This window comes from Velazquezella soli (genome assembly GCF_977018685.1).
The window spans coordinates 777,033-834,066 of the sequence record NZ_CDRNXF010000004.1 but is presented as its reverse complement, the minus strand read 5'-3'; the positions used below and the strand labels follow the sequence as shown (position 1 = coordinate 834,066).

Genomic DNA, 57,034 nt, shown 5'->3' with positions numbered 1-57,034 from the left:
ACTTGCCGCCCAGGGCTTCGTGCTGACAGGCACCGGCAATGTCGATCTCGGCATTCGCGGAACGGCCAAGGCACCGCTTCTCTCGGGCAGCGTCACCTCCTCAGGGGCGAAGTTCGTCGATGCCAGGCGCAATCTCGCCATCAACAATCTCGCTCTCAACGTTCGGCTCGACGGCACCCGCGCCACGATCGAGCGGCTGGGCGGAACGCTTGCAAGCGGCGGCACCGTCGCCGTGACAGGCTCTGTAGAGACGACCGAGGGCTTTCCGGCCGATCTGCGCATCGTCCTCAACAAGGCGAGCTATGCGGACGGAAACCTGTTTGCGGTCACCGCTGACGGAGATCTCACGATCAACGGCCCGCTGCTGTCGGGCCCGGCGCTGAAGGGCAAGGTGTCGCTGACCAAGGCTGCAATCACCGTGCCGGCCCGGCTTCCGTCATCACTGTCATCGATCGATATCCGCCACCGCAACGCCCCACGCGACGTTGTGCGCCAGATGGAGGAAATCCGGCCGAAAAGCGCAAAGGGCGCCAGCGAACCGATCGCGCTCGACCTGCAGATCCTGGCACCGAACGGTATCTTCGTGCGAGGCCGCGGTATCGACGCCGAGCTCGGCGGCGACCTGACGATCAGGGGCGACGCAGTCACCCCTGTCATTTCCGGTGGCTTCGACATGCGTAGAGGCCGTATTGTCATCCTGTCAAAGCGGCTGGACTTTACCGAAGGCAAGATCACCTTCGGCGGCGGTCTGGTACCGATCCTCGACATGGAAGCAAACACGAGCTCCGGCCAGACGACGATCACGGTGAACATTACCGGCGTTGCCAACGATCCGACGATTTCCTTCTCCTCCGCCCCTGCCCTGCCGCAGGACGAGGTTCTGGCACGACTGATCTTCAACCAGTCGATGTCGCGTCTGTCGCCGCTGCAGATTGCACAGCTGGCCGATGCCGTGACCCAGCTTGCCGGCGGGGGCTCGACGTCGCTGCTCGAAAAGCTGCGCAGCAACCTCGGCGTCGATGACCTCGACATCAGCACAGACGATACGGGCCAGACGACGGTATCGGTGGGGCGCTACATCAACAAGCGCACCTACTTCCAGGTCGAGCAGGGCGGCCAGAACGGCGCTCAGGCCACCATCAATCTGGATGTCGGGCGTGGCGTCAAGCTGAAGGCCGGCGCCGGCAGCGAAGGCGGCACCGCAGGCGTATTCTACGAAAAAGAATACTGACCAGGTGACGTAGAGACACCCGCAGCCCACCAGACCGGAAACATCAGACTGCCCTGAACGTGGCCGGCAACCGGGCGCAGCAAGAGCTGCCCTGCCTGCGGAGACATGCCAGAACATTAGCGAACTGGTGAGCAAGTTTAGAATTGCGAAATACTCTTCGCATACAGTTAGCGAATTGAAACTTGCCATACGGTTTGCAGCACCGTTGCGGAAAGGTCAGCAGCGCCAGCTGAAAGCCTTGAACCGGACCTGCCGCTGTCGCCGTAAAGGCCTGCACGAACCGGGAAGAACTTTGATGTCCGCGACGATCAACTCGAAGACTTACAGTGGCGATACGCTTGAGATCATCGCCTTCCGCCTTCACGATCAGGAGTTCTGCGTGAAGACCACCACCATCCGCGAAATCCGCGGTTGGGCCCCGTCGACACCGCTCCCGCATGCACCGGCCGACGTCATCGGCGTCATGAACCTGCGCGGATCCGTCATCCCGATCATCGATCTGGCCTTCAAGCTGGGCATGAAGAGCACTGTCGCCAACGAGCGGAGCGCGATCGTCGTCGCCGAGGTGCATAACATGGTCATCGGCATGCTGGTCGATCGCGTGTCCGACATCCTGACCATTCCCGCAAACACGGTTCAGCCGGTTCCGGAAGTCTCCGCTTCGTTCGACAAGTCGTTCTCGGAAGGCATCATCGCCAACGAAAACGGCATGATCTGCTTCCTCAACCTGTCAAAGATGTTCAAGGGCACCGAAGTAGAAGAACTCGCTGCCTAAACCATCCCCGCGATTTGAACAAAGGCCGCATGACTAAGTCATGCGGCCTTTGTCGTTTGCTTCGTAATACTTGCTCACAACCAGGCTTCATCCATCACTTTTTAATATTTATGCTTTCTAATATTATCCCGTGGCGACGACCATCCCGCTGTTGGGAAAAGGCGTCAAAAGTACGCAGCCAAGTGTCCGACGCGGCGCGGCAAGGGGATAATCATGCTGGGATTGGGTAAAGCCGGGGATATGGCGCGGATCTTCGACGCCATATCGCGTTCGCAGGCCGTTATTGAATTTGATCTGACCGGCACCATCCTGGATGCCAACGAGAATTTCTGCCAGGCGCTGGGGTACACGCTCGCAGAAATAAAAGGCAAGCATCACCGCATGTTCTGCGAGCCCGCTTTCGTTGCGTCCGACGAATACCGCTCTTTCTGGAAAGACCTCGCTGCCGGCAAGTTCGAGGCGCGGGAGTACAAGCGTATCACCAAATCAGGCGGGGAAATCTGGATCCAGGCCTCCTACAACCCGGTCATGCGCAACGGCAAACCATACAAGGTCATCAAGTTCGCGACCGATATCACGGCCACGAAGCTGAAGGCAGCCGATGACGCGAGCAAGCTTTCGGCGATCAGCCGGTCGCAGGCCGTCATCGAATTCACACCACAGGGCGAAATCCTCGACGCCAACGAAAATCTCTGCAACGCTGTCGGCTACGATCTGGCCGAGATCAAGGGACGCCACCACCGGATGTTCTGCGAGCCTGGCTATGCGGCGTCACCTGCCTATGCGGAATTCTGGAAGAAGCTGTCGGAAGGCGAGTTCATTGCCGACGAGTTTGTCCGCTACGGAAGGGGTGGCCGCGAGATCTGGATCCAGGCCGCCTATAACCCGATCCGCGATCTCAACGGTAAGGTCACGAAGGTCGTCAAGTTTGCAACCGACGTGACGCCGCGCATGAACGCAATCGGCATGCTGAGCAAAGGCCTGCGCAATCTCGCGGACGGCAAGCTTGACCAGTCGCTCGATACGCCCTTCGTGCCGAGCATGGAAACCACCCGAAGCGACTTCAACGAGGTCGCCGCCAAGCTGACCGATGCCATGCGTACCGTGGCGCAGAATGCAGCCGGTATTGCCGCGGCTTCAACCGAAGTCCGTGACGCATCTGGAGAGCTCGCAAAGCGCACCGAGCAGGCGGCAGCCGCACTTGAGCAGGCCGCAGCAGCCCTTGAGGAAGTGACGCGCACCGTCACCGATTCCAGCAGCCGCGCCGACGAGGCCGGCAAGCAGGTCAGGGCCACCAAGGAAAATGCCGAACAATCCGGCCTTGTCGTGCGCAGCGCCATTTCGGCGATGGACGAGATCGCCGCATCGTCGAACGAGATCAACAACATTATCGGTGTAATCGACGACATCGCCTTCCAGACCAACCTCCTAGCCCTGAACGCCGGTGTCGAGGCGGCGCGCGCGGGTGAAGCGGGCAAGGGATTTGCCGTGGTTGCTCAGGAAGTGCGCGAACTCGCTCAGCGTTCGGCCAAGGCCGCCAAGGAAATCAAGACTCTGATCAACACCTCGGCACATCAGGTCTCCAGCGGTGTCGAACTGGTCGGGCGTACCGGCCGATCACTGCAGGAAATCCTCGTGCAGGTGGCAAGCATCCATGAAAATGTCGGCGCGATCGTCGAGGCATCCCGCGAACAGGCAACCAGCCTGCGAGAGATCAGCAGCGCGGTCAATCACATGGACCAGGCGACCCAGAAGAACGCCGCGATGGTGGAAGAAACCACCGCCGCCAGCTATTCACTGGCCAACGAGGCCGATAGCCTGAAGGCTCTGCTCAGCCAATTCGATATCGGCTCCGTCACCTCACAGGTCCGCAGGCCGGAGTCGAACTATACGCCGGCAGCAGCCAACGTGGCGCCGCTGCGCATGGTTCAAGGCAATCTGAAAACCGCCGGTGGCTGGGAAGATTTCTGAGACACACCCTCAAGAGCAGCCGGGGCGGCGTTCAGGCAACCTCGGCTTACTCGAAACGGATCCGGTGCGGATGCGAGAAGATCTCGAAATCCTCGCCGCGTGAGAGTGCGACAAGGGTCATGCCTGCGGCGTCCGCCGTGCGGATGGCCAGTGCGGTCGGCGCCGATATGGCGATCAAGACTGGGGCACCGAGAATGGCGGCCTTCTGCACCATTTCTACCGAGATGCGGCTGGTAACGACGACGACGCCTTCGGCGCCCGTGCGGCCTGCGCGCATCACGGCGCCCGCAAGCTTGTCGAGCGCATTGTGCCGACCGACATCCTCGCGCACCGCAACCAGTCCCTCGCCGAGGACGTAGAAACCGGCTCCGTGAACCGCGCGAGTCTGGGCATGCAACGGCTGGGCGGAATTGAGCGCGTTGCTGGCACGCGCAATGTCAGCGGCTGACAGAAGCATGTCGACACCGGAGACATCAGGCACCGGACGCATCGCCTGCTCGATCGATTCGATGCCGCAAAGGCCGCAGCCGACGGGTCCTGCCATATGGCGTCGTCTGGCGCGCAGAGCATCTTCCTTGTCTTCGGCAAGCGTGACCTGAACATCGAGACCGTCGCCCTCCTGGAGCACCTCGATCCCTTCAATCTCGGCGATGGAAGCAATGATGCCTTCCGTCAGCGTGAAACCGGCCGCGAAGTCCTCGAGATCGGCAGGCGTGCCCATCATCACCGCCTGGGTTGAGCCACCGTAGGAAAAGGCGATCGGCACCTCTTCGGGTACGAACCGGCTCGTTTCCTTGACGAGCCCATCGCGATAGGACGTTTCAGCCAGCGAAACGGTCGGCGCGATGCCGCCCTTGTGTTCATCATTCAACGTGGACATCAGGACTTTCCGAGCAGGCGCGCCTCGTGGAGCAGCGCTGAAACCAGTGGCGTATTGGGTTCGCGATGCGGAGCGACAAGACCAACCGTATGGCTGACATGCGGCTCCACGATCGGAATGGTGCGGATATTCTGCGAGAAACCGAAGGACTCGGCCACGTTCTGCGGCATGATGCTGGCCCAGCGACCGGTACCGACATGCGCCAGCAGCGTGACCATCGAATTGGATTCAAGCATCGGCCTCGCCGTCACGCCGGCTTCCGCGAGGTGCTGGCTTATAATCCGGCGGTTCTGCATATCCGGCGTCAAAAGGCAGAGCTGCAACCCGGCCATTTCGGTCCAGGTCACCTGTTTACGGTCGGAAAGAGGCGTGCCGTCGGCCGTGACGAGATTGTAGCTTTCTGAATAGAGCGGAATGCTGACGACACGACCGAGCGGCTCGTTGTCGAGATAGGTAATGCCCGCATCGATCTCGAAATTGTCGAGCTGCGTCAGGATCTGCAGCGATGTGCGAGACACGACCGAGAACGTCACATCCGGATACCGGGTCTGGAAAGGCCCCGTCAGGCTGGGCACCATGGCAAGCGCCGTCGGGATGACGGCAAGACGGATGTGGCCTGCTAGCCCCTTGCGGGCGGCGCGCATTTCCTCGCGCATCGTGCGGGCATCGCCCACGATGCGCTTTGCCCATTCCAGCACGCGCTGTCCCTCGGGCGTCAGGCCCTGATAGCGCGAACCGCGCACCACGAGCTGGACGCCGAGACTGTCTTCGAGGTGCCGGATCGCCGCCGACAGGGAAGGTTGGGCAATGCCGCATTCCTCGGCCGCGCGACCGAAATGGCCTTCCCGTGCCAGCGCAATGAAGAATTCCAGCTTGTCGATCAAAGCCCGCTCCCACACGATATGGCTCTGAACTGCCGGAACTTCCGGCGCCACATCCTATCAAATCACTCTGCCGGCAACTTATAGCGGCAAAAGAAATCGAATGCGCAGGAGATTTCGGCGTCGTCAATCACCTCTTCGTTGGTCGACACTGGTAGACCGCAGGCTCTGCGAACTCAGGGTGCAGACGGCCTGGGATCAGGCAATCCGGGTTGACGCCAGACGATCCTCGTCCAGCACGATGCCGAGACCCGGCGCATCGCCCAGTTCCAGCCAGCCGTGACTGTGCTTCAGCGGCGAAGCCATTGGATAATCCCGCCGCGCCCCGCTCCATTCCGGATTGTCGTAAGGGTATTCGAGGAAAGGCGCATCCCCCACGCCGGCAGTCAGATGCGCGTTGGCGAGCACGCCGATTCCGTTGGTCCAGCTGTGCGGCGTAAACGTCACCCCCGCCTCCCGCGCCTGATAGACGAGCCGCCGGCAACCGGTAATGCCGCCCACCAGCGCAACATCCGGCTGGATCACGTCAAACGCACGCTCCTCGATGATATCGCGGAATTCCGAGAGCTCGCGGGTCATCTCGCCGCCCGCGATCCTCACCGACGTCGCCTCCTTCAACGCTCGCATGCCCTTGCGGTCGGACCGGAACAGCGGTTCTTCCATCCAGTAGATGTCGAGCCTTTCCAGTTCCTTCGCAACCGCAAGTGCATCCTTGAACGTCCATGGCAGTGTCGTATCCCAGGGCATGCGCCAGCCCTGATTGCAGTCGACCATCAGTTCCAAGCGATCGCCGACGCGGGCACGGATCGCTCCCAGCGCCTTGATGTCATCCCGCCAGCTCGACCGTCCGCCGGCAGAGGACGAGAAGCGCACCTTCATGGCCGGGAAGCCTTCCTCGACATAACGCTCCGCCTGATCCGCCATCGCCTGGGGATCGCGCAGCACGCCCGAGGATGCGTAGAGACGCACCTTGTCCGAGCGGCCTCCGAGCATGCGCCAGACGGGCTCTCCATTGATCTTGCCCGACAGATCCCAAAGCGCCAGATCCAGCGGCCAGCATCGGCCATAGTGAAAGTTGATATGTGAGAGCACCTCGTAGTGCCGCTCCAGATGACGTGGGTCCTGGCCGATGAACAGGTCCTCGTGACCCTCGAAACCCTTCATCAGGTCGCCCGACCCGATCCCCTCCCGGCCCTCGTCGTCCCTGACGCGCACGATGGTGGCGTCGAAATGCCGCCGCGGCCTGCCATCCCAGCTCGCCTTGAACGGCGGATCGAGCGGCAGGCGATGATGGGTGATCTCGATCGATGCGATACGGCTCATGTTCTTTCCTCCGCTGATGTTGCCGGACTGACGAAGACCCCTCCCCACCCTCCCCACGAGGGGGAGGGCTTTAACCCGCCGCAACGCCGGAGATCAATTCCAGACGAGCGACCGCCACGAGTCTTCTCCCCCCTTGTGGGGGAGATGGCCGGCAGGCCAGAGAGGGCCTTCCTACCCAAACTGCTGCCAGATGGTTTTGTAGTCGCAGTACTTGTCGATCGCATGCACTGACCGGTCGCGTCCGAAACCGGATTGCTTGAAGCCGCCGAAGGGTGTCGAGAAATTTGCCATGTCATAGGTGTTGATCCACACCGTGCCCGCATGGATCGCTTCCGAAACGCGGTGGGCGCGGTCCATGTCTTTGGTAAACACCGCGCCAGCCAGACCATAGATCGTATCATTGGCAAGCCGCAGCGCCTCCTCCTCCGTATCGAAGGGGATGACGGCAAGCACCGGGCCGAATATTTCCTGCCGCGCCAGGCTCATGTCGTTGGTCATGTCGATAAAGACGCCGGGCGAAATGTAGAAGCCCCCCGTTTCGGAAAGCACCCGCTCGGCTCCGAAGACACGTTTGGCACCCTCCGTCTCGCCGGCAGCGATCATGCCGAGTACTTTTTCCATATGCGCTTCGTCGATCAGGGCGCCGATCTGGGAGGAAGGCTCGAACGGATGCGCGAGCGCTATGTCGCTTGCGGTCACCGCCTCAATCTTGGCGATCAGCTTCTCCTGAACCGAGCACTGCACCAGAAGGCGGGTCGAGGCATGGCAGGTCTCGCCGGCATTGTAGAAGCATCCCCAGGCGGCGGCAGATGCTGCGGCATCAAGGTCTGCATCCTCGAACACGACGATGGGCGACTTGCCACCGAGCTCAAGCGCCACGCGCTTGACGTTGGATTGGGCTGCATACCCCATGATCAGCTTGCCGACTTCGGTCGAACCGGTGAACGCGATCATGTCCACATCCATATGCAGCGCCAGCGGCTTACCCGCCTCTTCGCCGTAGCCGGTGACGACATTGAACACGCCGGGGGGAAGACCGGCCTCCACCGCCAGTGCCGCAAGCCGGAGCGCCGAGAGAGACGACTGTTCGGCCGGTTTGAGGACGACGCTATTGCCGGCCGCGATCGCCGGGCCGAGTTTCCAGGCATCGATGATCATCGGGTAGTTCCAGGGCGTGATGACCCCGATCACGCCGAGCGGCACTTTTCGCACCAGGGCCCGGGCGTTCGGGCCGGTCGGTGCTATCTCGTCATATTGCTTGTCGATCATTTCGCCGTAATACTGGATGCCATCGGCGCAGAGGCGGACATCGACATTGAGCGAAGCCAGAACCGGCTTGCCGACATCGAGCGTTTCGAGCACCGCAAGCTCTTCCGCATGGGCGCGGATGAGTTCGGCCCATCGGAGCATGACCTTCTTTTTCTCGAGCGGCTCCTGTTTTCGCCAGACGCCGCTTTCGAAGGCGGCGCGGGCCGAACCGACCGCCGTATCGATATCGGCGCCGACGCCGCGCGCGAGCGGCGCCCCCGGCTTGCCGTCCATCGGGCGCGGACGGGTAAACGTCTCGCCTGATAGTGCCGGGCGATAGTCGCCCCCGATGAAGAGGCGGCCTTCAAGCTTGAGCGTGGAAAGCGCGCTTTCCCAGTAGTCGCGGGTATAGGTCGTGGTCATCGGAGTGTCCCTGTTCCTAAAGCGTCTTCGGCAGCGTCATGATCGTGTTCGCGAAGGCATGGATATCGGCGTCGGAAATTTCGCGGACCGTCGAGCGCCGCATCGGCTGGTTTTCCGCCGCCCGCATTTCGGCGGCGAGGTCTGACGCTGAAAAGGCGACGAATGCCTTCGGCAGCGCTCGCTCCACCCCGCAGCGATCCATGAGATCGGTAACGAACCCGGGCAGCGCCTGCGCATCGGCAAGACCCAGCACATGGGCCGCCTCGTTCAGGTCCGGTGTATCGGCATCGCACAGCCACGAGAGCGTCGCCTCGAAGCCGAGCGCCGTTGCAAGCCCGTGATGAACCGGCGCAAGCCCGGCCAGCGCATGGCTGATATTGTGGGCGACAGCCGTGCCGCAGTTGTCGATCGCGATACCGGCATAGCAGGAGCCGAGCAGCACCTTTCCGCGGGCATCGAGATTGCCTGGAGCCTTGACGGCTGTCTCGAGCGAACCTGCCACCAGTCGCATGGCCTCATGGGCATAGAGTTTCGCGCCGGCATGGGTGTTGCGGTTGGTCGCCGCCTCGAAGGCGTGAATAAAGGCATCCAGGCCGCACCACGCCGTCAGGTGCGGCGGAAGCGAAATGGTGAGCTCCGGGTCGAGGATGACGAGATCGGCCTTGGTCTCCGCCCCCCAGATCCACAGCTTCTTGCCTTCCGGCCCAGCGAAGATATTGGTCGCAGACGTTTCCGATCCGGTGCCCGCCGTCGTCGGCACCATGATCTTCTTCAGGGGGTTACGCGGAAGCGGATTGGCCGCCAGTGCATAATGCATCGGATCCTCGTCGGACGCGGCGCAGCAGGCAGCGATCTTGGCGATATCCAGCGCCGACCCGCCGCCAATACCGATGACGAGATCGGAACCGCGGGCGAGTTCACTTGCGGCGCGAAGATGCGCGAGTTTGGGTTCGCCCGAAAAATCCGAATAGAACCGCGCATCGATGCCCGCGGCGGCAAGCTCGGCCGCAAGCGCTGCGGCGAGACCGCTCGATGCCAGAAACCCATCCATGACCACGGTTGCGATCGCGACGTTCTCGAAGCCCTTGGCCGCGGATGCGAGATCGCCGAACAGGCCGGAGCCGAAGCGGATATCTGGAACTGATGACGTCTGGAACTGCATGACGGAAACACCCTGACAGGATCGCTTGCCGTGAGTGTGCATCACAATTTCACATCTTCAAATCCATCGGTTTTTCGGGCTTACTGATGACTTGAGATCATGGAGGGTGAAATGCTGGACAGAATTCCGCTCGAAGCCTTCCGTGTCTTCGATGCCGCATGCCGGTTCATGAATTTCTCCCGCGCCGGCCGTGAGCTCCATATCACGCAGGCCGCCGTCAGCCGCCGCATTCAGGGCCTGGAAGAACAGCTTGGCTCGAAACTTTTCACCCGCCGCGGACGCAATCTCAGCCTGACGCCGGAGGGAGACCGTCTTGCCCAGAGAATTCGCGCCACGCTGGAATATCTGGAGGAAAGTCTGGAGCCGTTCCGGCGTGGAGGCCGGGAAACCATCTCGATTGCGGCCAGCAGCTCGGTCTCGCACCTGTGGCTCGGCAAGCGCCTGAAGGATTTCGACAATGAAAGCCCATCGGTCTCCGTGCGGTTGCTGACGACCGACGTGCCGTCGGAACTGGCATCTGAGGCCCATGACCTCGTCATCCTCTATGCCGCCGGCGAACACCCGAGGTGGAACCTGACGCTGCTGATCCGGGAAAGCCTCGTGCCCGTCGCCTCCCCAGCCTATGTGGAAAGACGGGGGCTGGATGAAGCGTCGCTGACGGCAGACGCCATGACCCAGCTGGACCTGATCGATTACGAGCGGGCCAACGCCCACTGGATCTCGCTCAGGCAATGGTTCGCGCGGTTGCCGAAGCCACCGAAGGCTGCGATCAAGCCGCGGCTATCGTTCTCGACCTATTCGCTGGCCATCGATGCCGCCCTGCGCGGCGAGGGCGTGACGCTTGGCAGCAGGGGATTGATTGCCGAGGAGCTTGCGTCCGGAACACTGGTGGAGCTCGGAACCGCCCAGCTCGATACGGGCTATGGCTACTATCTCGGCATGCCGCGCTACCGCTCGCTCACCCCGGGCGCCGCACGTCTCCACCAGCACCTGCTCGGAAACCCATAGGCACCGAAAGCGCTAAAACGCGAAAGGCGGCCCGATGGACCGCCCTTCGTAAATTATATCGACCTCTGAAAAATCAGGCCGGAACGACGATGCCGTTCAGGTGCGTCAGTTCGGACAGGAACTGTTCGAGCTTGGTCTTGTGCTCGTCGCTGTTGGCGTTGTCGATGGCAGCCTGGGTTGCCTCGATGCGCTTCTGCAGCGTGTCCTGGTTCAGTTCGGTCACCGGCACAGCGGATTCCGCCAGCAGCGTGCAGCTGTCCTGGACGATGTCAGCAAAACCACCGAAGACGACGTATTTGGTGACCTGACCCGAGGCAAGCTTCACGGACACGACGCCCGGCTTGATCGTCGTCATCGTCGGCGCATGGTTGGCAAGCACCGTCATTTCGCCAAGCGTAGCCGGAATCACCACTTCGGAGACATTCTCCGACACGAGCAGGCGCTCGGGCGATACCAGTTCAAATTTGAAAGCGTCGGCCATTAAGGTTCACTTCCCTCGAGTGTTTCAAGCAGGAATGGCGCGCCGGATCATATCCCGCGCGCCGTCTTATAGGATCAAGCAGCTTCGGAAAGCTTCTTGGCCTTTTCAATCGCTTCTTCGATCGAGCCGACCATGTAGAAGGCAGCTTCCGGCAGGTGATCGTATTCGCCGGCAACGAGGCCCTTGAAGCCCTTGATCGTGTCTTCGAGAGCAACCAGCTTGCCCGGCGCACCGGTGAAGACTTCGGCGACGAAGAATGGCTGCGACAGGAAGCGCTCGATCTTGCGGGCGCGCTGGACGGTCATCTTGTCCTCTTCGGACAGTTCGTCCATGCCGAGGATGGCGATGATGTCCTGCAGAGCCTTGTAGCGCTGAAGCGTCGTCTGAACCTTACGAGCGATCTCGTAGTGCTCTTCGCCGACAACCAGCGGGTCGAGCATGCGCGAGGTCGAGTCGAGCGGATCCACAGCCGGGTAGATACCCTTTTCAGCGATCGAGCGCGACAGAACCGTCGTTGCGTCCAAGTGGGCGAACGAGGTTGCAGGAGCCGGGTCGGTCAAGTCGTCGGCGGGAACGTAGATGGCCTGAACCGAGGTGATCGAACCCTTGGTCGTGGTGGTGATGCGTTCCTGCATCTGACCCATGTCGGTCGCAAGCGTCGGCTGATAACCAACGGCCGAAGGAATACGGCCGAGAAGAGCCGACACTTCGGAACCTGCCTGGGTAAAGCGGAAGATGTTGTCCACGAAGAACAGAACGTCCTGGCCTTTGTCGCGGAAGTCTTCAGCGATGGTCAGACCCGTCAGAGCGACGCGAGCGCGCGCACCCGGAGGTTCGTTCATCTGGCCGTAAACGAGAGCTGCCTTCGAGCCTTCGCCGCCGCCATGCTTGTTCACGCCGGATTCGATCATTTCGTGGTAAAGGTCGTTGCCTTCGCGGGTACGTTCACCCACGCCAGCAAATACCGAGTAACCACCGTGCGCCTTGGCGACGTTGTTGATCAGTTCCATGATGAGAACGGTCTTGCCAACGCCGGCGCCGCCGAACAGGCCAACCTTACCACCCTTGGAATAGGGAGCCAGCAGATCGACGACCTTGATGCCGGTTACCAGGATCTGGCCTTCGGTCGACTGCTCGACGTAGGACGGTGCTTCCTGGTGGATGGAGCGCTTGCCCGACGTGATCAGCGGACCAGCTTCGTCGACCGGCTCGCCGATGACGTTCATGATGCGGCCGAGCGTCTCAGGACCAACCGGAACGGTGATCGGAGCGCCGGTATCCGTTACGCGCTGACCGCGGACCAGACCTTCGGTCGAGTCCATGGCGATGGTGCGAACCTGGTTTTCACCAAGATGCTGCGCGACTTCGAGAACGAGGCGGTTGCCGTTGTTCTCTGTCTCAAGCGCGTTGAGGATCGCCGGCAGTTCGCCGTCGAACGCCACGTCGACGACAGCGCCGATAACCTGGGTCACTTTGCCGAGGGACGTGCCCGTTGCGGTAGCCATGATTATTACCCTCTTTCTTTACCTCAGAGCGCTTCCGCGCCCGAAATGATTTCGATGAGTTCCTTGGTGATCTGTGCCTGGCGCTGACGGTTATAGGAGAGCGTCAGCTTGTTGATCATGTCACCGGCATTGCGCGTCGCGTTGTCCATTGCAGACATCTGCGCGCCATAGAAGGAAGCGTTGTTTTCAAGAAGTGCACGGAAGATCTGCACTGCGATGTTCTTCGGCAGCAGGTCTTCCAGGATTTCCTGTTCGCTCGGCTCGTATTCGTAGAGTGCGGCAGAACCGGCATCCGGCTGCGCTGCATCCCTGACGTCGAACTTTGCGGGGATGATCTGCTGGGCAGTTGCCACCTGCGCGATAACCGACTGGAAGCGGGCAAAGAACAGCGTCGCAACGTCGAATTCACCGGCGTTGAACAGCTCGAGCACCTTGTGGGCCACTTCGTCGGCCTGGACGAAACCAAGCTGCTTGACTTCGCGGAAGGTCACGTAGTGGACGATGTTGTCCTTGAACGTACGGCGAAGCACGTCGTTGCCCTTGCGGCCAACGGTCAGGATCTTGACCGTCTTGCCCTGTGCAATCAGCTTCAGCGCATGCTCGCGTGCCAGACGGACGATCGAGGAGTTGAAGCCCCCCGCCAGACCGCGCTCGCCGGTCGCAACGATCAGGAGATGAACCTGATCCTTGCCAGTCCCGGACAAGAGAAGCGGCGCTTCGGCATTGCCGGCATTGGCAGCCGTGAGGCTGGCCAATACCTTGGTCATACGCTCCGCATAAGGACGGGCAGCCTCGGCCGCTTCCTGTGCACGGCGCAGTTTCGCAGCGGCGACCATTTTCATCGCCCTGGTGATCTTCTGCGTCGCCTTGACGGAGGCGATCCGGTTTTTCAGATCCTTAAGTGAAGGCATCCGTTATCGGTCCTCGATCTAGATCCGTTTTAGGCGAAAGACTTGGCGTAGCTGTCGAGAGCTGCCTTGAGCTTTGCCTTCGTGTCGTCGGAAACCTGCTTCTCGCTGCGGATCGTTTCGAGAACCGCCTTGCCTTCGGAACGAAGGTAGGAGAGCAGACCCTGCTCGAACTTGCCGACATCGGAAACCGCGATCTTGTCGAGGTAGCCGTTGACGCCGGCAAAGATCACCGCAACCTGTTCTTCGGTCTTCAGCGGCGAGAACTGCGGCTGCTTCAGAAGTTCGGTCAGGCGTGCGCCGCGGTTGAGCAGGCGCTGGGTCGAGGCGTCGAGGTCGGAGCCGAACTGCGCGAACGCAGCCATTTCACGATACTGGGCAAGCTCGCCCTTGATCGAACCGGCAACCTGCTTCATCGCCTTGATCTGCGCGGCCGAGCCAACGCGGGACACCGACAGACCGACGTTCACGGCCGGACGGATACCCTGGTAGAACAGGTCGGTTTCAAGGAAGATCTGGCCATCCGTGATCGAGATCACGTTGGTCGGAATAAACGCCGAAACGTCGTTACCCTGTGTTTCGATGACAGGCAGAGCCGTCAGCGAACCGGAACCACGCTCGTCGGAGAGCTTTGCAGCGCGCTCGAGAAGACGCGAATGCAGGTAGAAGACGTCGCCCGGATAAGCTTCGCGGCCCGGAGGACGACGCAGCAGCAGGGACATCTGGCGATAAGCGACGGCCTGCTTGGAAAGGTCGTCATAAGCGATCAGCGCGTGCTGACCATTGTCGCGGAAGTATTCGCCCATCGCGCAACCGGCGAACGGAGCAAGATACTGCATCGGTGCAGCGTCGGATGCGGTCGCCGCGACGATGATCGAGTAAGGCAGTGCGCCGCGTTCTTCGAGAACCTTGACGAACTGGGCAACCGTCGAGCGCTTCTGGCCGATGGCGACGTACACGCAGAACAGCTTGTCGTTTTCCGGGCCGGTCTCGTGGATCGCCTTCTGGTTCAGGAACGCGTCGAGAATGATCGCGGTCTTGCCGGTCTGACGGTCGCCGATGACGAGCTCGCGCTGGCCGCGGCCAACCGGGATCAGAGCATCGATGGCCTTGAGGCCGGTCGACATCGGCTCATGAACCGACTTGCGTGGAATGATGCCTGGAGCCTTGACGTCGACGCGCGAACGGCGGGTCGCGTTGATCGGGCCCTTGCCGTCGATCGGGTTGCCGAGCGCGTCAACGACGCGGCCGAGCAGTTCCGGACCGACAGGAACGTCAACGATGGCGCCGGTCCGCTTGACGGTGTCGCCTTCCTTGATGTTACGGTCGGAGCCGAAGATAACCACGCCGACATTGTCGGATTCGAGGTTCAGCGCCATACCGCGGACACCGCCCGGGAACTCGACCATTTCACCAGCCTGGACATTGTCGAGGCCGTAAACGCGAGCGATACCGTCACCGACGGACAGAACCTGGCCGACTTCAGAGACTTCGGCTTCCTGGCCGAAGTTCTTGATCTGGTCCTTGAGAATTGCGGAAATTTCCGCTGCACGGATATCCATCAGCCGACCTCTTTCAATGCAAGCTTAAGGGTGGAAAGTTTGGTGCGAAGGGACGTATCGATCTGACGCGACCCGACCTTGACGATCAGGCCACCGAGGATCGACGGATCGATCGTAACGGCGATTGTCACATCCTTGCCGGTGACGCCCTTCAGCGCCGACTTAAGTTCAGTTTCCTGCGCTGGGGTGAGCGCGTGGGCAGACGTTACCTCTGCGGTAACCTCGCCACGATGCTCGGCAGCGATTTGACGGAAGCTACGGATCATGCCCGGCAGAGCAAACAGACGGCGGTTGCCGGCAACGACCTTGATGAAGTTGAGAACGGCACCAGAGATGCCAGCCTTTTCGGCAACGGCTGTCACCGCGTTCTGCTGATCATGGGCGGAAAACACCGGGCTTGCAACCAGACGCCGAAGGTCTTCGCTCTCATCCAGCAACGCCTGAAACCGATCGAGATCGGCGCTGACTTTATCGATGGAACCGGTTTCGAGCGCGAGCTCAAAAAGCGAAGAAGCGTAACGCTCTGCGACACCGGAAATAAGCGGGGACGTGTCAGCCACGGGCACAGTTTCCCTGAATTGCCATCCAAGCGCTGCGCCCTTTTTTAGAGGATCAGCAAGACCTTGAAAATATTTGATTTTTAATCAGAACCAGCGGGGCCTCCACCCCACCCTTTCCGACTTTCGCGGTCCGTCTAGCATAGGATGTAGGGACTCGCAACACGGGAGAGGCGGGAAAACGCCCCTGGGACTAGAGCTTGAGTCGTTTTTATGTCGGACACCGCTGGAATTGACCGCGTCTGAGATGAACACTCTTGATTGGAAAGCTCAGAGATAGCCGAAGACATAGGCGAGCGGGCCGGCTGAAAGGACAACTTGTAGTAGGAAAATCAGCGTGTTTTTCACAGTTGCGCCACGATCGAAAGCAAACGAGACCAGCCTTCCGAATGCCCCCAGACCAAGCACGATGCCGAGCACCATATAGAACCAGTCCTGGGCAAAGATGATCGGCACGACGCCGAGGCCGACATACTGAGCGCCGGCGGCCCGCACCGATCCGTAACCCTCCGGCCGGACATCGCCGACACGGAACGCCGAAAGCCGCAGGCAGGGGCCGGGAAACAGGAGGATGAGGAGCCCGATGAGAGCCGTCGCGGCAGCGCAGACAAACGCCAGCTGCTCGCCGGTCTCGGTGGGGAAATACAGTTCCATGGAATCCTCGAATCGTTCTTGTGCGGCGATTTTATCGAAAGCGGTAAACAACTCGCAAAGATAGGATCAGAGAAAACTCTGCGGATCGATATCGAGCTGGATCTGCACCGTACCACGGACCTTCGGGCCGGCAGACATCATCGCCTTCAGGAAAGCCTGCATGTCGGAATTGCGCCGTCCGTGCACCAAAAGCCGGAATCGATGGCGGCCGCGTACCAGCGCGAGCGGCGCTTCAGCTGGACCAAGCACGGAAATCCCGGTCACCCTTGGTGCGGCCGCGCGCAATCCCCGTGCATGGGTTTCCGCATCGGCGCGCGTATCGGCCGAGACGATCAGCGACGCAAGCCGCCCGAACGGCGGCAGGATCGCCTTTTCGCGCTCTGCGATCTCACGCTCGTAGAACGCGCCCGCATCGCCTGAGACGATTGCCTGCATGACGGGATGCTGCGGCTGGAACGTCTGGATCAGGCCATGGCTCTTCAACCCTGTTCGCCCGGCGCGGCCCGTTACCTGGCTGAGCAACTGGAACGTCCTCTCGGCGGCCCGCGGGTCGCCGTTCGACAGGCCGAGATCTGCATCGACGATGCCGACCAGCGTCATCAGCGGAAAGTTGTGGCCCTTCGCCACCAGCTGCGTGCCGATCACTATATCCACATCGCCCTTGGCGATCGCATCGAGCTCCATCCGCAGCCGTTTGACGCCACCGAGCAGGTCCGACGACATGACGATGGTGCGGGCTTCCGGAAAATGCTTCTCCACCTCTTCCGCGATCCGCTCCACGCCCGGCCCGCAGGCGACGAGGTGGTCGAACGTCCCGCATTCCGGGCAGGCTTCCGGCGTATGTTCGTGATAGCCGCACTGATGGCACTGGATCTGGTTTCTGAAGCGATGCTCCACCAGCCAGCTCGAACATTGCGGGCACTGGAAGCGATGGCCACAGACGCGGCAGAGCGTCAGCGGCGCATAGCCGCGACGGTTGAGAAACAGCAGCGACTGCTCGCCGCGCTCAAGCGCCTTCTTCATGCCGCGCAAAAGAATGGGCGAGAGGAACCCGCCACGTTCCGGCGGATGGCGGCGCATGTCGACCAGATGCAGGTCCGGCAGTGCTGCATCACCAAAGCGGGTCGGCAGGTGGACCGTAGTATAGCGCCCTGACAACCCGTTGACTTGGCTTTCCACGGATGGCGTGGCCGACACAAGCACGATCGGGAAATCGCCGATGCGGGCCCGCACCACCGCCATGTCGCGGGCATTGTAGAACACGCGGTCCTCCTGCTTATAGGCAGGGTCGTGTTCTTCGTCGATGACGATCAGCCCCAGATCCTCGAACGGCAGGAACAGAGCCGAACGGGCACCAGCGACCACCCTCACCTCTCCCGTCACGACGCCGCGCCAGACCTTTTCGCGGATACGAGGAGAAAGATCCGAATGCCATTCGGCAGGCTTTGCCCCGAACCGCTGCTCGAACCGATCGAGAAAACTCGACGTGAGTGCGATTTCCGGCAACAGGATCAGAACCTGCTTGTCTTGTCTAAGCGCCTGCGCGATCGCCTCGAAATACACTTCCGTCTTGCCGGACCCGGTGACGCCATCGATCAGCGAGGCGGCGAATCCGCCAGCGCGGACAGAAGCGACGATCTCTTCGGCCGCGCCTTTCTGAGGTCCCTCGATACGGGGCGCGGTGTAATCCGGGTCAGGCCGTGCCACGACAGGCGGCGGCGGCAGGAAAATCGTGTCGAACACACCCTGCTTGATCAATCCGTCGACGACACTCAGGGACACGCCGGCCGCATGCGCAAGGCCGCTGCGGGTCCAGGGCGCTTCCTGCTCCTTCGCAAGGTCGAGCACCCGGGTTCTGGCCGGTGTCAGTCGCGCCGGCTCGCCGCCGATAAAGCGCAGCCCCTCCACCATCGGTTCCGGATCGAGCGCTGCCGGAGCCCGGATCGCCATGCGGGCCACGAAACCCGGCGGCGACAGCGTGTAGGCCGAGACCCAGTCGACGAAATCGCGCATCTCTTTGGAAAGCGGCGGGCAATCGAAAGCGAGCGTGATCGGCCGCAGCTTCTTCGGGTCGAGCGTGCTGTCGTCTGCGCCATCCCAAACGACGCCGATCATCTGGCGCGGACCGACCGGCACCTGCACCACCGAACCGGGCACAACAGTCAGTCCCTCGGGCACGGCATAGCTATACGGACCCGGCACCGGCAAAGGCACCAGGACCGGCACGACGGCTGCGACGGGCTTATCGAGGAGCGGACCGAACAGGTCGGACGAATCTGTGTCCATGGCGGGACCATGCCCAAAACCGGAACGAAAGGGAACCGCTGTTTGGCGCTCCCCGCCGTTGACGACACACATCGCGGCGTGAAATTTAGGTTGTATAGCCAATAAATATTAACTATAGGTAGAGTCCTAACCGGAGTGGGGGCTACGGATGTTCTGCAAGTCGACGACGACGCTTGTCGTGCCTGCTATTCTGCTGGCCGGCTGCAATATTCATCCTCTGCCAGAGGATTTCTCCAAGCCGGATACGACCTACCAGATTGTCGCCAAGGTGCGCTGCGAGGCGCGCGATGCCATCCGCGAGATCGCCACGGGGCTACTGCGCGAATACGGATCCCCGGCGGAGAAGCAGCTCTCCGCAGAGCTTCTAGCCGGGACGGTAACCTATGCCGATGCTTTCACACGCCGCTACAGCCCGGACATCAGTCTCTATTTCGACCGCTATGCCAAGTCGTTCATCGCGTACGACTTTCAGCTCAACATGACGGAAATGGACAGCCACGGGTTTTCGTTGGGCCTGCTCAACCCGTTCTCGAACGGCACCCGCAGTCTCGGACTGGGCAGCAGCGTCGATCTGTCCCGCCAGAACAACCGCAGCTTTCGTGTCACCGATGAATTCGCGAAGCTGGCGACTGAGGTCAACGACCTATACTGTGCCCCGAAAGCGAGAAGCGGCAACCTCATCTACCCGATCGTCGGACGGATCGGCTTGAAGGAAACGCTCGAGACATTCGTGTGGCTCAACGAGAAAGGCAATCTCAAAGCCCCGAGCGGCACCGACGTGATCACCATGGCCGATACGCTGGAATTCTCGACCACGCTGAAGGGAAATATCGATCCGAAAATCGAGCTCAACCCGGTGACCTCAGGTGTCACGATATCGAGCCTCGGCATGACGAATTCCGCGTCGCGCATCCACAAGCACCGGCTGCTGTTTGCACTCTCCATGCCGACGCTGACGGAAGAGAAAGAGAAACTGAGACAAAAACCGAAGCCGCAGAAGATGACGCCGACGCCGCCCGCGCGGCCGAGGCAACAGCCTGCGACATCGGCAGTGTCTGCGACCGAAGAGCGGGCGATCAAAGAGCTCGATCGCCAGCAGTATCTACGCCTGAACCGGGGCCTGGAGCGCTTCCTCGAGGACTACTGATTGTGGCGCAAACTGCGCATCGCCGTCGGCTGCGAGACCGAAAACCGTATGCCGCTCCAGCGCCTTGGTGACCTCGACGACGTCACCCTCCAGCTGGTCCGGTTGGATCATGTGTCCGATGGTGAAATTGAACTGGTTGCCCTTCTTGTTGAGGAGCTCATGGAACACCGTCATGTCGCGCAGCTCGGTCGACCATTTGGCAAGCCAGTAGAACAGCCCGGAATTGCGTGCCGTCATGTGGACAGGCAGGATCGGCAGATTGTATTTGCGAGCAAGTCCGACGGCCGAGGTCTTCCACGGACGCTCGTTCAGCCGACCATTTTCCCAATAGGCGATGCGCCCGGATGGGAACAGGATCATCACCTTGCCCTCCTCGACCGCCTTGTTGGTGAGAACCAGCGTCTCGCGGGTCTTGAGCTTGCTCTTGTGATCGTCGCGCCATTCGACGGGAATGATCATTTCGGCAAAACGCGGATTGACCCGCACCGCATCGCGGTTGGCAAACACCATCAGGTCCGGACGGCGCGACTTCAACAGGTCGAACACGGCGACGCCGTCGGCAATGCCGGTCGGATGGTTGCTGACGAGGATGAAACCGCCCTTTTCGGGGATCCGCTCCTCGTTTTTGACCGAAAGCTTCAGCTTCAGATGCGCGCTCAGATATTCGAAACACTGGTAGCCGGACTTCGGCGCAATGTCGTCGGCGAACTCGATCGCCCGGCCGTAGCGCAGCAGCGTGTAGAGAAACGGACGCATGACCGGCCAGAACGGACTGCCGACGATCCGCTTGCCCCGCTCGGCGATGAGGGTATCGACGATGTGGCCCGGACGCCCTTGAGATACGCGTGCGATGGCTTCGGCGACCTGGCCGAAGCTCGTCATGGAATCACGGCGGTCCATTAAAACTCCTTGAAGCGGGTCCCAACTGGAGCAGGCCCGCATGATATTACGATGGCAGGGTTACCGTGCCTTTAGGGATTCCGTAACGATGCTGGGAGCAATCTGGGGCGGCATGCCACGGAAATCAACGTCGCCCTCATGAACGAACTGCTCATTATCGCCGCCCCCGATCTTCTCGAGAGGCGCCGCGAATGGCTGGAAAGCCTGAGTGGCGAGCGCCGGCTCTCGCCCAACACGCTCGATGCCTATGAGCGCGACACCCGGCAATTCCTGACTTTTCTGACCACGCACCTCGCCGGACCGCCGACGATTGCGGACATCCATACGCTGCGTCCGGCAGACTTGAGAAGTTTTCTGGCTGCACGGCGCCGCGAAGGCTCCGGTGCGCGTTCGCTCGGCCGTCATCTGGCAGGGCTGCGCTCGTTCCTGCGGTATCTGGAGCGCAAGGGACTGGTGAATGCCGCCGCAGCCGGTGCTATCCGTGCCCCGCGTCAGCCGAAATCACTGCCGAAGCCGCTGACCGACACCCAGGCGCTCAACATCGTCACCTCAGAGGCGCAACTGCACGAGGAGCCATGGATCGCGGCACGGGATGCGGCCATCCTGACGCTGCTTTACGGCTGCGGCCTGCGCATTTCGGAAGCGCTCGGCCTGACGCCCGCCGATGTCGATGCAGGCGCTACCTCGCTTCGCATTCTCGGCAAAGGCGGCAAGACGCGGATTGTGCCGCTTCTTCCGGTCATCCTCGAAGCGGTCGAGACCTACCGGAAACTCTGCCCCTACCACCTGGCCGGCGATGCCCCGATGTTCCGCGGTGCGCGCGGCAAGACGCTGCAGCCGGCGATCATCCAGCGCGAGATGCAGAAGCTCAGAAGCGCGTTCAACCTCCCCGACAGCGCCACCCCGCATGCGCTGCGCCATTCCTTCGCGACCCATCTTCTGGCCGGAGGCGGCGATCTGCGCACGATCCAGGAACTGCTGGGACATGCCAGCCTTTCCACCACGCAGGTCTATACGGGCGTCGATACGTCGAGACTGCTCGAAGTCTACGACCGCGCCCATCCAAGGGCATGAACCCATCCTTAACCACATCGGTTAAGCCGCTGTTCGAGCAGTCCCGCTAGGGTGAGCCCAACAATTGGGACCGATGACATGATCCGCAGCATTTTCGCCGGCACAATCCTTCAACGCGCCCAGACGGCTGCGCTTTGGTTGCTTGCCGCCCTGCACGTTCTGCTGCTGGCCTCGGTCTGCCTCGTGATCACCTCGCTTGCCGCACGCGCGGAGACGCCGGCCTGCACCGGGCGGGACCTGATCGCGGAGATGAAGGCCAACGATCCGGCCGCCTATCGGCAGGTTGTCGCAGAGGGCGAAAAAATCCCCAACGGCCGCGGCATCTTCTGGAAAATCGAGAAAGCCGGCCTCCCCCCGTCCTACCTTCTCGGCACCATGCATGTGACCGATCCACGCGTTCTGAAAATGCCTGAGGGCGCAGATGCCGCGCGCGAGGAAGCAAAGACTATCGTCGTCGAGTCAGACGAAGTGCTCGACGAGCAGAAGGCAATGGCCGGCATGCTGTCCAAGCCGGAGCTGACGATGTTTACCGATGGCACCTCGATCGAGAGCCTGCTGACGAAGGATGATCTCGCACTTCTCAGCGATGCCCTGAAACAGCGCGGCGTGCCGCTCGCTGCCGTCTCACGCATGAAGCCCTGGCTGCTGATGGGTCTGGTCTCGATGCCCGCCTGCGAGATGGCCCGCAAGACCCAGAACACCCCTTTCCTCGACAAGCAGCTGGCGCTGGATGCGGCGAAAGCCGGCAAGTCGGTGAAGGGGCTTGAGACCTTCGCTGAGCAGCTTTCGACCTTGGCTGCCATTCCAGTCGATATCCACATCAAGTCGCTGATCGAAGCGATCAAGCTCGGCCCCAAGCTGGACGACGTTTTCGAGACGATGACCGGTCTCTATCTCTCCGGCGACATGGGCATGACCATCCCCTTCCTGAAGACCGTCGTGCCTGAGGGCGAGGACGATGATAGCGGCTATGCCGAATTCGAGGAACTGGTGGTGCGCAAGCGCAACCTGCTGATGGCCGAACGCGCAGCACCCATCCTCAACGAAGGCAGCACCTTCATCGCCGTCGGCGCACTGCACCTGCCGGGCGATGACGGCCTGGTCGAGCTTTTGCGCAAACAGGGTTTCACAGTCACCGTTGTGAACTGAGCCCTCTGGCGAGGGACGTACACCCGTCAACCGGACACAAAAAAACCGGCCCTGTTACGGGGCCGGTTTTCCGATGCGATATTGTCGCCGATCACATATGGATCGGCTTGGCAAAGGTCGCGAGTGCGGCTTCCTTGACGGCTTCCGACAGGGTCGGATGCGCGTGGCAGGTACGGCCGAGATCTTCGGACGAACCGCTGAATTCCATCAGCACGGCAATCTCGTGGATCATGTCGCCGGCGCCGAAGCTGACAATATGGCCACCGAGAACGCGGTCGGTTTCCTTGTCGGCGAGAATCTTGACGAAGCCGTCGGTGGCGAGCATCGCGCGGGCGCGACCGTTCGCCGTGAACGGGAACTTGCCAACCTTGTAGGCGATGCCTGCAGCCTTCAGCTCTTCTTCCGTGCGGCCGACCGATGCCACTTCCGGCTGGGTGTAAACGACAGACGGAATGACGTCGTAGTTCACGTGTCCGTGCTGGCCGGACAGGATTTCTGCGAGAGCGACGCCCTCGTCTTCGGCCTTGTGCGCCAGCATCGGGCCCTTCACCACGTCGCCGATCGCGTAAATGCCGGCAACATTGGTCTTGTAGCCGCCGTCGATTTCGACGCGACCGCGATTGTCGAGCGCAACGCCTGCTTCTTCGAGGCCAAGGCCTGCTGTGTATGGCTTGCGGCCGGTGGAGATCAGCACGACATCGGCTTCGAGGCTGACGGCTTCGCCACCCTTGACCGGCTCATAGGTGACCTTGGCGCCGGTTTCTGTCTTCTCGACGCCGGTAACCTTGGCTTCCGTGCGGATGTCCATGCCCTGCTTGGCCATCATGCGCTGGAACTGCTTGGAAACGTCCGCGTCCATCGAGCCGAGCAGCTTGTCGAGATACTCGATCACGGTGACCTTGGCGCCGAGACGCGACCAGACCGAACCGAGTTCCATGCCGATCACACCGCCGCCGACGACGATCATGTTGGCCGGAACCTTGTCGAGCGTGAGACCGCCCGTCGAGGAGACGATGACCTTCTCGTCGATGTCGACATTGACGCCCGGAATTCCAGCGATGTCGGAGCCGGTGGCGATGACGATGTTCTTCGTCTCGATTTCCTGGACCTTGCCGTCTTCACCGGTGACCGAAACCTTGCCGGCCGAAACGATCTTGCCGGTGCCGATGAAACCGTCGATCTTGTTCTTCTTGAACAGGAAGGCGACGCCATCGGTGTTCGACTTTACCGTCGCATCCTTGTGGGCCATCATCTTCGAAAGGTTCAGCGTCGGTGCCGGAACCTCGACGCCCAGTTCTTCCACGCCATGCGCCACATGCGCAAACATTTCCGAAGCATGCAGCAGCGCCTTGGAGGGAATGCAGCCGATGTTGAGGCAGGTACCGCCGTAGGTGGAGCGCTTTTCGACGACAGCGACCTTGAGGCCGAGCTGGGCCGCCTTGATTGCACAGACATAGCCGCCCGGGCCGGATCCGATTACGACAACATCATAAGCCATCAGACTATCCTTTTGATTGAGCAGGAGGCGGTCACACGAACAGTGCGATCATCATCAGCGCAAGGCCGACGAGGCTGACCAGCCATACAAGCGAGCGGACATAGGGAATGCCCTTGAGATAAAGTGGAATGTAGACGATACGCGCCACCAGCCAGACCGCAGCCCCGAACAGGCCAAAGCCCGACGAGTCACCCGTCAGGATCATCGCCAGCAAAAGGCCGATAAAGGCGGGATAGGTTTCCTGGTAGTTTCGCGAAGCGCGGGCCGCACGACCGGCCATCACGCTCTGGGGTTCGTTATCGCCGTCCCGCGGACCGGCATTCCATGCCGTGCCGCGATCCTTGGTGGCGAAATTCCCCTGCAGCAGAATATGCACGAGAAGCAGGACGACACTCAGGCACAGAAGTACCAAGAGATAGGTCGCATTGGCTGAAGCGGCGTCCATTTTGCTCTCCGCAAATTACAGATCGAGAACCAGACGTTCCGGATCTTCGAGGCTTTCCTTGACGCGCACGAGGAAGGTGACCGCTTCCTTGCCGTCGACGATACGGTGATCGTAGGACAGCGCCAGATACATCATAGGACGGATCACGACCTGACCGCCGATCGCGACCGGACGCTCCTGGATCTTGTGCATGCCGAGGATACCCGACTGCGGCGCGTTGAGGATCGGCGACGACATCAGCGAACCGTAGACGCCACCGTTGGTGATCGTGAACGTGCCGCCCTGCATGTCTGCCATCGACAGCGTACCATCGCGGGCAGCCTTGGCGAGACGGCCAAGTTCCTTTTCGACACCGGCGATCGAGCGCTGGTCGGCATCGCGGATGACAGGAACGACGAGCCCCTTGTCGGTGCCGACGGCCATGCCGACGTGGCAGTAGTTCTTGTAGATGAGGTCTGTGCCGTCGATCTCGGCGTTGACGGCCGGGAGTTCCTTCAGCGCGTGCGTGACGGCCTTGGTGAAGAAGCCCATGAAGCCGAGCTTCACGCCGTGCTTCTTCTCGAACACGTCCTTGTAGCGGTTGCGAAGATCCATCACGGCCTTCATGTCCACCTCGTTATAGGTGGTGAGCATGGCGGCTGTGTTCTGCGCATCCTTGAGGCGCTTGGCGATCGTCTGGCGCAGACGCGTCATCTTCACGCGCTCTTCGCGCGATGCATCGTCAGCCGACGAAACCGGGCGGGGAGCTGCCGGAACCGAAGCCGGTGCGGCAGGAGCAGCCGGGACCTTGGAAATGGCAGCGATCACATCGCCCTTCAGCACCTGACCGCGCTTGCCGGAACCGTCGACATCCGAAGTGGAGATGTTGTTGTCGGCAGCAACCTTGGCGGCAGCCGGTGCTGGCGGCATGGACGATCCGCCGGCAGGCGCTGCAGCAGGTGCCGGGGCAGCAGCTGCGGGTTCGGCAGCCTTCGCCGGAGCAGCTTCGGCCGGCTGTGCAGCAGGAGCTGCAGTGCCGGCAGCAGCACCGCCAGCCGAGATCTGGCCGAGCAGTGCGTCGAGGCCGACGGTCTCGCCGTTCTGGGCGACGATCTCTGTCAGAACGCCGGAGGCTGGAGCTGGGACTTCGACGGTAACCTTGTCGGTTTCCAGTTCGACCAGCGGCTCATCGGCCTTGACCGTGTCGCCGACCTTCTTGAACCAGGTGCCGACGGTTGCCTCGCTGACGGACTCGCCGAGGGTAGGGACGCGGATTTCGGTGGCCATGATCTATTTTCCGTGTTTGTCAGATATCGTTTCGGAGCAATTGGTGGAGACGGCTGAAAAATCAGCCGCCGAGAGCGTCTTCGAGGAAGGCTTCCAGCTGTGCCAGATGCTTGGACATCAGGCCGGTTGCAGGCGATGCTGCTGCCGGACGGCCCGTGTAACGGACGCGCTGATACTTGGCATCGATATGCGCCAGAACCCATTCCAGATACGGATCGATGAACGACCACGAACCCATGTTCTTCGGCTCTTCCTGGCACCAGACCATTTCCGCATTGCGGAAGCGGCTGAGCTCGTTGATGAGCGCCTTGGCAGGGAACGGATAGAGCTGTTCGATGCGCAGCAGGTAGATGTCGTCGATGCCGCGCTTTTCGCGCTCTTCCAGCAGATCGTAATAGACCTTGCCCGAGCACATCACGACGCGACGGATCTTCGCATCCTTCTGCAGCTTGATCGGACCGTCCTTGATCATCTCCGCGTCGTCCCACAGCAGGCGGTGGAACGAGCTTTCGCCTGCCATTTCCGCCAGTGTCGAGGTTGCGCGCTTGTGGCGCAGCAGCGACTTCGGCGTCATCAGGATCAGCGGCTTGCGGAAGTCGCGCTTCACCTGACGGCGCAGGATGTGGAAGTAGTTTGATGGCGTCGTGACGTTTGCGACCTGCATGTTGTCTTCGGCACACATCTGCAGCCAGCGTTCCAGGCGGGCGGAGGAATGCTCCGGGCCCTGCCCTTCATAGCCATGCGGCAGAAGGCAGACGAGACCCGACATGCGCAGCCACTTGCGCTCACCCGACGAGATGAACTGGTCGAACACGACCTGCGCACCGTTGGCGAAGTCGCCGAACTGGGCTTCCCATAGCGTCAGCGCGTTTGGACGCGCCAGCGAGTAGCCATATTCGAACCCGAGCACTGCCTCTTCCGACAGCATCGAGTTGATGACTTCGTACTTGCCCTGGCCAGCCTGCAGGTTGGAAAGCGGGATGTAGCGCTCTTCGGTTTCCTGATCGTAGAGAACCGAGTGACGCTGGGAGAACGTGCCGCGTTCGCAATCCTGACCCGAAAGACGGATCTTCGTGCCTTCGACGGTCAGCGAACCGAACGCCAGCGCTTCCGCCATGGCCCAGTCGATCCCCTCACCGGTCTCGATCATCTGCGCACGGTTATCCATGAAACGCTTGATCGTGCGGTGGGCGTTAAAACCTTCCGGAATGGTCGACAGCTTGCGACCGATCTCTCTCAGATCCTTGATGGGCATCGCGGTCTTGCCACGACGCTGCTCGTCGGCATTGTCGGCGGAACGCAGGCCGGACCACTGGCCGTCAAGCCAGTCGGCCTTGTTGGGCTTGTAGCTCTGGCCGGCCTCGAATTCGGTTTCGAGATTGGCTCGCCAGTCGGCCTTCATCTTCTCGAATTCGCCTTCGGTGATGACACCTTCGCCGATCAGACGTTCGGCATAGATCTCCGCCACGGCCTTGTGCGCGCGGATGACCTTGTACATCTTCGGCTGCGTGAACGCAGGCTCGTCGCCTTCGTTATGGCCGAAGCGGCGGTAGCAGAACATGTCGACCACGACCGGCTTGTGGAACTTCATCCGGTATTCGATGGCGATCTTGGCCGCGTAAACGACCGCTTCCGGATCGTCACCGTTGACGTGGAAGATCGGCGCCTCGATCATCTTAGCAACGTCCGACGGATAAGGCGACGAACGCGAGAAGCCAGGATTGGTGGTGAAGCCGATCTGGTTGTTGATGATGACATGCATCGTGCCGGCCACGCGGTGGCCGCGCAGACCCGACAGGCCGAGAATTTCAGCCGTCACGCCCTGGCCGGCAAAGGCCGCATCGCCGTGCAGCAGCAGCGGCAGAACCTTGGCGCGCTCGGACAGCGGAATGATGTTGTCCTTGTCCCAGACCTTGGTCAGCATGTCCTGCTTGGCGCGAGCCTTGCCCATGACGACAGGGTTAACGATTTCCAGGTGAGACGGGTTGGCGGTCAGCGACAGGTGAACCTTGTTGCCGTCAAATTCACGGTCCGACGAGGCACCCAGATGGTACTTCACGTCGCCCGAACCCTCGACTTCGTCGGGCTTGAACGAACCGCCCTTGAACTCGTGGAACACGGCGCGATGTGGCTTACCGAGGACGTTGGTCAAGACGTTCAGACGACCGCGGTGGGCCATGCCGAGGATGACTTCCTCGAGGCCTTCCTGACCGCCGCGCTTGATGATCTGCTCCAACGCCGGGATAAGCGATTCACCGCCATCCAGGCCGAAACGCTTGGTGCCCTTGAAGCGCACGTCGAGGAACTGCTCGTAGCCTTCGGCTTCGACCAGCTTCGAAAGGATTGCCTTCTTGCCTTCAGGCGTGAACGTGACGCCCTTGGCGGGACCTTCGATACGCTCCTGGATCCAGCCCTTTTCCTCGGGGTTGGACATGTGCATGAATTCGACGCCGATGGTCGAGCAATAGGTGCGCTCGAGGATCTCGATCATTTCGCGAACGGACGCGTATTCAAGGCCGAGAACGTTGTCGATGAAGATCTTGCGATCGTAATCGCTCTCTTCGAAGCCGTAGGACTTCGGCGACAGCTCGTTGTAATCGTCGACCGGGCTCGCGATCCCGAGCGGATCGAGCTTGGCATGAAGGTGGCCGCGCATGCGGTAGGCGCGGATCATCATGATGGCGCGAACGCTGTCGCGGGTCGCCTGCAGAACGTCGGTCTGCTGCACCGGCTGGCCGGTCACTGCAGCGGATGCTTCCGCCTTCGCCTTGACCTTAGTCTCGATCGCCTTTTCGACGATCGGCCAGTTGCCGTCGAGTGCCGAGATCAGATCGCCATTGGCGGGGATCGGCCAGTTCGAACGTTTCCAGGAGGCGCCCTGCGCCGCCTTCCTGACATCTTCGGGGCTGTCTGCCAGCGCCTTGAAGAAGGCCTGCCATTCCTCGGAAAGCGACGTTGGATCACTTTCGTAGCGCCCATAGAGCTGCTCGATATAGGCAGCGTTCGCACCATCGAGGAAAGACGTGATGAGGAACTGTTCGTTGGCTTCTTGCCGTGCCATTGCTTCCCGCGGGCGCCGCGCCCGCCTCCTGACCTGATCGGCACCGGATGAATTGACCGGAAACCGCATTCTCTGACGTATGGCTCGATACCGCTGCGAGCGGCGCCGCTCTTTAGTAGACCTACCTCGGGTAGACCTACCCTTGAGCGACTTACCCGCAGGTCGCATGCAGCAACCCGCGGGTCATTTGATGTCTGGTCCATCGCCGTCTATCTATCGGCGATGGGTGACCTTTATGTGGCGTTAGCCCTTGAGGACTTCAACCAGCGTCGTGCCGAGACGTGCCGGTGAAGGCGAAACCTTGATACCGGCTGCTTCCATGGCAGCGATCTTGGATTCCGCATCGCCCTTGCCGCCGGAAACGACAGCACCGGCATGGCCCATGGTGCGGCCCTTCGGAGCGGTCCGGCCGGCGATGAAGCCTGCCATCGGCTTCTTGCGGCCCTTCTTGGCTTCGTCGATCAGGAACTGTGCCGCTTCTTCTTCAGCCGAGCCGCCGATTTCGCCGATCATGATGATCGACTGCGTGGCTTCGTCTGCGAGGAACATTTCCAAGATGTCGATGAACTCGGTGCCCTTGACCGGATCGCCGCCGATGCCGACAGCCGTCGTCTGGCCGAGGCCTTCGTTGGACGTCTGGAACACGGCTTCATAGGTCAGCGTGCCGGAGCGCGACACGATACCGACCGAACCCTTGCGGAAGATCGAGCCCGGCATGATGCCGATCTTGCATTCTTCCGGCGTGAGAACGCCCGGGCAGTTCGGGCCGAGCAGGCGCGAGCTGGAACGGTCGAGGCGAGCCTTGACGCGAACCATGTCCATGACCGGAATGCCTTCGGTGATGCAGGTGATGAACGGGATCTCGGCTTCGATCGCCTCGATGATCGCGTCAGCCGCACCGGCCGGCGGAACGTAGATCACGGACGCATCGGCGCCGGTCTTTTCCTTGGCTTCGGCAACGGTCGCATAGATCGGCAGGCTTTCACCCTTCGAACCGGTCCAGGTTTCGCCACCCTTCTTCGGATGGATACCACCGACCATCTGCGTGCCGTAGTAGGCAAGCGCCTGTTCGGTGTGGAACGTGCCGGTCTTGCCGGTCAGGCCCTGAACCAGGACCTTGGTATTCTTATTGACGAGAATAGACATTATCAGGTCCCCAAATTAGGCTTTGATCGCCGCGACGATCTTCTTGGCAGCATCGTCGAGATCGTCAGCAGCCGTGATCGCAAGACCCGATTCGTTGAGGATCTTCTTGCCCAGCTCGACATTGGTGCCTTCGAGGCGCACGACGAGCGGAACCTTGAGGCCGACTTCCTGAACCGCTGCGACAACGCCTTCGGCGATGACGTCGCACTTCATGATGCCGCCGAAGATGTTGACGAGGATGCCCTCGACCTTCGGGTCAGCCGTGATGATCTTGAACGCAGCTGCGACCTTCTCCTTGCCGGCGCCACCGCCAACGTCGCAGAAGTTTGCAGGCTCTTTGCCGTACAGCTTGATGATGTCCATCGTCGCCATCGCGAGACCGGCACCGTTGACCATGCAGCCGATGTTGCCGTCGAGCGCCACGTAAGCGAGGTCCCACTTGGACGCTTCGATTTCCTTGGCGTCTTCTTCCGACTCGTCGCGCAGCGCCTTGACGTCGTCATGGCGGAAGATCGCGTTGCCGTCGAACGACATCTTGGCATCGAGAACGCGCAGATGATCGTCCTTCATGACGATCAGCGGGTTGATCTCGAGGAGCGCCATGTCCTTCTCGTTGAAGGCCTTGTAGAGCAGCGGGAACAGCGACTTTGCATCTTCCGCAGCAGCACCCGACAGTTCAAGCGCCGAAGAGATCGCAGCGATGTCTGCTTCAGTCACGCCGGCTTCCGGATCGATCGCGATCGTGTGGATCTTCTCGGGCGTGTCGTGAGCGACAGCTTCGATGTCCATGCCGCCTTCGGTCGAAACGACGAAGGCAACGCGGCCGACCGAGCGGTCGACGAGCAGCGAGCAATAGAGTTCGCGGGCAATGTCTGCGCCATCTTCGATATAGAGGCGGTTGACCTGCTTGCCGGCATCGCCGGTCTGCGCGGTGACCAGCGTGTTGCCGAACATTTCCTTGGCATGGCTCTTGGCTTCATCGATCGAGAAAGCCAGGCGAACGCCGCCCTTTGCTTCCGGTCCGAGTTCCTTGAACTTGCCCTTGCCGCGGCCACCAGCATGGATCTGGCTCTTGACCACATAAAGCGGACCCGGCAGCTGCTTTGCAGCAGCTTCGGCTTCTTCTGCGGAGAAGATTGCCACACCTTCCGCAACCGGTGCGCCATAACCCTTCAGGAGGGCCTTGGCCTGATATTCATGAATGTTCATCGAGGTATCCTTAAATCCGTGCGCCCGAAGGCGATTACTTCAGCGCAGGCGCGATATTGATGCAGGCTTCGCAGAGAGCCGAAACAGCGCCGACCGACTTCTGGAAGGCAGCTTCTTCGTCCTTGTTGAATTCGACTTCGATGATCCGCTCGACACCACCGGCACCGATGATCGTGGGAACGCCGACATACATGTCCTTCACGCCGTACTGGCCGGACAGGTAAGCAGCGGCAGGCAGAACGCGCTTCTTGTCCTTGAGGAAGGATTCGGCCATCTCGATCGCCGAAGCAGCCGGAGCGTAGTAGGCAGAACCGGTCTTCAGCAGGCCGACGATTTCAGCGCCACCGTCACGGGTGCGCTGGATGATTTCTTCGAGACGCTCGGCAGTGACCCAGCCCATCTTGACGAGATCGGTGAGCGGAACGCCGCCAACGGTCGAGTAGCGGGCGAGCGGCACCATCGTGTCGCCGTGGCCGCCGAGAACGAAGGCCGTGACGTCCTGGACGGAAACGTTGAATTCTTCCGACAGGAACAGGCGGAAACGAGCCGAGTCGAGAACGCCGGCCATGCCGACGACCATGTTCTTCGGCAGGCCGGAGAACTTCTGCAGAGCCCAGACCATCGCATCGAGCGGGTTGGTGATGCAGATGACGAATGCGTTCGGGGCGTATTTCTTGATACCGGCGCCGACCTGTTCCATCACCTTCAGGTTGATGCCGAGCAGATCGTCGCGGCTCATGCCGGGCTTGCGGGCAACGCCGGCAGTGACGATGCAGACATCAGCGCCTTCGATGGCGGAATAGTCGCTGGCACCGGAAAGCTTGGCGTTGAAGCCTTCGACGGGACCGGACTGGGCAATATCGAGGCCCTTGCCCTGCGGGATGCCGTCAGCAATGTCGAAGAGGACGATGTCGCCCAGCTCCTTCAGGCTGGCAAGATGTGCCAGCGTGCCACCGATCATGCCCGAACCAATAAGTGCAATTTTCTTGCGCGCCATCGAAAAGCTTCCTCTCAAGACTTTACCTGCGTCAAGTCATAGCAGGTTCACGTGCGGCGCCACCGATAGCGCCATATCGGAAAAATCGCAATCGATTATTTCGGAGTGATATTTTTCAATCGGTTAGATATCAATTACCTTACGTAAACGTAAGAACTTCTGTCATGAAAGTGTCAGGCTTCTTGACGCTTTGCGTTGTGCAGAGCGAGGTAATCGGCGCTCCGCATCTCCCAGAGACGGGAGATTGTTCGATCGAACTCGAACCCCTCGGTGCCGCGCTTCTCCAACAAAAGCTGATCCGGTTCGCTCGCGGCGGAGACGTAGAGTCTGACCGAATGGTCGTAGAACGCATCGACGAGATTGATGAAGCGCTTGGTTGCGTTGCGCTTTTCGGGTCCGAGCTGCGGGACGTGCTCAATGAAGACAGCGTCAAAGCGATCGGCGATCGCCAGATAGTCCGACGCGCCTAGCGGTTTTTCACACAAGTCCGAGAAGCTGAACCGTGCAGCCCGGCCGGACGCCAGCGGCACCTTGATGGTGCGACCTTTCATCGGCAACTCGACAGGGCTCGCCTTCTCGCCGTCGATCACCTGATGCCAGGTGTTTTCGATCGCCAGATCGGCTTGGGGGCTTAGAGGCGTCACATAGACGGGCAGGCTCGCCAGCTTCTGCATCCGGTAATCGGTTGGCGAGTCCAGCGTGACGACATCCACGTAGCGGCCGAGCAGCGCGATGAACGGCGTGAACAGACCGCGGTTGAGGCCATCCCTGTAGAGATCGTCGGGGGCTACGTTCGATGTCGCGACGAGAACGCATCCAAGGCCGAACAATTCCGTGAACAGACGTGCAAGGATCATCGCATCGGTGATATCGGTCACCGAGAATTCGTCGAAGCAGAGAAGTTCCGCTTCTGCGAACAGGGCCGCAGCGATCGGCGGCACCGGATCTGCCTGTTTCGTCTCGCCGCGTTTCAGCTTTTGACGGTGCTCGTGGATACGTCCATGCACGTCGGCCATGAATTCGTGAAAGTGCAGACGCCGCTTTTTTGCGATGGATGCCTTCTTGAAGAACATGTCCATCAGCATGGTCTTGCCGCGACCGACGCTGCCATGCACATAAAGCCCGCGGATTTCCCGCGGCTTGCCGCCACCGCGGGCAAACAGCCAGCCGAGAGCACTCGTCTTCTTGGCTGGCTTCGTGTCTCTGAAGCATTTGAGAATGTGGTCGAGCTTGGCGGCCACCTGCATCTGCGCAGTGTCCGGCGTCAGCACCCCGGACGCCGCCAGTGCCTTCAGCTCTTCACCGACGCTCGATGTGTAGTCCGGGATCGGCTCCACCCTGCCGCCTCCGCAGACCGTTTACCGGCTGAGACCGAGAGGCTGGCCCGAATTGGTGGTGCCGTCGAAACGGGTATCGCCGCTCTTGTAGACGCGGCCGATGACGTCGCCGGCGCGGTTCTTGAACTGAACCATCTTGCCCGACACTTCCCACGAACCCATCGTCGTCAGTTCGCCGGAGCAGCCACGGGTGCCGCCGCGCGATCCGCTGCCGAGATTGGTGAGCGTCAGGAACATGTCGCAGGACGAGCCGCCATTGGCAACGCGCCAGTTGCCGACCATCTGCTGCTTGGTAATATCGAGAGCATTGGCAGGCGCCGCAGCATTCGGATCGACGGATGCCATCTGCTGGCCTCCCTGAGGCGCCGTCGGATATTGGGCTGCACCACCCGGAGGTGGAAGCTGGCCGCCCTGCACACCCTGAACAGGCTGTGCCTGAAGCGGCGCGGGCCGGGAGGGCTGTGCTGGCAGATCAGCATAAGGGGAGGTATTGGACGTCCTCTGGCAACCGGCAAGAGCCAGCGCAAGAACAACGCCTGTCGCCACATATCTGAACTGCATCACAAAACTCCTGCTTTCAGCCGCATCTCTGCATGGAACTGATCCATTCAATTGAGACGGAATTACCGTAAAAGGACTTAGTTAATCAAGTCATACCGGCGCTATTTGGCGAAGGCACGACAACTGTCACGATTACGCGAGCTGTTTTAATCGAAAAATCCCGACCGTGCGTCTGCAGGGTCGGGATACTGTAAGGTTTTACTAGACGCGGCGCTCGACCATCATCTTCTTGATTTCGGCAATCGCCTTGGCAGGGTTCAGACCCTTCGGGCAGGTCTGCGCGCAGTTCATGATCGTGTGGCAGCGATAGAGCCGGAACGGATCCTCGAGGTTGTCGAGGCGCTCGCCCTTGGCTTCGTCTCTGGAGTCGATCAGCCAGCGATAGGCCTGAAGCAGAACAGCCGGACCGAGATAGCGGTCGCCGTTCCACCAGTAGCTGGGACAGGATGCCGAGCAGCAGGCGCAGAGGATGCACTCGTAGAGACCGTCGAGTTTCTGGCGGTCGTCGTGGCTCTGCTTCCATTCCTTGGCAGGTGTCGGCGAGACGGTCTTCAGCCAGGGCTCGATCGAGCGGTGCTGGGCGTAGAAGTTCGTGAGATCCGGAACCAGGTCCTTGACCACAGGCATATGCGGCAGCGGATAGACTTTGACCGTTCCCTTCACGTCGTCCATGCCCTTGGTGCAGGCAAGCGTGTTGGTGCCGTCGATGTTCATGGCGCAGGAACCGCAAATGCCTTCGCGGCACGAACGGCGCAGTGTCAGCGTCGGGTCGATATTGTTCTTGATGTAGAGAAGACCATCGAGAACCATCGGGCCGCAATCGTCGATATCGATGTAGAACGTATCGATCCGCGGGTTCTGGCCGTCGTCCGGGCTCCAGCGGTAGACGCGGTATTCCCGGACGTTCGTGGCACCATCCGGCTTCGGCCAGACCTTGCCTTCGGTCATCTGGGAATTCTTGGGCAGAGCGAGTTCAACCATGTTCCAGTTTCCTCAGATCAATACACGCGGGCTTTCGGCTCGATCTTGTAAGGGTCGATGCCGTCAGCGATCAGGTCCGTGTGGACCGGGCGATAGTCGAGCTTCACGTCGCCCGCGTCGTTGACCCAGGCAAGCGTGTGCTTGCGCCAGGTCACATCGTCGCGGCCGGAAAACGCGCCGTCCGTATAGTCCTCGCGTGCATGAGAGCCGCGGCTCTCCTTGCGCGCTTCGGCACCGTAGACCGTGGTGATCGCGTTCGCCATCAGGTTATGCAGTTCGAGCGTTTCGACGAGATCCGAGTTCCAGATCATCGAATGGTCGGTCACCTTCACGTCGCGCATTTCGCCCCAGATTGCCGACATGCGCTTGCAACCGGATTCCAGCGACTCCTGTGTGCGGAACACGGCGGCATCATCCTGCATGGTGCGCTGCATCTTGTCGCGCAGGATCGCCGTCGGCGTCGAGCCGCTGGCGTGGCGAAGGCTGTCGAAGCGGTCCATGATCTTGTCGCAGGCGGCCGTGTTCAGTGCCGGGATCGGTCCTTCGCGGTCGATCACCTGGCCGGCGCGGATGGCGGCGGCACGGCCAAACACGACGAGATCGATCAGCGAGTTGGAGCCGAGACGGTTGGCACCGTGCACCGAGGCGCAACCCGCTTCACCGACGGCCATAAGGCCAGGCAGGATGCGTTCCGGGTTGTTGGCGTCCGCATTCAGCACCTCGCCCCAGTAATTGGTGGGGATGCCGCCCATGTTGTAATGCACGGTCGGCAGAACCGGGATCGGTTCGCGCGTCACGTCGACGCCCGCAAAGATCTTGGCGCTTTCGGAAATGCCGGGAAGGCGTTCGTGCAGGACGGCCGGATCGAGATGGTCGAGATGCAGGAAGATGTGGTCCTTGTTCTTGCCGACGCCGCGGCCTTCGCGGATTTCCAGCGTCATGCAACGCGAGACCACGTCACGGGAGGCCAGATCCTTCGCGGATGGCGCATAGCGCTCCATGAAGCGCTCGCCCTCGGAATTCACGAGGTAGCCGCCTTCGCCGCGTGCACCCTCGGTGATGAGACAGCCCGAGCCATAGATGCCGGTCGGGTGGAACTGGACGAATTCCATGTCCTGAAGAGGCATGCCGGCACGTGCGACCATGCCGCCACCGTCGCCGGTGCAGGTATGGGCAGAGGTTGCCGAGAAATAGGCGCGGCCGTAACCGCCGGTCGCCAGAACCACCATCTTGGCGGTAAAGCGATGGATCGTGCCGTCGTCGAGGTTCCAGGCAACGACGCCGGTGCAACGACCGTCAACCGACATGATGAGGTCGAGCGCGAAATACTCGATGAAGAATTCCGCATTGTGCTTCAGCGACTGGCCGTAGAGCGTGTGGAGGATGGCGTGGCCGGTGCGGTCAGCGGCAGCGCAGGTGCGCTGCACCGGCGGGCCGGCACCGAAGTTCTGCATGTGGCCGCCGAACGGGCGCTGGTAGATCTTGCCTTCTTCGTTGCGCGAGAAAGGCACGCCGTAGTGCTCGAGTTCATAGACGGCCTTGGGCGCTTCCATGACCATGTACTGCATGGCGTCGACGTCGCCGAGCCAGTCGGAACCCTTGACGGTATCATAGAGATGCCACTGCCACGAATCGGGTGTCATGTTCTGCAGCGAGGCGGCAATGCCGCCCTGTGCGGCGACGGTGTGCGAACGGGTCGGGAAGACCTTGGTGATGCAGGCCGTCTTGAAGCCCTGTTCGGCCATGCCGAGCGTGGCGCGCAATCCTGCACCGCCGGCACCCACGACGATCACGTCGTAGGAATGGTCGACATAGGTATAGGCCTTGCCGGTCTGAGAGGCGCCTGAAGCGATGGGGGTGACGGATGCCATGACGGATTATCCTACGAAAGCGATCTTCAGAACGGCGAACAGACAGAGCCCGGCGATCAGGATCGAGAAGAATGTGTTGAGCATGACGAACAGGACCTTCGCGAACTCGCTGTGCACGTAGTCCTCGATGATGACCTGCATGCCGAGCTTCATGTGGATGATGCCCGAGATCACGACAAGGCCCATGACAACAGCGACGAACGGGTTCGACAGCGCCTCGACCACTTCGGCAAACGGCTTGCCGGCATAAATGATCATGAAGATCACGAAAAAGGTCATCAACGGCACGTTGGCGACGGCGGTCATCCGCTGGCGCCAGAAATGTTCGGTACCGTCTTTGGCGGAGCCCAGTCCGCGGACCTTACCGAGCGGGGTGCGCATATCCATGGAAGCTGTTCCTTAGCGAACGATGAAGCCGACCACCCAGACCAGCACGGTCAGACAGAGCGATGCGATGATGTTGGCGATGGCGAGCTTGGTCGAAAATTCCTTCTCGAAGCCACGGCCCAAGTCCCACATGAAGTGGCGGAAGCCGCCGAGCATGTGGTGGATCAGCGCCCATGTATAGCCGAGAAGAACCAGCTTGCCGGGAATGCTGCCGAGCGCCCAGTTGGCCCAGTCGTAGTAAGCCGGGCCGCTTGCTGCAGCGATCAGCCACCACGCGACAAGGATCGTGCCGAAATACAGAGCGCCACCGGTGATACGGTGAACGATCGACATGACCATTGTGGGGATTGGCTTGTAGATTGAGAGATGCGGCGACAGAGGCCGGTTGTTAGTCACATTCGCCATCAGAACCTCGCGGCGTCGTAATGCGTCAAAGAGCGGGAGCCCTTGGCAATGCACGCTGCCGAGAAAATGTGCATTGCATCATTCGCGTGGTTTAATCTTGGAATTCCCCAACGACAAGAACAATTCTAAACGATCGAGAATTTAATCGATTGTGTTTTTCTCAAGGTCTCGGGTTTGCCAGATCGCGGCACGATATCTGGCAAACCCGAACAATTGGTTTCTTGCCAGAAACCCGCTTTCGCTCCATGTTAATGTTTCGTTAACCTGTGTGTCGCGGAGTTCGTCATGATCAGTCACCGGATCAAGCCCCTTGTCATCGCCGCAGCAGTGCTTGCAGCCTTCGCATCAGTCGCTTCCGCGGCAGATCGCAGGCATCACCATCAGGGCTATGCCGACCGTGGATACGACAGAGGCCATCGCCACCAGTTCGTCGAAAACAATCGCTGGGATCGCCAGGGTGACGGACGACGCAACCGTCCTGCCGAGATCAACCGGATGACCCGTACTTATGCATCGGGTCGCTTTGATCGGGGCTCGTCATCCTTCACGCGCGGGATTGATACCTATGCAGGTTCGATCCAGGCCTACTCGGTCCCTGGCAATGGGACCTATTTTGTGCGCGACGATATCTACTGGCCGCAGCAGGAACGCCGCAGTCTGGCACTCGCCCCGAAAGCCAAGGTGATCGATGTAGCGCAGGAGATGGGCGGCAACGCGGTGGCCTCGAACAAATCCTGCTCGTTTGAAGCCGGCGTCTGCGTCATTCGAGGCGGCCGATAGTCGTCTCAGGCGAACCGCCACACGGTCGTCTTTTTGACCTCGCTGTCTTCAAGTGCCCGGGTGACGGGTACCTGGTAGACGGCCATCTCGGTAAGCCGATCCTTGGGGCAGTAGCTCCTGCCGGGATCACCGACCAGAACGACCTTTCCCGCTTCCGATAACCGGGTAAACCACGGTATCAACAGATCGGCCATGCCGCGATCGTAGAACACGTCGCCGGCGAGCAGCACATCCACCTCGATCTCTCGCCCGATCAGATCTTGCGACGTGAAGGATATCTCAACGTGGTTTTCTGCGGCGTTGAGCCTCACCGCAGCTTCCGTCCAGGGATCGATATCGGCGGCCAACACATGCGCTGCGTCAGCCTGTTTCGCCGCGATCGCCACCAGCCCGGATCCCGATGCGAAATCCAGCACCCGCTTGCCGGCAACCGTCTGCGGATGATCGAGGATGTAGCGGGCGAGCCCCTGCCCGCCGGCCCAGGCAAAGGCCCAGAACGGCGGCGGCAGACCGATCGCCTGCAACTCTTCCTCGGTCTTCAGCCAGAGGTCATGCGCCTCGGTCGCCAGATGAAGCCGGATCTCCGGAACATGCGGCGGCGCGGTGACATCCGTGTTGGCGAGGATGAAGGTCGCAGGGTCGGTTTTCAAGGACGCGTCAGTCCGGCGAGCGGGGCGGGTTCTTGACACCACCCAAGCGGCAGATCTCGAGATATTCCTCTTCCGTCACCGGCTGTACGGAAAGCCGCATCGAGGTGACAAGTGCCATCTTCTCGAACTGCGGATTTGCCTTGATGTCCTTCAGCGTGATCGGCTTCGGCACATCCTCGACGGCGCGAATATCGACGCAGTCCCACTTCGGATCGCCCTTGGCCGAACTATCCGGATGCGACAGCGCGCAAACCTCGACGATGCCGACAATCTCCAGCCCCTCGTTGGAGTGATAGAAGAAACCCTTGTCGCCGATCTTCATGGCCCGCATGTTGTTGCGGGCCTGATAGTTGCGCACGCCGGTCCATTCCTCGCCGGCTTTTCCCTTGGCCTTCTGCTGCTCCCAGGACCAGACATCCGGTTCGGATTTATAGAGCCAATAGGCCATGGTTACCTCACTCAGCAGGCTTGTTGATCGTCCAGTTCCACGGCTTCACATCGACCGTCTCGAACAGGCCGGCGAGGTAATAGGGATCCGCCTCGGCAAGCGTGCGGGCAGCCGCCATATCGGCGGCTTCAACCACGACCAGGCTGCCATTCGGCTTGCCTTCATCGTCAAGGAAAGGACCGGCAAACTTCAGCGTGCCGTCGGCATTCAGCTTGTTGAGATGTTCGAGATGGACCGGACGGGTTTCCATCCGGACGTTGAGATGGCCGGGCTTGTCGGTGCAGAGGAAGGCAAACAGCATCGTTCTCTCCTGGGGTTGATCTATTCCGTCGTGATCGGGCGGGTCATCAGGCGTTCCATCGCGTCGGCCACGCCAAGCCGTCCGTCGATGATCGCGGCAACGGCCTCGGTGACCGGCAGATCGACGGAATGGGTCTGCGCAAGCTGGGCTGCGACCGATGCGGCAAAGGCGCCTTCGACCAGCGGTCCGCTGGACGCCGATGCCGGCTGCCCCTGCCCGAGCGAAATGCCGAAGCGCAGATTGCGGGACTGGTGGCTGGTTCCGGTCAGGACCAGATCGCCGAGACCGGACAGGCCCCGAACCGTATCCGCCTTGCCGCCCATCGCCTCGACCAGACGCGACATTTCCGCAAGTCCGCGCGAAATCAGTGCGGCACGGGCCGAATCACCCAGGCCTGCGCCCTCGACGATGCCGCAGGCGATCGCCAGCACGTTCTTCATCGCGCCGCCGAGCTGCACGCCGATCCGGTCGGACGAGGCGTAAAGCCGGAAGGTCCGGCTGGACAGCACGGTCGCCAGACGCTCAGCGAGCAGTTGGTCCTCCGCCGCAAGCGCCATCGCCGTCGGAAGCCCGCGCGCCATGTCGAATGCAAAACCGGGGCCGGAGAGAACCGCGATCGCGTGGCTCGGAAGCGATGCCTCCAGAACGTCCGTCAGCAAACGCCCTGACACGCGGTCTATGCCTTTGGCACAGGTAACGACCGCCGCATCCTTTGCGAGATACGGACCGTAATACCGCGCCGCATCGCCCTGCGCCTGCGAAGGCATGGCAAACAGCACGATGCTCGCATCCGAGATGGCGTCGGGTTCAGCGGAGAATTCGAGCGCATCCGGCAACGTCACGCCGGGAAGTGCCGCGTCATGCACACGGTCGTTTCTGAGATCGGCCATCAGGCCGGTATTGCGACCGATCAGCGTTACCGGGTGACGACCTTCGAGCGCGATGACGGCAGCGAGTGCCGTGCCGAAGGCGCCTGCCCCGATCACGACGATCCGCTCCTGCGAGGTGTCTGCCCCATTCATGCCTTGGCACCCCGTTTGCCGGAACCGAGCAGCGTCTGCGCATTGGCATCCAGCGGCCAGCGCGAGCGCGGCGCCACATCCATTCCGTCGAACGGCATGTCTTCGGCCAGACGTTCAAGCCCTGCCCAGGCGATCATCGCGGCATTGTCCGTGCAAAGCTTCATCGGCGGCGCGATGAAGCGAAATCCGTGTTCGATGCAGAGCGCCTGCAGCGTTCGGCGTATCTCCTGGTTGGCGGCAACGCCGCCCGCAACCACCAGCGCAGGACCGACATCCAGATGGCCGAATTCCTTGGCAAAGCGCGCAAGCCCACGCCCGATCCGGTCGCGCAGCGTGCGCGAAATCGCCTTCTGGAACGAGGCGCAGATATCGGCGATATCCTGCTCGGACAGCGGCGCGATCTCGGTCGCGGCCTGACGCACGGCGGTCTTGAGACCGGAGAAGGAAAAGTCCAGCCGGGCTTCACCAACCAGCGGCCGCGGCAATTGAAAACGATCGGGATTGCCGGTCAGCGCCGCCTTCTCGACGGCGGGTCCGCCCGGGTATGGCAGGCCGAGCAGTTTCGCCGTCTTGTCGAAGGCTTCGCCCAAAGCATCGTCGATCGTGGTGCCCCAGCGCTCATAATCGCCGACGCCGCGCACAAGAACCAACTGCGTATGGCCGCCGGAGACCAGCAGCATGAGATAGGGGAACGACAATCCGTCCGTCAGCCGCGCTGTCAGCGCATGGCCTTCGAGATGGTTTATCGCCATCAGCGGCTTGCCGGTGGCGCGGGCAATCGCCTTCGCCGTCATCAGCCCGACGATTAATCCGCCGATCAGGCCGGGACCGGAGGTCGCCGCCACCGCATCGATCTCATCCAGCGAGACGCCGGCGCGGGAAAGCGCTTCCTCGATCAGTCCGTCCAGCGCCTCCACATGGGCGCGCGCCGCAATCTCGGGCACGACGCCGCCATAGGCACTGTGCTCGTCGAGTTGCGAGAAGACGACATCGGACAGGATTTCGCCACGACCGTCCTCGTGGCGCACGACGATCGCGGCCGCGGTTTCGTCGCAGCTTGTTTCAATGCCGAGGATGCGAAGAAATGCCGCCATGACCTATCGTTGATTGAAGAGGGAAACAGGTTTACGAGGGCTTCCGGTAACAATGGAATGACGCGGATGCAAACAAAACCTTTCCGGATAGGAACGCGGGGCAGCCCGCTGGCGCTCGCCCAGGCGGCCGAAACCCGTGCACGGTTGATGGCAGCCCATGCTCTTCCGGAGGAAATGTTCGAAATTGTCGTCTTGTCTACGACCGGCGACCGGATCACCGACCGCGCCCTGAGCGAGATCGGCGGCAAAGGCATGTTCACGCTGGAGCTCGAAGAAAAGCTCTCCTCGGGAGATCTCGACTTCGCGGTGCATTCCTCCAAGGACATGCCGACCAAGCTTCCGGAGGACCTTTACATCTCCGCCTACTTGCCACGCGAGGATATCCGCGATGCCGTCATCGGCCGCACGGCGCCGAGCCTCAAAGCCCTGCCCGACGGTGCAACGGTCGGAACCGCATCTCTGAGGCGTCAGGCGCTGGTGCGCCGTCTTCGTCCCGATATCCAGGTCGCGATTTTTCGCGGATCGGTCGGCACGCGCCTTCGCAAGCTCAATGAAGGCCATGTGGACGCGACGCTTTTGGCGTATGCCGGGCTGAAGCGGCTGGCCCGCGAGGAAGTTGCGACCGAACTGCTCGACCCCGTCGATTTTCCGCCAGCGCCTGCACAGGGCGCGATCTGCCTCGAGAGCCGCATCGGCGACACGGCCATCGATGACCTGCTGAAAGCCGTCAACGACTGTCCCACCTTTGACGCGGTCAGTTGCGAGCGCGCGTTTCTGGCAGCCCTCGACGGCTCATGCCGGACGCCGATCGGCGGCTACGCGATCTGCGACGGTGATCATCTGAAATTTTCAGGCCTGATCCTGACGCCGGACGGATCGACCGAACATGCGGTCGACATCAGCGGCCGACGGGCGGATGCGGAAACGCTTGGTCGCCAGGCCGGAGAAACCGTCCGCGCCGCCGCCGGCCCGGGTTTCTTCGAAGGCTGGGTCTGATACCATGCGGGTTATCGTTACCCGCCCTGACCATTCCGCCCGGCGAACCGCAGCACGGCTCGAAACCCTCGGCCATCAGCCTGTCTTCCTGCCGCTCACCCGCGCCGAGCATCACCTGGAGATCGCCCGAGAAGCGCTGTCCGAACCCCATTCCGCGCTTGTCGTGACCAGCGCCGAAGCCGTTCGCGCGCTTGGCGAACTTGGACACGAACTCCGGCATCGCCTGTCCACGCAGATATACGCCGTCGGCGAAGCGACCGGCGAGGCAGCACGCACCCTCGGCTTTACCGATATCCGCTGCGGCGATGGCACCGGGCATGATCTGGTGGAGAGGATCGCCCAGGATGTCGGCGAAACATCCAGTCTCCTCTATCTTGCCGGCAATCCGCGTTCGCCGGATTTGGAGGACGGGTTACACGCCCGCGACATCGCCTGCAAAACGATCGAGATCTACCGGATGGTCAAGGTCGGCTACCGGACCGAGATCATCGAACCGCTTCTGACCCGCCCGGCGGCCGACGCAGTCCTTCTCTATTCGCGCCACAACGCCGCGCTGTTCTTCGAACTCGTGCAGCCGTTTGCAGCCTCGATCGAACATTTGCAGGTCATCTGCCTCAGCAAAAACGTCGCTACCGCGGTGCCTGAAAAATTTCATCCTGCTATCTTCGTCGCTGAAACACCCGACGAAGACGCACTTTTCGCGTTTCTTTCACCATAGTGCCAAGCCAAATTCTCTCGCTCCCCTTTCCTTACCCTGCCCCACCAACTACTTTCCCTGAGCAGATGCGAAAAGAGGTCGAGATGGTAACGGAAAAACCACCCCGCCGATCGATGGCGGAGAAAGAACCGGTCACGATCGACCTGACGGCCGATGGCGCTGGCGTGGTGGCCGAGCCTGTGCGCAGCAATGACAGCGACATCCCGGAAACCGCTTCGGAAAAAGTCGAAGCTTCTGAGACGACGGATGCCATCCCGCTGGCCGGCGAGCCAGTGACATCGACCGTGCCTGAAGAGACCGACACGTCCCACGTGATCGGCCAGCCGGATAGCTCCCATGGGCGAGACGAGCCAGGTGTGACGGGAACAGCCGATCCGGTTGTGACCGAGCCGGACGCGCCGATTGCGACAGGCGCTGCTCGTGACGCTGCCCCCTCGCCGACCGAGGAATTCACCCCGTCGCCCACGCCCGGTTTTGACGAACCTGCCGCTAAGCATGAAACCTTTGACAAGGCATCGGACGCCCAGCCAGCCACCCGCTCCGGTGGGACCTCGGCGTCCACGCTGATTGCTGCCGGCATTTTCGGCGGCATCGTCGCGCTTCTGCTGGCGGGCAGCATGCAGTATGCCGGTTATCTTCCATCATCGACCCCCGCAGCATCCGGCTCGACCGAACTGTCGGACGAAATCGAAGCTCTTCGCCAGGATATCCAGACGCTGCGCAGCCAGCCGGCGTCTCCCGATACGGAACTCGCAAGCCGCGTTCAGGCGCTGGAAAGTTCTGTCGCGCAGAATTCCGGCGGTCCGACCGAAGAAAGCTTGAATGCCCTCCAGCAGCAGCTGGCAGATACCAAGGCTGCGGCAGCCACGCAGACGGCCGAGCTTTCCCGTCGGCTGGAAGCGGCCGAGGCCCAGATCAACGATCGCGGCCCGGAACAGCAGGTTGCCCGCGCCGTCGCTGCTGCCGGATTGAAGGCCGCCATCGATCGTGGCGGCTCGTTCGAGGCAGAGCTTCAGGCCTATACGAACATTGCCGGCGACGATCCCGCGATCGCCGAGCTCAAGACATTCGCCGCAGACGGCGCGCCGTCGCGTGAACAGCTGCAGAGCGAGTTTCCCGCCGTCGCGGATGCGATCATCCAGGCGTCTGTGCCTGCAGATCCCGACCAGGGCATTGCCGGCCGGCTTCTGTCCTCCGCCATGTCGGTGGTCAAGGTTCGCCGCGTCGGCGATGTCGAGGGTGACACGGTCGACGCGATCGTATCGCGCATCGAGGACCGGTTGCGCAACGGCGACCTGCAGGCTGCCGCCCAGCAGTGGGATACGCTGCCGGACGCCGCGAAATCTGCGTCTACCGATTTCAAGCGCAAGCTCGATGCGCGGGTACAGGTTGAAAATCTCGTGAGCGGAACTCTTTCGCGCGCGCTTGCTGGCACGAAATCAGGCTCTTAAGGCTGAAGAAGAAAGAAACGGATGATCATCAGGCTCTTCATTTTTCTTCTCGTGGTTCTGGGCCTCGGCTGGGGCTTTTCCTGGATTGCGGATCGCCCCGGGCTGATTTCCATCACCTGGCAGGACCATCTGATCGAGACCAGCATCATGGTGGCCGCCACGATGGTCGTTGCGCTGATTGCGGCTGTCATGATCGTCTGGTGGGTCATCGGCGTCATCTGGACATCGCCGCTCTCGGTACGTCGCTATTTCCGTACCCGCAAGCGTGACCGCGGCTATCAGGCGCTCTCGACCGGCCTGATCGCAGCCGGTGCCGGCAATGCCGTTCTTGCCCGCAAGATGAGCATCCGCACGCGCGGCCTGCTCAGCGCCGATCAGGAACCGCTCATTCACCTTTTGGAAGCGCAGGCGGCCCTGATCGAAGGCCGCCATGCGGACGCACGGGCCAAGTTCGAACAGATGTCCGAAGACCCGGAAACCCGTGAACTCGGTCTTCGCGGCCTTTACATGGAAGCACGCCGTCTCGGCGCCAACGAAGCTGCTCGCCAGTATGCCGAAAAAGCCGTCGAACATGCGCCCTACCTACCCTGGGCAGCCCAGGCGACGCTCGAATCGCGCAGCCAGTCCGGCCGTTGGGACGAGGCCATCCAGCTACTCGATCAACAGCGGGCGGCAAGTGTGCTCGAACGCGGCGAAGCCGAGCGCTTGAAAGCCGTTCTTCTGACCGCCAAGGCGAGCGAACGCCTGGAAGGCGACCCGAACGGTGCCCGCGAAGATGCAAAGGCCGCTCTGAAGCTCGCCAAGGGCCTCGTGCCGGCCGCGATCATTGCAGCCAAGGCCTATCTGCGCGAAGACAATATCCGCAAGGCAGCAAGCATCCTCGAAAGCGCCTGGAAGATCGAGCCGCATCCGGACGTCGGTCGTACCTACGTTCGCGCCCGCAGCGGCGATAGCACGCTTGACCGTCTGAAGCGTGCCGAAAAGCTCGAAGCGCTGCGTCCCAACAACATCGAATCGCTGCTGGTCGTCGCGCAGGCAGCTCTCGATGCCCAGCAGTTCCCCAAGGCGCGCGCCAAGGCGGAAGCTGCAGCCCGCATGCAGTCGCGTGAGGCCGCCTATCTCCTGCTGGCCGATATCGAGGAAGCGGAAACCGGCGATCAGGGCCGCGTCCGTCACTGGATGGCGCAGGCTCTGCGCGCCGGCCGTGACCCTGCCTGGGTTGCCGACGGTATCGTTTCGGACAAATGGCTGCCGCTCTCGCCGGTCACAGGACGTCTTGATGCCTTCGAATGGAAAGTCCCGTTCGGCCAGATCGAAGGACCCGTGGAAGACGGCACCCTGGCCGCAGACGAGGCGATCGCAACGCTTCCGGCAATCACGATTCGCGAAGACGTCACGCCGGCTGTCGAAACACCGGAAAACGAGAGCATCAATCAGGTTGTTGCCGACATGCAGCCCGTTGTAGTGCCTCAGGAGGACTTAGCTGTTGCAGCAAAAACACCTACGGCCACGAATGTGACAGCGGAGCAGCCCCCGGAGGCAGAAAAGCAGGACGAGCCCGTTCCCTTTTTCGGTCGTCCGCCCGATGATCCCGGTGTCAAGGACGCAAGTGCCGAGAAGTCTCCCACGAGGCTGAGGCTTTATTAGAAAAACCGGAGAAGGCCCAGATTACATATGCTCGATCGCATCCAGGCCTTCCTCCACACGCTGACAGCCCCGCACCATACGGATGAATTTGCGCCCGACGACCCGCGCGTAGCCTTCGTGGCGCTCTGTTTCCAGGTCATGGAAGCCGATGGCAACATGTCCGAGGAAGAGCAGCAGAAATTCCGCGATCTGATGCGCGATCGTTACGATCTGAGCCCGGAAGGGTTGCAGTCGCTGATCGAGGCGGGCCGGCAGGCTGGAAGCGAAGCCGTCGACTATTACCGGTTCACCTCGGATCTCAGAAAGCATCTGGTTGACGAAGAGGACCGGATCGAGCTTCTCGGCATTCTCTGGGATATCGTCTATGCGGACGGGCAGCGCAGCGAGATCGAGGATCATGTGATCTGGCGGATCGCCGATCTCTTGGGCGTCTCTGCCCGTGATCGGGTTCTGCAGCGGCAGGAGGCGGCCGCGCGCACCTCGGCTCATCCGGCCGCAGGGGAAGAGGAAGAAAAGGTCTAGCCAGGAACGCTCCAGGACGTGACGTCATGAGAACCCCTTCCCGCCCATCCTCTAAACTCCCCATACTCGCGATCCTGCATCAGGAAACCTCGTCCACTGGCCGCGTGGGCCAGATGCTGGTCGACAAGGGCTTTGCGCTGGATATCCGCAGGCCCGCTCTTGGCGATCCCCTCCCCGACACGATGTCCGGCCACGCAGGCGCCGTCGTCTTCGGCGGTCCGATGAGTGCCAACGACCCGGACCCCTTCATCAAGACGGAAATCGACTGGATCGACGTGCCGTTGAAGGAGAACAAGCCCTATCTCGGGATTTGCCTCGGCGCCCAGATGCTGGTGCGCAATCTCGGCGGCCGCGTTGGGCCGCAGAAGGGCGAAGTGACCGAGATCGGCTGGTATCCGCTGCGCGCCACCGAACACGGCCGGCTTCTGATGCACTGGCCGAAAATGGTCTACCACTTCCACCGCGAAGGCTTCGACGTGCCGCGAGGCGCAAAATTGCTCGCAGAGGGCGACGCCTATCCGCATCAGGCGATCCGATACGGCGAGAATGCCTGGGGCGTACAGTTCCATGCGGAACTCACCCGCGCCATGATGCATCGATGGGTGGTGCACGGCGCCGAACGCTTCGGCATGCCAAATGCCCAGCAGGGAAACCAGCACTTGGAAGGACGGATGATCTTCGACCACGCATTGAAGGACTGGCTGTGGACCTTCCTCGACATCGTCTTCGATCGACCCGCCGCCGATGCGAACCGACCGGCAGCACCTGCCTACCCCGCCCAGGGGAACGGATAACTCAGCGCTGCGGTGCTTCCAGATTGTCGATCTTGCGCAGCTTCGGAAAGCCGATCGACCAGATGACGGCGACGGCCAGTGTGCCGATACCGCCGATGACGACGGCAGGGACCGCGCCGATCGCATGCGCCATGGTGCCGGCACGGAACTCGCCCAGCTCGTTGGATGCGCCAACGAACACCATGTTGACCGCATTCACCCGGCCGCGCACCTCGTCCGGCGTCCAGAGCGCGATCAGCGTCTCGCGGACATAGACGGAGATCATGTCAGCCGCACCCATCAGCATCAAGGCTGCGATGGAGATCCACGGCGTAGCCGAGAGACCGAAAATCAGTGTTCCCAACCCGAACAGCGCCACGCCGATGAACATCGCCGTACCCGCATGGTGACGGATCGGATGGATGGCAAGCCAGACCGCAACGCCGATCGCGCCGATACCAGGCGCCGCACGTAGCAAGCCTAGACCCCAGGGGCCAAGCTCCAGCACGTCGCGGGCAAAGATCGGCATCAGCGCCACGGCGCCACCGAGCAGCACAGCAAACAGATCGAGCGAGATCGCACCAAGCACGATCTTCTCGCCGGCGATGAAGCGGAAACCGGCCAGCATCTCGTTCCAGCTGACTTTGGAGGACGGCGTGCGCTGCGCGGGCTTCGGGATCAGGAAGACGAGGATGGCCGCAACCGTCATCAGAAAACAGGCGACCGAATAGGCCGCAATCGAGCTGGCGCCGTAGAGTAGCCCGCCGAACACCGGCCCGAGGATCGATGCCGTCTGCCAGGAGGATGAATTCCAGGCGATGGCGTTGGGGAGGTCTTCTTCCGGCACGAGGTTGGGTCCCAACGACTGCACCGCCGGACCCATGAAGGCGCGCTCGATGCCGAAGACGACAAGGATCGAAAACACCAGCCACGGCGTGAATGAGTCGGTGATGGTGAGCGCCAAAAGCGCCGCCGAACACAGTCCGCCGACGACCATGCAGATCGCCATGATCATGCGTCGGTTGTAGCGATCGGCGACCGATCCCGTCACCAGGATCAAAAGCAGCGACGGCAGAAACTGGAAGAGCCCGATCAGACCGAGATAGAGAGGATTGCGCGTCTCGTCATACATCTGCCAGCCGACGGAGACGCTGACAATCTGGATCGCGAAGGCTGCGAAGAACCGGCTGAGAAAGAAACGCGTATAAGCTGCGTGACGAAAGGCGGCGAAGCGATCACCCGATGTGGGTATGGACATGGAACCTGTACTTTCAGCGAAGCCGGAAACCCACGATATGCACACGCCGCCGTTAAACATCCTGCGACGCGGGCCATAGACGGCACTTGCCCGTTAGTTCGCCAATGTCTACATGTCTGTCAACAAAGAAATGGAGACGTGAATGCTCGCCCTGTTTCAGACCATTGACTTGGCCTTGAACCTTTACACCTGGATCTTGATCGCCAGCGCCATCTTTTCATGGCTCTTCGCCTTCAACGTGATCAATTCGAGCAACCAGTTTGTCGATGCAATCGGCCGGTTTCTCTTCAATGTCACCGAGCCCGTTCTCGCGCCGATCCGCCGGGTCATGCCGAACCTCGGTGGTATCGACATTTCGCCGATCATCGTGCTTCTGATCATCTTCTTCATTCGCTCGCTGATGTGGACCTCGATCTATCCTGCTCTCGCAGGCTGAAGCCAAAGACTTTCAGCACGGACACGGTAGGCCCGCGCTGGGAAATTTCCCGCGCGGGCCGTTTTTGTTTTGGGCTTACGAGCGGAAACAAAAAATCCCCCGGCTCGAGACGAACCGGAGGATTTTGGAAGCGGTCAGCGGTAAAGATTACTTCTGAGCGTTGAAGCGTTCGATCGCCGCGACGATCATTTTCTTGGCGACGTCAACGTCCTTCCAGCCTTCGATCTTCACCCACTTGCCGGGCTCCAGATCCTTGTAATGCGTGAAGAAGTGCTCGATCTGCTTCAGCGTGATTTCTGGCATATCGGTGTAGTTCTTGATCTTGTCGTAGCGCTGGGTCAGCTTCGGAACCGGCACGGCAATGATCTTCTCGTCCTTGCCGCCGTCGTCTTCCATCACCATCACGCCGATCGGGCGGACATTGATGACGCAACCGGGAACCAGCGGGCGGGTGTTGCAGATCAGAACGTCGATCGGATCACCATCCTCGGACAGCGTATGCGGCACGAAGCCGTAATTGCCCGGATAGGTCATCGGTGTGTACAGGAAACGGTCGACGATCAGCGCGCCGGCTTCCTTGTCCATCTCGTACTTGATGGGCTGGCCGCCGACAGGTACTTCAACGATTACGTTGACGTCTTCAGGCGGATTCTTGCCAACAGAAATTGCATCGATGCGCATAGTCTTCCCCGATGAGGTTTACGAACTTGTGAACCGTCGATAGCGGGAATTGGCTGGCAAGGCAACACAGGTTTGCCGCCAAGGTTAAGTCGTGGCGCACCTTTCCGCCCCGAAGTCAGTGCCAGACGAAACCAATCTTCTTCAGGGACTTTCCGTCGAAGTCCTCCATGCCCTCTGCAAGATCCGCCCCGCCATGGGATCGCAGAAAGCGGACGGCATGCTCGCTGTCTTCCAGGCACCAGACGACCAAGCCCTTGCAGCCAAGCGATTTCAGCAGCCTGCGGCTTTCGCCGAACAGGCGGCGGCCAAGGCCGACGCCCTGATATTCCGGGCGCAGGTAGATCTCGTAGATCTCGCCGTCATAGGGAAGCGCACGGGCGCGGTTGAGGCCGATCGTCGCATAACCCGCGATAACGCCACCGATATCCAGAACCAGAAGCGTCGCCGGCCCGCGGACGGCCTTGCGCCACCACCCCTCGCCGCGGCGCTCCAGCATCTGGATCAGCGGCTTGTGCGGAATGAGGCCGGCATAGGCTTGCGACCATGCCTGGCGGTGCACCTCGGAGATAGCCGGGGCGTCTTGCGGCTCCGCACGCCTGACATCGATCGATAACGTTTTCATAACGCGATTCTAGGTCCTGCCATGGGCTCTCCGCCATTCCCGAGACCCGGGTAAAGTGGATTGCCCACAAGCTTCTCATGTGGACGATGGCAAGGAGGTTAACGCATTTTTTACCTTCGCCACAAGCGTGGCCCAGACCAAGCCACAAAAAAACCCCGGCATTTCTGCCGGGGTCTTGGATGGTCTCAGAAGCGCGATGTTAGAGAGCGGCCTTGGACTTGTCGAAGCGCTTGCGGTCGTTTGCGTCAAGATAGATCTTGCGCAGGCGGATCGACTTCGGCGTGACTTCCATCAGTTCGTCGTCCTGGATCCAGGACAGCGCGCGGTCGAGCGTCATGCGGATCGGCGGCGTCAGGCGAACAGCTTCGTCCTTGCCGGCCGAGCGGATGTTGGTCAGCTGCTTGCCCTTAAGAACGTTGACTTCGAGGTCGTTGTCGCGGGTATGGATGCCGATGATCATACCGGCATAAACCTTTTCGCCTGGCTCGATGATCATCGGGCCACGGTCTTCCAGGTTGAACATCGCGTAGGCGACGGCTTCACCGGACTGGTTCGACAGGAGAACACCGTTGACGCGACCGACGATCGCACCCTTGTAAGGCTGATAGTCGTGGAACAGGCGGTTCATGATCGCCGTGCCGCGCGTGTCGGTCAGAAGTTCCGACTGGTAACCGATCAGGCCGCGGGTCGGCGCGTAGAATACCAGGCGAACGCGGCTGCCGCCGGACGGACGAAGCTCGACCATCTCGGCCTTGCGCTCGGACATCTTCTGCACGACGATACCGGAATGCTCTTCGTCGACGTCGATCACGACTTCTTCGATCGGCTCCAGCGTCTGGCCGGTTGCTTCGTCCTTGTGCATGACGACGCGCGGACGCGAAACGGCAAGCTCGAAGCCTTCGCGACGCATGGTCTCGATCAGAACGGCAAGCTGCAATTCGCCGCGGCCGGATACGAAGAACGAATCCTTGCCGTCAGACTCTTCGATCTTCAGCGCAACGTTGCCTTCGGCTTCCTTGAACAGACGGTCACGAATGACGCGGCTGGTAACCTTGTCGCCTTCGGTGCCGGCAAGCGGGCTGTCGTTGACGAGGAAGGACATGGTAACGGTCGGCGGATCGATCGGCTGCGCTGTCATCGCTTCGGTGACCGCAGGATCGCAGAACGTGTCGGCAACCGTACCCTTGGAAAGGCCAGCGATCGCGACGATGTCACCTGCATGGGCTTCTTCGATCGGCTGACGCTCGATGCCGCGGAATGCGAGGATCTTGGAGATACGGCCGGTTTCGACGGTCTTGCCGTCCTGCGACAGAACCTTGACGGCCTGGTTCGGCTTGATCGAGCCGGATGCGATGCGGCCCGTGATAAGACGACCGAGGAAGGGGTTGGCTTCGAGAAGCGTACCGATCATGCGGAACGGGCCTTCGCCGACATTCGGCTCCGGAACGTGCTTCAGAACCAGATCGAGCAGCGGTGCAAGACCTTCATCCTTCGGACCTTCTGGGTTGACGTTCATCCAGCCATCGCGACCCGAACCGTAGAGGATCGGGAAGTCGAGCTGCTCGTCGGTGGCGTCGAGGTTCGCGAACAGGTCGAAGACTTCGTTGATGACTTCTTCGTGGCGACCGTCCGGACGGTCGATCTTGTTGATCGCGACGATCGGGCGAAGACCGACCTTCAGCGCCTTACCGACCACGAACTTGGTCTGCGGCATCGGGCCTTCCGAGCTATCGACCAGAACGATGGCGCCATCCACCATCGACAGGATGCGTTCGACTTCGCCACCGAAGTCGGCGTGGCCGGGGGTGTCGACGATGTTGATGCGAACACCCTTCCACTCGACCGAAGTTGCCTTGGCGAGAATGGTGATGCCGCGTTCTTTTTCGAGGTCGTTCGAGTCCATCATGCGCTCGACGGTGCGCTGATTGTCGCGGAACGAGCCGGACTGCTTCAGAAGTTCATCGACAAGGGTCGTTTTGCCGTGGTCGACGTGCGCGATAATCGCGATATTCCGCATAGCCATTTTTAGATCTCGGATGTTTCGGGGCGCAGATCGACGGACCGCACCTATTTCGTTGGCGCGCTCATACCCTGTTTTTCGCAAATGCGAAAGGGGGCGAGCGCGATCTGCGATCAACGCCCGCTCTTCATCTTTCCGCGTGGATGGCTTTTGTCAGCCGTCTCCGCCCGAAAGCTCGGCCATGATGGAGAGCCCACGCTTCTTCAGCATCGCAGTCGGATCCGGCAGCTTGCCGCGGAAGGCTGCATAGGCTTCCTCCGGATCGATCGAGCCGCCGACCGAGTAGATATTGTTCTTGAGCTTGCGCGCCGTCACCGGATCGAACGGGTTGCCGACCTCCTCGAACGCGGCAAAGGCATCCGCATCAAGGACTTCCGACCACATGTAGGAATAGTAGCCGGCCGAATATCCGTCACCGGCAAACACGTGCTGGAAATGCGGCGTGGCATGGCGCATGACGATCGAAGCCGGCATGTCGAGCTCGGCCAGCACCTTGGCCTGCACCGCCATCGGGTCTTCGACCGTGCTTTCCTGTGTGTGGAAAGCCATATCCACCAGCGCCGACGAGGTGAATTCCACCGTCGAGAAACCGGCGTTGAAGGTCTGCGCGGCAAGAACCTTGTCGAGCAACTCCTTCGGCATCGGCTCGCCCGTCTTGTAATGGACCGCATATTTCTCGAAGATTTCCGGCACCGTCAGCCAGTGTTCGTAAAGCTGCGACGGCAACTCCACGAAATCGCGCGAGACGCCGGTGCCCGATACCGATGGATAGGTCACGTTGGACAGCATGCCGTGCAGCGCATGGCCGAATTCATGAAACAGCGTGCGCGCATCGTCGAGCGATAGAAGCGCCGGCTTGCCTTCGGCAGGCTTCGCGAAATTGCAGACATTGTAGATGATCGGCAGCTCACCCTCAGTGCCGTTCTTCAGCGTCAGCTTGTGCTGCGACTGGAACGAACTCATCCAGGCGCCGGAGCGCTTCGAGGAGCGGGCGAAATAATCGCCGAGGAAAAGCGCTTTTAGATTGCCGTCCTCGTCATGGATCTCGAACACGCGGACATCAGGATGATAGACCGGCAAGCCCTTCACCTCGACAGCCTTGATGCCGAACAGCCGCTCGGCCACATCGAAGGACGCCTCGATGATCTTCTCGATCTGGAGATAGGGCTTCAGCTCACTCTCGGAGAAAGAGAACGTCCGCTCGCGCAGCTTTTCGGCGTAGTGGCGCCAGTCCCAGGGCATGACCGGATGATTGCCGCCCGCTTCCGAGATCAGACCTGAAAGACTTGCCTCTTCCTCCAGCGCTTTGGTTCGGGCCTTCTGCCAGACCTGGCCGAGCAGACCGTTCACCGCCTTCGGTGTCTTCGCCATCGTGTTGTCGAGCTTCAACGCGGCGTAATTCTCATAGCCGAGCAGCTTGGCCTTTTCGGCCCTCAGCGCCAGCGTTTCGCGAACGATCGCGACATTGTCCCGCTCGCCGCCATTTTCGCCGCGTGCCACCCAGGCCTTGAACGCCTGCTCGCGCAGATCCCGGCGGGTCGAGAAGGTCAGGAACGGTTCGATGATCGAGCGCGACAGCGTCACGAGATAGCCTGAGCCCTCGCCGCGCTCCTTGGCAGCCTCCGCCATCGCCTCTTTCACAAAAACCGGCAGGCCCTCAAGATCGGCTTCTTCGGTCAGCTTCAGCGACCAGCCCTTCTCGTCGCCGAGAACATTCTGGCCGAAACTGGCGCCGAGACCGGCAAGCGTCTCGTTGATCGAGGACAGCCGCTGCTGCTGGTCCTCAGGCAGATTGGCGCCTGACTTGACGAACCCCTTCCAGTGACGCTCCAGCACCCGCTGCTGCTCCACGGTCAGATCAAGGTCGTCCCGCTTTTGCCAGAGCGCGTCGATGCGGGCGAACAGTTCGGCATTGGTGCCGATCTTCGAATAGTGGCGCGACATCTTGGGTGCGATTTCGCGTTCCAGCGCCTGGATCGTATCGTTGGTATGCGCACCCGCCTTGCCCCAGAAGACCGACGAAACGCGCGACAGCTCGTCACCGGCGATTTCCAGTGCAACGATCGTGTTTTCGAATGTGGGCTCAGCGGAATTTCCCGCGATCTCAGCGATTTCCGCCTCGTGCAAGGCGATGGCGGCATCGAAGGCCGGCGCGAAATCCTCGTCCTTCACCTGATCGAAGCGCGGCAGGCCATGATGCCCGTTCCAGTCGACAAGCGCGGAATTCGCTGAGAAAGTTGCCATTGGGTCGTCCTTCACTGTGCTGCTTCGATACCGTCTAATTGCGTAGAGCGACCACATATAGGCAGGCACGGCAAGAGCTTCATCCGCTGATGCAGATTTTTGGAACGCACATCGTTGCGAAATCGCCCGGCACACGGTTTCCAGGCATTTCGATTTGCGTCGTCGGGGAAAGATAGTAAGGCTGCCTTATGAAGCTCGCGAACGAACATCGCCCGGAAACGCCAGGCTTGGTCGCCCAGGGTGAAACCCTCGGCTTCCTGATCGCCGATGCCGCGAGGCTTCTGCGCACGGCTTTCGAGCGGCGCATCGCCCAGGCGGGCCTCGGCCTTACCGCCGGCGAAGCACGAGCACTGATCCATATCGCCCAAGTCGATGGCAGCCGCCAGCTCGACATCGCGTCGCGCATGGGCGTCGAACCGATGACGCTTTGCGCTTACCTCGACGGGCTGCAGGCGCTTGGTCTCATCGAACGGCAACAATGCTGCGCTGACCGACGGGCAAAGCGCATCATGCTGACACCGACCTCCGCCGACATGCTGGCGTCAATCCAGCAGGAACTGCGCGCCATCATCACCTGCGCCACCGAAGGGTTGGATGCCGAAACCGCGAACCTCCTCGGACACGCCATGAAACTTTTCAACGGCAACCTGCAGAGCTTCAATTCGTCTCAGGCCGCAATTGATGACAGCTGATACGCAGGCCGCCTCCGCAACGACACCTCCCAATCGAATGACCGCGCTGCGAACCACGCTGCTCGGCGCCCTCCTGACGGCAATCGGCCCGGTCTCGATGGCGATCTACACGCCTGCGATGCCGGAACTCGTGAAGGCCTTCGGCACGTCGGAAGCGGCAATCAAGCTCAGTCTGACACTTTACTTCGGCGGCTTTGCCGTCGCACAGCTTCTGGCAGGACCGGCCTCAGACGCATTCGGTCGCCGGTCCGCGAGCATCGCATTCCTGCTGATCTATCTCGTCGGCTCGCTGATGGCGGTCTTTGCGCCCTCGGTCGACTGGATCCTGGCCGGACGGCTGGTGCAGGGGATCGGCGCTTCCGTCGGCATGACCGTTGCCCGTGCCGCGGT

Annotated in this window: 53 protein-coding genes (2 of these 53 only partly in view); 17 read left to right on the top strand and 36 right to left on the bottom strand. The window is 61.1% G+C overall.

Going from position 1 to position 57,034, the window contains the following annotated elements; translation table 11 throughout:
- The 3 genes from AC0JZ8_RS07580 to AC0JZ8_RS07570 all read left to right on the top strand — a co-directional run.
- Positions 1-1,231, top strand: the 3' portion of a protein-coding gene (locus tag AC0JZ8_RS07580) for a translocation/assembly module TamB domain-containing protein (protein ID WP_471892183.1). 3,260 nt of this gene lie to the left of the window's left edge; the window shows 1,231 of its 4,491 coding nt (coding positions 3,261-4,491); its start codon lies off the left edge, out of view; the stop codon is at positions 1,229-1,231.
- Between the two features lie 295 nt (positions 1,232-1,526).
- On the top strand, positions 1,527-2,006 hold the full coding sequence (locus AC0JZ8_RS07575) for a chemotaxis protein CheW (protein ID WP_062462566.1): 480 nt from the start codon (positions 1,527-1,529) through the stop codon (positions 2,004-2,006).
- 213 nt (positions 2,007-2,219) lie between these two features.
- Positions 2,220-3,977 (top strand): methyl-accepting chemotaxis protein, encoded by a 1,758-nt coding sequence (locus AC0JZ8_RS07570; RefSeq protein WP_471892182.1) that lies wholly within the window; start codon positions 2,220-2,222, stop codon positions 3,975-3,977.
- A 46-nt stretch (positions 3,978-4,023) separates the two neighbouring features.
- Here the strand turns inward: AC0JZ8_RS07570 and fdhD are convergent, their stop codons facing one another.
- From fdhD to AC0JZ8_RS07545, 5 genes are all read right to left on the bottom strand, one after another.
- A complete protein-coding gene (fdhD, locus tag AC0JZ8_RS07565) occupies positions 4,024-4,857 on the bottom strand; it encodes a formate dehydrogenase accessory sulfurtransferase FdhD (RefSeq protein ID WP_192077821.1) in 834 nt (277 codons plus the stop codon).
- The gene (locus AC0JZ8_RS07560; protein WP_062462554.1) at positions 4,857-5,741 is read right to left on the bottom strand and encodes a LysR family transcriptional regulator; all 885 of its coding nucleotides are present in this window, start codon (positions 5,739-5,741) and stop codon (positions 4,857-4,859) included. The genes fdhD and AC0JZ8_RS07560 overlap by 1 nt, the downstream gene beginning before the upstream one ends.
- Positions 5,742-5,936: 195 nt before the next feature.
- Positions 5,937-7,061 carry a mandelate racemase/muconate lactonizing enzyme family protein gene (locus AC0JZ8_RS07555; RefSeq protein ID WP_471892181.1) on the bottom strand — a complete coding sequence of 375 codons (1,125 nt, stop codon included), beginning with the start codon at positions 7,059-7,061 and terminating at the stop codon, positions 5,937-5,939.
- A 171-nt stretch (positions 7,062-7,232) separates the two neighbouring features.
- A complete protein-coding gene (locus AC0JZ8_RS07550; protein ID WP_471892180.1) occupies positions 7,233-8,732 on the bottom strand; it encodes an aldehyde dehydrogenase family protein in 1,500 nt (499 codons plus the stop codon).
- A gap of 16 nt (positions 8,733-8,748) precedes the next feature.
- Positions 8,749-9,894 carry an iron-containing alcohol dehydrogenase gene (locus AC0JZ8_RS07545; RefSeq protein WP_062462657.1) on the bottom strand — a complete coding sequence of 382 codons (1,146 nt, stop codon included), beginning with the start codon at positions 9,892-9,894 and terminating at the stop codon, positions 8,749-8,751.
- Between the two features lie 111 nt (positions 9,895-10,005).
- Between AC0JZ8_RS07545 and AC0JZ8_RS07540 the strand changes: the two genes are divergently transcribed.
- Positions 10,006-10,902, top strand: coding sequence for a LysR substrate-binding domain-containing protein (locus AC0JZ8_RS07540; protein ID WP_471892179.1), 897 nt, complete (start codon positions 10,006-10,008; stop codon positions 10,900-10,902).
- Between the two features lie 73 nt (positions 10,903-10,975).
- On the opposite strand, the gene AC0JZ8_RS07535 is transcribed toward AC0JZ8_RS07540, so the two are convergent.
- The 7 genes from AC0JZ8_RS07535 to AC0JZ8_RS07505 form a co-directional block, all read right to left on the bottom strand.
- Entirely contained in the window at positions 10,976-11,383 is a 408-nt protein-coding gene (locus tag AC0JZ8_RS07535) for a F0F1 ATP synthase subunit epsilon (protein ID WP_062581715.1), read from the bottom strand.
- 74 nt (positions 11,384-11,457) lie between these two features.
- Positions 11,458-12,888, bottom strand: a complete 1,431-nt coding sequence (gene atpD, locus AC0JZ8_RS07530; RefSeq protein ID WP_062581713.1) for a F0F1 ATP synthase subunit beta — start codon at positions 12,886-12,888, stop codon at positions 11,458-11,460.
- Between the two features lie 23 nt (positions 12,889-12,911).
- Positions 12,912-13,799 carry a F0F1 ATP synthase subunit gamma gene (locus AC0JZ8_RS07525; RefSeq protein WP_062581712.1) on the bottom strand — a complete coding sequence of 296 codons (888 nt, stop codon included), beginning with the start codon at positions 13,797-13,799 and terminating at the stop codon, positions 12,912-12,914.
- Positions 13,800-13,828: 29 nt separating this feature from the next.
- A complete protein-coding gene (gene atpA / locus AC0JZ8_RS07520) occupies positions 13,829-15,358 on the bottom strand; it encodes a F0F1 ATP synthase subunit alpha (protein ID WP_430241872.1) in 1,530 nt (509 codons plus the stop codon).
- Complete coding sequence (locus AC0JZ8_RS07515; RefSeq protein ID WP_113111740.1) at positions 15,358-15,924, bottom strand: F0F1 ATP synthase subunit delta; 567 nt, start codon at positions 15,922-15,924, stop codon at positions 15,358-15,360. Before AC0JZ8_RS07515 ends, atpA begins: the two co-directional genes overlap by 1 nt.
- A gap of 261 nt (positions 15,925-16,185) precedes the next feature.
- On the bottom strand, positions 16,186-16,569 hold the full coding sequence (locus tag AC0JZ8_RS07510; protein WP_062462528.1) for an AGROH133_08824 family phage infection protein: 384 nt from the start codon (positions 16,567-16,569) through the stop codon (positions 16,186-16,188).
- 66 nt (positions 16,570-16,635) lie between these two features.
- Positions 16,636-18,855: a primosomal protein N' gene (locus AC0JZ8_RS07505; protein WP_192077826.1), complete on the bottom strand. Its 2,220-nt coding sequence runs from the start codon at positions 18,853-18,855 to the stop codon at positions 16,636-16,638.
- A gap of 148 nt (positions 18,856-19,003) precedes the next feature.
- Here AC0JZ8_RS07505 and AC0JZ8_RS07500 point away from each other — a divergent pair, with 148 nt between their 5' ends.
- Positions 19,004-20,002 (top strand): hypothetical protein, encoded by a 999-nt coding sequence (locus AC0JZ8_RS07500; RefSeq protein WP_471892178.1) that lies wholly within the window; start codon positions 19,004-19,006, stop codon positions 20,000-20,002.
- Here AC0JZ8_RS07500 and AC0JZ8_RS07495 read toward each other — a convergent pair.
- A complete protein-coding gene (locus AC0JZ8_RS07495) occupies positions 19,958-20,902 on the bottom strand; it encodes a GNAT family N-acetyltransferase (RefSeq protein WP_471892177.1) in 945 nt (314 codons plus the stop codon). The genes AC0JZ8_RS07500 and AC0JZ8_RS07495 overlap by 45 nt on opposite strands.
- Positions 20,903-21,040: 138 nt before the next feature.
- Between AC0JZ8_RS07495 and AC0JZ8_RS07490 the strand changes: the two genes are divergently transcribed.
- Positions 21,041-21,976, top strand: coding sequence for a tyrosine recombinase XerC (locus AC0JZ8_RS07490; protein WP_471892176.1), 936 nt, complete (start codon positions 21,041-21,043; stop codon positions 21,974-21,976).
- Positions 21,977-22,054: 78 nt separating this feature from the next.
- Positions 22,055-23,125, top strand: a complete 1,071-nt coding sequence (locus AC0JZ8_RS07485; RefSeq protein ID WP_471892175.1) for a TraB/GumN family protein — start codon at positions 22,055-22,057, stop codon at positions 23,123-23,125.
- Between the two features lie 91 nt (positions 23,126-23,216).
- On the opposite strand, the gene lpdA is transcribed toward AC0JZ8_RS07485, so the two are convergent.
- The 13 genes from lpdA to sdhC form a co-directional block, all read right to left on the bottom strand.
- On the bottom strand, positions 23,217-24,623 hold the full coding sequence (gene lpdA, locus AC0JZ8_RS07480; protein WP_062581696.1) for a dihydrolipoyl dehydrogenase: 1,407 nt from the start codon (positions 24,621-24,623) through the stop codon (positions 23,217-23,219).
- 31 nt (positions 24,624-24,654) lie between these two features.
- Positions 24,655-25,068, bottom strand: a complete 414-nt coding sequence (locus tag AC0JZ8_RS07475; RefSeq protein ID WP_062581695.1) for an MAPEG family protein — start codon at positions 25,066-25,068, stop codon at positions 24,655-24,657.
- 15 nt (positions 25,069-25,083) lie between these two features.
- Positions 25,084-26,334 (bottom strand): 2-oxoglutarate dehydrogenase complex dihydrolipoyllysine-residue succinyltransferase, encoded by a 1,251-nt coding sequence (odhB, locus tag AC0JZ8_RS07470; protein WP_471892174.1) that lies wholly within the window; start codon positions 26,332-26,334, stop codon positions 25,084-25,086.
- 61 nt (positions 26,335-26,395) lie between these two features.
- Positions 26,396-29,395 carry a 2-oxoglutarate dehydrogenase E1 component gene (locus tag AC0JZ8_RS07465; RefSeq protein WP_062581691.1) on the bottom strand — a complete coding sequence of 1,000 codons (3,000 nt, stop codon included), beginning with the start codon at positions 29,393-29,395 and terminating at the stop codon, positions 26,396-26,398.
- A gap of 243 nt (positions 29,396-29,638) precedes the next feature.
- On the bottom strand, positions 29,639-30,541 hold the full coding sequence (sucD, locus tag AC0JZ8_RS07460) for a succinate--CoA ligase subunit alpha (protein ID WP_062581687.1): 903 nt from the start codon (positions 30,539-30,541) through the stop codon (positions 29,639-29,641).
- Positions 30,542-30,556: 15 nt separating this feature from the next.
- Complete coding sequence (gene sucC / locus AC0JZ8_RS07455) at positions 30,557-31,750, bottom strand: ADP-forming succinate--CoA ligase subunit beta (protein ID WP_062581685.1); 1,194 nt, start codon at positions 31,748-31,750, stop codon at positions 30,557-30,559.
- Between the two features lie 34 nt (positions 31,751-31,784).
- Complete coding sequence (mdh, locus tag AC0JZ8_RS07450) at positions 31,785-32,747, bottom strand: malate dehydrogenase (protein ID WP_471892173.1); 963 nt, start codon at positions 32,745-32,747, stop codon at positions 31,785-31,787.
- 173 nt (positions 32,748-32,920) lie between these two features.
- Positions 32,921-34,084, bottom strand: coding sequence for a cell division protein ZapE (gene zapE / locus AC0JZ8_RS07445; protein WP_062462489.1), 1,164 nt, complete (start codon positions 34,082-34,084; stop codon positions 32,921-32,923).
- 21 nt (positions 34,085-34,105) lie between these two features.
- Positions 34,106-34,645, bottom strand: coding sequence for a protease inhibitor Inh/omp19 family protein (locus AC0JZ8_RS07440; RefSeq protein WP_062462486.1), 540 nt, complete (start codon positions 34,643-34,645; stop codon positions 34,106-34,108).
- A 201-nt stretch (positions 34,646-34,846) separates the two neighbouring features.
- Complete coding sequence (locus AC0JZ8_RS07435) at positions 34,847-35,626, bottom strand: succinate dehydrogenase iron-sulfur subunit (protein WP_062462483.1); 780 nt, start codon at positions 35,624-35,626, stop codon at positions 34,847-34,849.
- A 17-nt stretch (positions 35,627-35,643) separates the two neighbouring features.
- The gene (gene sdhA / locus AC0JZ8_RS07430; protein ID WP_062462480.1) at positions 35,644-37,497 is read right to left on the bottom strand and encodes a succinate dehydrogenase flavoprotein subunit; all 1,854 of its coding nucleotides are present in this window, start codon (positions 37,495-37,497) and stop codon (positions 35,644-35,646) included.
- Positions 37,498-37,503: 6 nt separating this feature from the next.
- Positions 37,504-37,884 (bottom strand): succinate dehydrogenase, hydrophobic membrane anchor protein, encoded by a 381-nt coding sequence (gene sdhD, locus AC0JZ8_RS07425; RefSeq protein ID WP_062462477.1) that lies wholly within the window; start codon positions 37,882-37,884, stop codon positions 37,504-37,506.
- Between the two features lie 12 nt (positions 37,885-37,896).
- Positions 37,897-38,289 (bottom strand): succinate dehydrogenase, cytochrome b556 subunit, encoded by a 393-nt coding sequence (gene sdhC / locus AC0JZ8_RS07420; protein WP_062462475.1) that lies wholly within the window; start codon positions 38,287-38,289, stop codon positions 37,897-37,899.
- 285 nt (positions 38,290-38,574) lie between these two features.
- Between sdhC and AC0JZ8_RS07415 the strand changes: the two genes are divergently transcribed.
- Positions 38,575-39,069: a hypothetical protein gene (locus tag AC0JZ8_RS07415; RefSeq protein ID WP_062462473.1), complete on the top strand. Its 495-nt coding sequence runs from the start codon at positions 38,575-38,577 to the stop codon at positions 39,067-39,069.
- 5 nt (positions 39,070-39,074) lie between these two features.
- Here the strand turns inward: AC0JZ8_RS07415 and AC0JZ8_RS07410 are convergent, their stop codons facing one another.
- Genes AC0JZ8_RS07410 through tsaD form a run of 5 tightly spaced genes read right to left on the bottom strand, consistent with a single transcriptional unit; the run spans position 39,075 to position 42,584 of the window.
- Positions 39,075-39,719, bottom strand: coding sequence for a class I SAM-dependent methyltransferase (locus AC0JZ8_RS07410; RefSeq protein ID WP_471892172.1), 645 nt, complete (start codon positions 39,717-39,719; stop codon positions 39,075-39,077).
- A gap of 7 nt (positions 39,720-39,726) precedes the next feature.
- Complete coding sequence (locus AC0JZ8_RS07405; protein WP_062462467.1) at positions 39,727-40,167, bottom strand: EVE domain-containing protein; 441 nt, start codon at positions 40,165-40,167, stop codon at positions 39,727-39,729.
- A 7-nt stretch (positions 40,168-40,174) separates the two neighbouring features.
- The gene (locus tag AC0JZ8_RS07400) at positions 40,175-40,468 is read right to left on the bottom strand and encodes a YciI-like protein (RefSeq protein ID WP_062462464.1); all 294 of its coding nucleotides are present in this window, start codon (positions 40,466-40,468) and stop codon (positions 40,175-40,177) included.
- 20 nt (positions 40,469-40,488) lie between these two features.
- Complete coding sequence (locus AC0JZ8_RS07395) at positions 40,489-41,490, bottom strand: NAD(P)H-dependent glycerol-3-phosphate dehydrogenase (RefSeq protein WP_471892171.1); 1,002 nt, start codon at positions 41,488-41,490, stop codon at positions 40,489-40,491.
- Positions 41,487-42,584: a tRNA (adenosine(37)-N6)-threonylcarbamoyltransferase complex transferase subunit TsaD gene (gene tsaD, locus AC0JZ8_RS07390; RefSeq protein WP_062462459.1), complete on the bottom strand. Its 1,098-nt coding sequence runs from the start codon at positions 42,582-42,584 to the stop codon at positions 41,487-41,489. The genes AC0JZ8_RS07395 and tsaD overlap by 4 nt, the downstream gene beginning before the upstream one ends.
- 66 nt (positions 42,585-42,650) lie before the next feature.
- On the opposite strand from tsaD, the gene hemC reads away from it, so the two are divergent.
- From hemC to AC0JZ8_RS07360, 6 genes are all read left to right on the top strand, one after another.
- Entirely contained in the window at positions 42,651-43,580 is a 930-nt protein-coding gene (gene hemC, locus AC0JZ8_RS07385; RefSeq protein WP_062583020.1) for a hydroxymethylbilane synthase, read from the top strand.
- 4 nt (positions 43,581-43,584) lie between these two features.
- On the top strand, positions 43,585-44,298 hold the full coding sequence (locus tag AC0JZ8_RS07380; protein ID WP_471892170.1) for a uroporphyrinogen-III synthase: 714 nt from the start codon (positions 43,585-43,587) through the stop codon (positions 44,296-44,298).
- An 83-nt stretch (positions 44,299-44,381) separates the two neighbouring features.
- Positions 44,382-45,749, top strand: a complete 1,368-nt coding sequence (locus AC0JZ8_RS07375; RefSeq protein ID WP_471892169.1) for a COG4223 family protein — start codon at positions 44,382-44,384, stop codon at positions 45,747-45,749.
- 21 nt (positions 45,750-45,770) lie between these two features.
- Positions 45,771-47,396 (top strand): heme biosynthesis HemY N-terminal domain-containing protein, encoded by a 1,626-nt coding sequence (locus AC0JZ8_RS07370; RefSeq protein WP_471892168.1) that lies wholly within the window; start codon positions 45,771-45,773, stop codon positions 47,394-47,396.
- A gap of 27 nt (positions 47,397-47,423) precedes the next feature.
- A complete protein-coding gene (locus AC0JZ8_RS07365; RefSeq protein ID WP_209902324.1) occupies positions 47,424-47,918 on the top strand; it encodes a tellurite resistance TerB family protein in 495 nt (164 codons plus the stop codon).
- 26 nt (positions 47,919-47,944) lie between these two features.
- On the top strand, positions 47,945-48,712 hold the full coding sequence (locus AC0JZ8_RS07360) for a glutamine amidotransferase (RefSeq protein WP_471892167.1): 768 nt from the start codon (positions 47,945-47,947) through the stop codon (positions 48,710-48,712).
- Position 48,713: 1 nt separating this feature from the next.
- On the opposite strand, the gene AC0JZ8_RS07355 is transcribed toward AC0JZ8_RS07360, so the two are convergent.
- Positions 48,714-49,949, bottom strand: coding sequence for an MFS transporter (locus AC0JZ8_RS07355; RefSeq protein ID WP_174197148.1), 1,236 nt, complete (start codon positions 49,947-49,949; stop codon positions 48,714-48,716).
- 142 nt (positions 49,950-50,091) lie between these two features.
- Between AC0JZ8_RS07355 and AC0JZ8_RS07350 the strand changes: the two genes are divergently transcribed.
- Positions 50,092-50,385, top strand: a complete 294-nt coding sequence (locus AC0JZ8_RS07350) for a YggT family protein (RefSeq protein WP_062462428.1) — start codon at positions 50,092-50,094, stop codon at positions 50,383-50,385.
- A 147-nt stretch (positions 50,386-50,532) separates the two neighbouring features.
- Here the strand turns inward: AC0JZ8_RS07350 and ppa are convergent, their stop codons facing one another.
- From ppa to AC0JZ8_RS07330, 4 genes are all read right to left on the bottom strand, one after another.
- Positions 50,533-51,066: an inorganic diphosphatase gene (gene ppa / locus AC0JZ8_RS07345; RefSeq protein ID WP_062462425.1), complete on the bottom strand. Its 534-nt coding sequence runs from the start codon at positions 51,064-51,066 to the stop codon at positions 50,533-50,535.
- A gap of 115 nt (positions 51,067-51,181) precedes the next feature.
- The gene (locus AC0JZ8_RS07340) at positions 51,182-51,688 is read right to left on the bottom strand and encodes a GNAT family N-acetyltransferase (protein WP_062462422.1); all 507 of its coding nucleotides are present in this window, start codon (positions 51,686-51,688) and stop codon (positions 51,182-51,184) included.
- Positions 51,689-51,887: 199 nt separating this feature from the next.
- Positions 51,888-53,711, bottom strand: a complete 1,824-nt coding sequence (gene typA / locus AC0JZ8_RS07335) for a translational GTPase TypA (RefSeq protein ID WP_062581654.1) — start codon at positions 53,709-53,711, stop codon at positions 51,888-51,890.
- Positions 53,712-53,861: 150 nt separating this feature from the next.
- Positions 53,862-55,952, bottom strand: a complete 2,091-nt coding sequence (locus AC0JZ8_RS07330; protein ID WP_471892166.1) for a M3 family metallopeptidase — start codon at positions 55,950-55,952, stop codon at positions 53,862-53,864.
- Positions 55,953-56,140: 188 nt separating this feature from the next.
- Between AC0JZ8_RS07330 and AC0JZ8_RS07325 the strand changes: the two genes are divergently transcribed.
- Together AC0JZ8_RS07325 and AC0JZ8_RS07320 are read left to right on the top strand one after the other, a co-directional pair.
- Positions 56,141-56,644 carry a MarR family winged helix-turn-helix transcriptional regulator gene (locus tag AC0JZ8_RS07325; RefSeq protein WP_184654605.1) on the top strand — a complete coding sequence of 168 codons (504 nt, stop codon included), beginning with the start codon at positions 56,141-56,143 and terminating at the stop codon, positions 56,642-56,644.
- A gap of 37 nt (positions 56,645-56,681) precedes the next feature.
- A protein-coding gene (locus AC0JZ8_RS07320; RefSeq protein ID WP_471893338.1) for a multidrug effflux MFS transporter crosses the window boundary here: on the top strand, positions 56,682-57,034 show its start. It continues 823 nt past the right edge of the window; 353 of the gene's 1,176 nt are visible here — the first part of the coding sequence; its start codon is at positions 56,682-56,684; its stop codon lies off the right edge, out of view.

Coding starts and splice junctions, on each gene's coding strand:
- AC0JZ8_RS07440 (WP_062462486.1), bottom strand. CDS start 34,645: ATGCAGTTCAGATATGTGGCGACAGGCGTTGTTCTTGCGCTGGCTCTT.
- AC0JZ8_RS07485 (WP_471892175.1), top strand. CDS start 22,055: ATGATCCGCAGCATTTTCGCCGGCACAATCCTTCAACGCGCCCAGACG.
- AC0JZ8_RS07370 (WP_471892168.1), top strand. CDS start 45,771: ATGATCATCAGGCTCTTCATTTTTCTTCTCGTGGTTCTGGGCCTCGGC.
- AC0JZ8_RS07540 (WP_471892179.1), top strand. CDS start 10,006: ATGCTGGACAGAATTCCGCTCGAAGCCTTCCGTGTCTTCGATGCCGCA.
- AC0JZ8_RS07550 (WP_471892180.1), bottom strand. CDS start 8,732: ATGACCACGACCTATACCCGCGACTACTGGGAAAGCGCGCTTTCCACG.
- tsaD (WP_062462459.1), bottom strand. CDS start 42,584: ATGGCGGCATTTCTTCGCATCCTCGGCATTGAAACAAGCTGCGACGAA.
- sdhD (WP_062462477.1), bottom strand. CDS start 37,884: ATGGATATGCGCACCCCGCTCGGTAAGGTCCGCGGACTGGGCTCCGCC.
- AC0JZ8_RS07380 (WP_471892170.1), top strand. CDS start 43,585: ATGCGGGTTATCGTTACCCGCCCTGACCATTCCGCCCGGCGAACCGCA.
- hemC (WP_062583020.1), top strand. CDS start 42,651: ATGCAAACAAAACCTTTCCGGATAGGAACGCGGGGCAGCCCGCTGGCG.
- AC0JZ8_RS07535 (WP_062581715.1), bottom strand. CDS start 11,383: ATGGCCGACGCTTTCAAATTTGAACTGGTATCGCCCGAGCGCCTGCTC.
- sdhA (WP_062462480.1), bottom strand. CDS start 37,497: ATGGCATCCGTCACCCCCATCGCTTCAGGCGCCTCTCAGACCGGCAAG.
- AC0JZ8_RS07375 (WP_471892169.1), top strand. CDS start 44,382: ATGGTAACGGAAAAACCACCCCGCCGATCGATGGCGGAGAAAGAACCG.
- AC0JZ8_RS07555 (WP_471892181.1), bottom strand. CDS start 7,061: ATGAGCCGTATCGCATCGATCGAGATCACCCATCATCGCCTGCCGCTC.
- AC0JZ8_RS07575 (WP_062462566.1), top strand. CDS start 1,527: ATGTCCGCGACGATCAACTCGAAGACTTACAGTGGCGATACGCTTGAG.
- AC0JZ8_RS07465 (WP_062581691.1), bottom strand. CDS start 29,395: ATGGCACGGCAAGAAGCCAACGAACAGTTCCTCATCACGTCTTTCCTC.
- sucC (WP_062581685.1), bottom strand. CDS start 31,750: ATGAACATTCATGAATATCAGGCCAAGGCCCTCCTGAAGGGTTATGGC.
- AC0JZ8_RS07545 (WP_062462657.1), bottom strand. CDS start 9,894: ATGCAGTTCCAGACGTCATCAGTTCCAGATATCCGCTTCGGCTCCGGC.
- AC0JZ8_RS07475 (WP_062581695.1), bottom strand. CDS start 25,068: ATGGACGCCGCTTCAGCCAATGCGACCTATCTCTTGGTACTTCTGTGC.
- AC0JZ8_RS07360 (WP_471892167.1), top strand. CDS start 47,945: ATGAGAACCCCTTCCCGCCCATCCTCTAAACTCCCCATACTCGCGATC.
- mdh (WP_471892173.1), bottom strand. CDS start 32,747: ATGGCGCGCAAGAAAATTGCACTTATTGGTTCGGGCATGATCGGTGGC.
- AC0JZ8_RS07330 (WP_471892166.1), bottom strand. CDS start 55,952: ATGGCAACTTTCTCAGCGAATTCCGCGCTTGTCGACTGGAACGGGCAT.
- AC0JZ8_RS07490 (WP_471892176.1), top strand. CDS start 21,041: ATGAACGAACTGCTCATTATCGCCGCCCCCGATCTTCTCGAGAGGCGC.
- AC0JZ8_RS07355 (WP_174197148.1), bottom strand. CDS start 49,949: ATGTCCATACCCACATCGGGTGATCGCTTCGCCGCCTTTCGTCACGCA.
- AC0JZ8_RS07505 (WP_192077826.1), bottom strand. CDS start 18,855: ATGGACACAGATTCGTCCGACCTGTTCGGTCCGCTCCTCGATAAGCCC.
- atpD (WP_062581713.1), bottom strand. CDS start 12,888: ATGGCTACCGCAACGGGCACGTCCCTCGGCAAAGTGACCCAGGTTATC.
- AC0JZ8_RS07570 (WP_471892182.1), top strand. CDS start 2,220: ATGCTGGGATTGGGTAAAGCCGGGGATATGGCGCGGATCTTCGACGCC.
- typA (WP_062581654.1), bottom strand. CDS start 53,711: ATGGCTATGCGGAATATCGCGATTATCGCGCACGTCGACCACGGCAAA.
- AC0JZ8_RS07405 (WP_062462467.1), bottom strand. CDS start 40,167: ATGGCCTATTGGCTCTATAAATCCGAACCGGATGTCTGGTCCTGGGAG.
- AC0JZ8_RS07365 (WP_209902324.1), top strand. CDS start 47,424: ATGCTCGATCGCATCCAGGCCTTCCTCCACACGCTGACAGCCCCGCAC.
- ppa (WP_062462425.1), bottom strand. CDS start 51,066: ATGCGCATCGATGCAATTTCTGTTGGCAAGAATCCGCCTGAAGACGTC.
- AC0JZ8_RS07500 (WP_471892178.1), top strand. CDS start 19,004: ATGTTCTGCAAGTCGACGACGACGCTTGTCGTGCCTGCTATTCTGCTG.
- AC0JZ8_RS07340 (WP_062462422.1), bottom strand. CDS start 51,688: ATGAAAACGTTATCGATCGATGTCAGGCGTGCGGAGCCGCAAGACGCC.
- fdhD (WP_192077821.1), bottom strand. CDS start 4,857: ATGTCCACGTTGAATGATGAACACAAGGGCGGCATCGCGCCGACCGTT.
- sdhC (WP_062462475.1), bottom strand. CDS start 38,289: ATGGCGAATGTGACTAACAACCGGCCTCTGTCGCCGCATCTCTCAATC.
- AC0JZ8_RS07415 (WP_062462473.1), top strand. CDS start 38,575: ATGATCAGTCACCGGATCAAGCCCCTTGTCATCGCCGCAGCAGTGCTT.
- AC0JZ8_RS07395 (WP_471892171.1), bottom strand. CDS start 41,490: ATGAATGGGGCAGACACCTCGCAGGAGCGGATCGTCGTGATCGGGGCA.
- AC0JZ8_RS07495 (WP_471892177.1), bottom strand. CDS start 20,902: ATGGACCGCCGTGATTCCATGACGAGCTTCGGCCAGGTCGCCGAAGCC.
- AC0JZ8_RS07435 (WP_062462483.1), bottom strand. CDS start 35,626: ATGGTTGAACTCGCTCTGCCCAAGAATTCCCAGATGACCGAAGGCAAG.
- AC0JZ8_RS07525 (WP_062581712.1), bottom strand. CDS start 13,799: ATGCCTTCACTTAAGGATCTGAAAAACCGGATCGCCTCCGTCAAGGCG.
- AC0JZ8_RS07350 (WP_062462428.1), top strand. CDS start 50,092: ATGCTCGCCCTGTTTCAGACCATTGACTTGGCCTTGAACCTTTACACC.
- AC0JZ8_RS07510 (WP_062462528.1), bottom strand. CDS start 16,569: ATGGAACTGTATTTCCCCACCGAGACCGGCGAGCAGCTGGCGTTTGTC.
- odhB (WP_471892174.1), bottom strand. CDS start 26,334: ATGGCCACCGAAATCCGCGTCCCTACCCTCGGCGAGTCCGTCAGCGAG.
- lpdA (WP_062581696.1), bottom strand. CDS start 24,623: ATGGCTTATGATGTTGTCGTAATCGGATCCGGCCCGGGCGGCTATGTC.
- atpA (WP_430241872.1), bottom strand. CDS start 15,358: ATGGATATCCGTGCAGCGGAAATTTCCGCAATTCTCAAGGACCAGATC.
- AC0JZ8_RS07400 (WP_062462464.1), bottom strand. CDS start 40,468: ATGCTGTTTGCCTTCCTCTGCACCGACAAGCCCGGCCATCTCAACGTC.
- sucD (WP_062581687.1), bottom strand. CDS start 30,541: ATGTCTATTCTCGTCAATAAGAATACCAAGGTCCTGGTTCAGGGCCTG.
- AC0JZ8_RS07325 (WP_184654605.1), top strand. CDS start 56,141: ATGAAGCTCGCGAACGAACATCGCCCGGAAACGCCAGGCTTGGTCGCC.